Origin of the sequence: Salipiger sp. PrR003, from assembly GCF_010500785.1 — a bacterium.
GTDB lineage: Bacteria > Pseudomonadota > Alphaproteobacteria > Rhodobacterales > Rhodobacteraceae > Salipiger > Salipiger pacificus_A.
This window is the reverse complement of record NZ_JAAGOV010000109.1, coordinates 1-56,990: the sequence shown is the minus strand read 5'-3', so window position 1 is coordinate 56,990 and position 56,990 is coordinate 1. Positions and strand designations below refer to the sequence as shown.

At 66.6% G+C, this 56,990-nt stretch carries 53 protein-coding genes, 1 tRNA gene and 1 pseudogene (1 of these 55 running past the window's edge); 30 read left to right on the top strand and 25 right to left on the bottom strand.

Annotated elements, in window-relative coordinates; all coding sequences use genetic code 11:
- The 6 genes from G0D83_RS29845 to G0D83_RS29820 form a co-directional block, all read right to left on the bottom strand.
- Positions 1-613: the beginning of an ABC transporter ATP-binding protein gene (locus G0D83_RS29845; RefSeq protein ID WP_164198233.1), read on the bottom strand. 1,001 nt of this gene lie to the left of the window's left edge; the window shows 613 of its 1,614 coding nt (coding positions 1-613); the start codon lies at positions 611-613; its stop codon lies off the left edge, out of view.
- Complete coding sequence (locus G0D83_RS29840; protein WP_108969504.1) at positions 606-1,424, bottom strand: ABC transporter permease; 819 nt, start codon at positions 1,422-1,424, stop codon at positions 606-608. Before G0D83_RS29840 ends, G0D83_RS29845 begins: the two co-directional genes overlap by 8 nt.
- On the bottom strand, positions 1,421-2,380 hold the full coding sequence (locus G0D83_RS29835; RefSeq protein WP_164198230.1) for an ABC transporter permease: 960 nt from the start codon (positions 2,378-2,380) through the stop codon (positions 1,421-1,423). The genes G0D83_RS29840 and G0D83_RS29835 overlap by 4 nt, the downstream gene beginning before the upstream one ends.
- A 10-nt stretch (positions 2,381-2,390) precedes the next feature.
- The gene (locus G0D83_RS29830; protein WP_164198229.1) at positions 2,391-3,980 is read right to left on the bottom strand and encodes an ABC transporter substrate-binding protein; all 1,590 of its coding nucleotides are present in this window, start codon (positions 3,978-3,980) and stop codon (positions 2,391-2,393) included.
- 109 nt (positions 3,981-4,089) lie between these two features.
- Positions 4,090-5,547, bottom strand: coding sequence for a carnitine 3-dehydrogenase (locus G0D83_RS29825; protein ID WP_164198227.1), 1,458 nt, complete (start codon positions 5,545-5,547; stop codon positions 4,090-4,092).
- Positions 5,544-6,464, bottom strand: coding sequence for a 3-keto-5-aminohexanoate cleavage protein (locus tag G0D83_RS29820; RefSeq protein WP_164198500.1), 921 nt, complete (start codon positions 6,462-6,464; stop codon positions 5,544-5,546). The genes G0D83_RS29825 and G0D83_RS29820 overlap by 4 nt, the downstream gene beginning before the upstream one ends.
- Positions 6,465-6,636: 172 nt before the next feature.
- On the opposite strand from G0D83_RS29820, the gene G0D83_RS29815 reads away from it, so the two are divergent.
- Complete coding sequence (locus G0D83_RS29815; RefSeq protein ID WP_235940427.1) at positions 6,637-7,584, top strand: GlxA family transcriptional regulator; 948 nt, start codon at positions 6,637-6,639, stop codon at positions 7,582-7,584.
- Here G0D83_RS29815 and G0D83_RS29810 read toward each other — a convergent pair.
- A complete protein-coding gene (locus G0D83_RS29810; protein ID WP_164198223.1) occupies positions 7,569-8,447 on the bottom strand; it encodes an alpha/beta hydrolase in 879 nt (292 codons plus the stop codon). The genes G0D83_RS29815 and G0D83_RS29810 overlap by 16 nt on opposite strands.
- Positions 8,448-8,695: 248 nt before the next feature.
- On the opposite strand from G0D83_RS29810, the gene G0D83_RS29805 reads away from it, so the two are divergent.
- Positions 8,696-9,658 carry a Gfo/Idh/MocA family protein gene (locus G0D83_RS29805; RefSeq protein ID WP_164198221.1) on the top strand — a complete coding sequence of 321 codons (963 nt, stop codon included), beginning with the start codon at positions 8,696-8,698 and terminating at the stop codon, positions 9,656-9,658.
- An 85-nt stretch (positions 9,659-9,743) separates the two neighbouring features.
- Here the strand turns inward: G0D83_RS29805 and G0D83_RS29800 are convergent, their stop codons facing one another.
- Positions 9,744-11,219, bottom strand: coding sequence for an inorganic phosphate transporter (locus G0D83_RS29800; RefSeq protein WP_370457350.1), 1,476 nt, complete (start codon positions 11,217-11,219; stop codon positions 9,744-9,746).
- A gap of 45 nt (positions 11,220-11,264) precedes the next feature.
- Entirely contained in the window at positions 11,265-11,744 is a 480-nt protein-coding gene (locus G0D83_RS29795) for an NUDIX hydrolase (protein WP_164198219.1), read from the bottom strand.
- 403 nt (positions 11,745-12,147) lie between these two features.
- On the opposite strand from G0D83_RS29795, the gene G0D83_RS29790 reads away from it, so the two are divergent.
- Positions 12,148-12,224, top strand: a tRNA-Arg gene (locus G0D83_RS29790).
- Between the two features lie 99 nt (positions 12,225-12,323).
- On the opposite strand, the gene G0D83_RS29785 is transcribed toward G0D83_RS29790, so the two are convergent.
- The gene (locus G0D83_RS29785) at positions 12,324-13,049 is read right to left on the bottom strand and encodes a GntR family transcriptional regulator (RefSeq protein WP_159099659.1); all 726 of its coding nucleotides are present in this window, start codon (positions 13,047-13,049) and stop codon (positions 12,324-12,326) included.
- A 316-nt stretch (positions 13,050-13,365) separates the two neighbouring features.
- Between G0D83_RS29785 and G0D83_RS29780 the strand changes: the two genes are divergently transcribed.
- The 8 genes from G0D83_RS29780 (at position 13,366) to G0D83_RS29745 (ending at position 21,098) form a co-directional block, all read left to right on the top strand.
- Complete coding sequence (locus G0D83_RS29780) at positions 13,366-14,598, top strand: branched-chain amino acid ABC transporter substrate-binding protein (protein WP_164198217.1); 1,233 nt, start codon at positions 13,366-13,368, stop codon at positions 14,596-14,598.
- A gap of 74 nt (positions 14,599-14,672) precedes the next feature.
- Entirely contained in the window at positions 14,673-15,614 is a 942-nt protein-coding gene (locus G0D83_RS29775; protein ID WP_108969520.1) for a branched-chain amino acid ABC transporter permease, read from the top strand.
- 1 nt (position 15,615) lies between these two features.
- Positions 15,616-16,902 (top strand): branched-chain amino acid ABC transporter permease, encoded by a 1,287-nt coding sequence (locus tag G0D83_RS29770; RefSeq protein WP_164198215.1) that lies wholly within the window; start codon positions 15,616-15,618, stop codon positions 16,900-16,902.
- The gene (locus G0D83_RS29765; RefSeq protein ID WP_164198213.1) at positions 16,899-17,663 is read left to right on the top strand and encodes an ABC transporter ATP-binding protein; all 765 of its coding nucleotides are present in this window, start codon (positions 16,899-16,901) and stop codon (positions 17,661-17,663) included. The genes G0D83_RS29770 and G0D83_RS29765 overlap by 4 nt, the downstream gene beginning before the upstream one ends.
- Complete coding sequence (locus tag G0D83_RS29760) at positions 17,660-18,370, top strand: ABC transporter ATP-binding protein (protein WP_108969526.1); 711 nt, start codon at positions 17,660-17,662, stop codon at positions 18,368-18,370. Before G0D83_RS29765 ends, G0D83_RS29760 begins: the two co-directional genes overlap by 4 nt.
- Positions 18,371-18,418: 48 nt before the next feature.
- Positions 18,419-19,201, top strand: a complete 783-nt coding sequence (locus G0D83_RS29755) for an SDR family oxidoreductase (RefSeq protein ID WP_235940428.1) — start codon at positions 18,419-18,421, stop codon at positions 19,199-19,201.
- A gap of 24 nt (positions 19,202-19,225) precedes the next feature.
- Complete coding sequence (locus tag G0D83_RS29750) at positions 19,226-20,161, top strand: 3-keto-5-aminohexanoate cleavage protein (RefSeq protein ID WP_164198209.1); 936 nt, start codon at positions 19,226-19,228, stop codon at positions 20,159-20,161.
- 28 nt (positions 20,162-20,189) lie between these two features.
- Positions 20,190-21,098, top strand: a complete 909-nt coding sequence (locus G0D83_RS29745; protein WP_164198207.1) for an SDR family NAD(P)-dependent oxidoreductase — start codon at positions 20,190-20,192, stop codon at positions 21,096-21,098.
- A 261-nt stretch (positions 21,099-21,359) separates the two neighbouring features.
- On the opposite strand, the gene G0D83_RS32415 is transcribed toward G0D83_RS29745, so the two are convergent.
- The 6 genes from G0D83_RS32415 to phnD form a co-directional block, all read right to left on the bottom strand.
- Positions 21,360-21,575 (bottom strand): 3-hydroxyacyl-CoA dehydrogenase NAD-binding domain-containing protein, encoded by a 216-nt coding sequence (locus G0D83_RS32415; protein WP_370457365.1) that lies wholly within the window; start codon positions 21,573-21,575, stop codon positions 21,360-21,362.
- 73 nt (positions 21,576-21,648) lie between these two features.
- Positions 21,649-22,563 carry an HAD hydrolase-like protein gene (locus G0D83_RS29735; RefSeq protein WP_164198203.1) on the bottom strand — a complete coding sequence of 305 codons (915 nt, stop codon included), beginning with the start codon at positions 22,561-22,563 and terminating at the stop codon, positions 21,649-21,651.
- Positions 22,560-23,369, bottom strand: coding sequence for a phosphonate ABC transporter, permease protein PhnE (phnE, locus tag G0D83_RS29730; protein ID WP_164198202.1), 810 nt, complete (start codon positions 23,367-23,369; stop codon positions 22,560-22,562). Before phnE (G0D83_RS29730) ends, G0D83_RS29735 begins: the two co-directional genes overlap by 4 nt.
- The gene (gene phnE, locus G0D83_RS29725) at positions 23,366-24,160 is read right to left on the bottom strand and encodes a phosphonate ABC transporter, permease protein PhnE (RefSeq protein WP_164198200.1); all 795 of its coding nucleotides are present in this window, start codon (positions 24,158-24,160) and stop codon (positions 23,366-23,368) included. The genes phnE (G0D83_RS29730) and phnE (G0D83_RS29725) overlap by 4 nt, the downstream gene beginning before the upstream one ends.
- The gene (phnC, locus tag G0D83_RS29720) at positions 24,157-24,933 is read right to left on the bottom strand and encodes a phosphonate ABC transporter ATP-binding protein (protein ID WP_164198198.1); all 777 of its coding nucleotides are present in this window, start codon (positions 24,931-24,933) and stop codon (positions 24,157-24,159) included. The genes phnE (G0D83_RS29725) and phnC overlap by 4 nt, the downstream gene beginning before the upstream one ends.
- 54 nt (positions 24,934-24,987) lie before the next feature.
- Entirely contained in the window at positions 24,988-25,953 is a 966-nt protein-coding gene (gene phnD, locus G0D83_RS29715; RefSeq protein ID WP_164198196.1) for a phosphate/phosphite/phosphonate ABC transporter substrate-binding protein, read from the bottom strand.
- A gap of 159 nt (positions 25,954-26,112) precedes the next feature.
- On the opposite strand from phnD, the gene G0D83_RS29710 reads away from it, so the two are divergent.
- The 5 genes and pseudogenes from G0D83_RS29710 (at position 26,113) to G0D83_RS32405 (ending at position 29,658) form a co-directional block, all read left to right on the top strand.
- Positions 26,113-26,898: a DeoR/GlpR family DNA-binding transcription regulator gene (locus G0D83_RS29710; protein ID WP_164198194.1), complete on the top strand. Its 786-nt coding sequence runs from the start codon at positions 26,113-26,115 to the stop codon at positions 26,896-26,898.
- Positions 26,899-26,919: 21 nt separating this feature from the next.
- On the top strand, positions 26,920-27,936 hold the full coding sequence (locus G0D83_RS32925; protein ID WP_370457364.1) for a substrate-binding domain-containing protein: 1,017 nt from the start codon (positions 26,920-26,922) through the stop codon (positions 27,934-27,936).
- 25 nt (positions 27,937-27,961) lie between these two features.
- Entirely contained in the window at positions 27,962-28,852 is an 891-nt protein-coding gene (locus G0D83_RS32680; protein ID WP_304610682.1) for a sugar-binding domain-containing protein, read from the top strand.
- 93 nt (positions 28,853-28,945) lie between these two features.
- Positions 28,946-29,320 (top strand): annotated as a pseudogene (locus G0D83_RS32920) (FAD-dependent oxidoreductase); the annotation flags it as partial.
- A gap of 26 nt (positions 29,321-29,346) precedes the next feature.
- A complete protein-coding gene (locus G0D83_RS32405; RefSeq protein ID WP_235940429.1) occupies positions 29,347-29,658 on the top strand; it encodes a glycerol-3-phosphate dehydrogenase C-terminal domain-containing protein in 312 nt (103 codons plus the stop codon).
- 717 nt (positions 29,659-30,375) lie between these two features.
- Here the strand turns inward: G0D83_RS32405 and xylB are convergent.
- The 7 genes from xylB to G0D83_RS29660 all read right to left on the bottom strand — a co-directional run bounded on the left by xylB (position 30,376) and on the right by G0D83_RS29660 (position 38,883).
- Positions 30,376-31,827, bottom strand: a complete 1,452-nt coding sequence (gene xylB, locus G0D83_RS29690) for a xylulokinase (RefSeq protein WP_164198190.1) — start codon at positions 31,825-31,827, stop codon at positions 30,376-30,378.
- A gap of 182 nt (positions 31,828-32,009) precedes the next feature.
- A complete protein-coding gene (locus tag G0D83_RS29685; protein WP_164198497.1) occupies positions 32,010-32,957 on the bottom strand; it encodes an ABC transporter substrate-binding protein in 948 nt (315 codons plus the stop codon).
- Positions 32,958-32,995: 38 nt separating this feature from the next.
- Complete coding sequence (locus G0D83_RS29680) at positions 32,996-33,994, bottom strand: ABC transporter permease (RefSeq protein WP_370457363.1); 999 nt, start codon at positions 33,992-33,994, stop codon at positions 32,996-32,998.
- Positions 33,994-35,511, bottom strand: a complete 1,518-nt coding sequence (locus G0D83_RS29675) for a sugar ABC transporter ATP-binding protein (RefSeq protein ID WP_164198188.1) — start codon at positions 35,509-35,511, stop codon at positions 33,994-33,996. Before G0D83_RS29675 ends, G0D83_RS29680 begins: the two co-directional genes overlap by 1 nt.
- Before the next feature lie 10 nt (positions 35,512-35,521).
- Positions 35,522-36,664: a Gfo/Idh/MocA family protein gene (locus tag G0D83_RS29670; protein WP_164198186.1), complete on the bottom strand. Its 1,143-nt coding sequence runs from the start codon at positions 36,662-36,664 to the stop codon at positions 35,522-35,524.
- Position 36,665: 1 nt separating this feature from the next.
- Positions 36,666-37,721: a sugar phosphate isomerase/epimerase gene (locus G0D83_RS29665; RefSeq protein ID WP_164198184.1), complete on the bottom strand. Its 1,056-nt coding sequence runs from the start codon at positions 37,719-37,721 to the stop codon at positions 36,666-36,668.
- Between the two features lie 103 nt (positions 37,722-37,824).
- Positions 37,825-38,883: a LacI family DNA-binding transcriptional regulator gene (locus G0D83_RS29660; protein ID WP_203595191.1), complete on the bottom strand. Its 1,059-nt coding sequence runs from the start codon at positions 38,881-38,883 to the stop codon at positions 37,825-37,827.
- Between the two features lie 244 nt (positions 38,884-39,127).
- Between G0D83_RS29660 and G0D83_RS29655 the strand changes: the two genes are divergently transcribed.
- From G0D83_RS29655 to G0D83_RS29595, 13 genes are all read left to right on the top strand, one after another.
- On the top strand, positions 39,128-40,156 hold the full coding sequence (locus G0D83_RS29655) for a LacI family DNA-binding transcriptional regulator (RefSeq protein WP_164198182.1): 1,029 nt from the start codon (positions 39,128-39,130) through the stop codon (positions 40,154-40,156).
- 118 nt (positions 40,157-40,274) lie between these two features.
- The gene (locus G0D83_RS29650) at positions 40,275-41,537 is read left to right on the top strand and encodes an ABC transporter substrate-binding protein (protein ID WP_164198180.1); all 1,263 of its coding nucleotides are present in this window, start codon (positions 40,275-40,277) and stop codon (positions 41,535-41,537) included.
- Between the two features lie 84 nt (positions 41,538-41,621).
- On the top strand, positions 41,622-42,548 hold the full coding sequence (locus G0D83_RS29645) for a carbohydrate ABC transporter permease (RefSeq protein ID WP_108969556.1): 927 nt from the start codon (positions 41,622-41,624) through the stop codon (positions 42,546-42,548).
- A complete protein-coding gene (locus G0D83_RS29640; RefSeq protein ID WP_108969558.1) occupies positions 42,545-43,375 on the top strand; it encodes a carbohydrate ABC transporter permease in 831 nt (276 codons plus the stop codon). The genes G0D83_RS29645 and G0D83_RS29640 overlap by 4 nt, the downstream gene beginning before the upstream one ends.
- A gap of 5 nt (positions 43,376-43,380) precedes the next feature.
- A complete protein-coding gene (locus tag G0D83_RS29635; protein WP_164198178.1) occupies positions 43,381-45,039 on the top strand; it encodes a glycoside hydrolase family 43 protein in 1,659 nt (552 codons plus the stop codon).
- Positions 45,040-45,060: 21 nt separating this feature from the next.
- Positions 45,061-46,071, top strand: coding sequence for an ABC transporter ATP-binding protein (locus tag G0D83_RS29630; RefSeq protein ID WP_164198176.1), 1,011 nt, complete (start codon positions 45,061-45,063; stop codon positions 46,069-46,071).
- On the top strand, positions 46,068-47,177 hold the full coding sequence (locus G0D83_RS29625) for a Gfo/Idh/MocA family protein (protein ID WP_164198174.1): 1,110 nt from the start codon (positions 46,068-46,070) through the stop codon (positions 47,175-47,177). Before G0D83_RS29630 ends, G0D83_RS29625 begins: the two co-directional genes overlap by 4 nt.
- On the top strand, positions 47,174-47,818 hold the full coding sequence (locus G0D83_RS29620; RefSeq protein WP_164198172.1) for a ThuA domain-containing protein: 645 nt from the start codon (positions 47,174-47,176) through the stop codon (positions 47,816-47,818). The genes G0D83_RS29625 and G0D83_RS29620 overlap by 4 nt, the downstream gene beginning before the upstream one ends.
- 96 nt (positions 47,819-47,914) lie before the next feature.
- Complete coding sequence (xylA, locus tag G0D83_RS29615; protein WP_164198170.1) at positions 47,915-49,210, top strand: xylose isomerase; 1,296 nt, start codon at positions 47,915-47,917, stop codon at positions 49,208-49,210.
- A 570-nt stretch (positions 49,211-49,780) separates the two neighbouring features.
- Positions 49,781-51,703, top strand: a complete 1,923-nt coding sequence (locus G0D83_RS29610; RefSeq protein WP_164198168.1) for a DUF3604 domain-containing protein — start codon at positions 49,781-49,783, stop codon at positions 51,701-51,703.
- Between the two features lie 2 nt (positions 51,704-51,705).
- Complete coding sequence (locus G0D83_RS29605) at positions 51,706-52,110, top strand: DUF302 domain-containing protein (protein ID WP_164198166.1); 405 nt, start codon at positions 51,706-51,708, stop codon at positions 52,108-52,110.
- Between the two features lie 27 nt (positions 52,111-52,137).
- Positions 52,138-52,980 carry a peptidyl-prolyl cis-trans isomerase gene (locus G0D83_RS29600; protein ID WP_164198164.1) on the top strand — a complete coding sequence of 281 codons (843 nt, stop codon included), beginning with the start codon at positions 52,138-52,140 and terminating at the stop codon, positions 52,978-52,980.
- A complete protein-coding gene (locus G0D83_RS29595) occupies positions 52,977-53,975 on the top strand; it encodes a HupE/UreJ family protein (protein WP_164198162.1) in 999 nt (332 codons plus the stop codon). The genes G0D83_RS29600 and G0D83_RS29595 overlap by 4 nt, the downstream gene beginning before the upstream one ends.
- Positions 53,976-54,094: 119 nt before the next feature.
- Here the strand turns inward: G0D83_RS29595 and G0D83_RS29590 are convergent, their stop codons facing one another.
- Entirely contained in the window at positions 54,095-54,331 is a 237-nt protein-coding gene (locus tag G0D83_RS29590; protein WP_164198160.1) for a DUF3604 domain-containing protein, read from the bottom strand.
- Between the two features lie 18 nt (positions 54,332-54,349).
- Positions 54,350-56,533 carry a DUF3604 domain-containing protein gene (locus G0D83_RS29585; RefSeq protein ID WP_164198158.1) on the bottom strand — a complete coding sequence of 728 codons (2,184 nt, stop codon included), beginning with the start codon at positions 56,531-56,533 and terminating at the stop codon, positions 54,350-54,352.
- Positions 56,534-56,654: 121 nt separating this feature from the next.
- Here G0D83_RS29585 and G0D83_RS29580 point away from each other — a divergent pair.
- Positions 56,655-56,990: hypothetical protein (locus G0D83_RS29580; protein WP_203595684.1), on the top strand; the 336-nt coding region annotated here is incomplete at its 3' end.

Below are 56,990 nucleotides of genomic sequence, written 5' to 3'. Positions count from 1 at the left end.
TCTTGATCGCCGCCAGAACGCCGAGCTGGGTGGTCACGTCGAGCGCGGTGGTCGGCTCGTCGAAGATCACCAGATCGGGCTCGGGACAGAGCGCCATGGCCGTCATCGCGCGCTGCAGCTGCCCGCCGGAAACCTGGTGCGGATAACGGCGTCCGAAACTTTCCGGCTCGGGCAGGCCAAGCTTGCGGAAGAGCTCTACAGCGCGCGCCTCGGCGACGGCGCGGGTGGCCCGGCCATGGCTGACGCTGGCTTCGACCACTTGGTCCATCAGGCACTTGGCGGGGTTGAAGGCGGCGGCGGCAGATTGCGCGACATAGGTCACCTCGGCGCCGCGCAGGCTTCGCAGGGTGCGGCCCGAAGCCCCGCGGATCTCGCGCCCGTTGAGCACGATTTCCCCGCCGGTCAGCTCGATGCCGCCACGTCCGTAGCCCATGGCCGAAAGGCCGATGGTCGACTTGCCCGCCCCGGACTCACCTATGAGCCCCAGCACCTTGCCCTTTTCGAGCTCGAGCGAGACGCCGTCGACGATGGTGATGCGCCGTGGCGCCTCTCCCGGGGGCTGCGCCGTCGCCTCGATCTTGAGATTGTCGATGCGCAGAAGCGGGTCAGCCATTTCGGCCTCCTTTCAGCGAGGAGGTGCGGTCGAGCACCCAGTCGGCCACGAGGTTGACGCTGATCGCCAGCGCCGCGATCGCCACCGCGGGCAGAAGCGCCGCGGGAATGCCGTAGACGATACCGTCCTTGTTCTCCTTCACGATGCCGCCCCAGTCGGCGGCGGGCGGCTGCACTCCGAGCCCGAGGAACGACAGGGTCGACACGAAGAGCACCATGAAGATGAAGCGCATGCCCGCCTCGGCGACCAGCGGCGAGAGCGCGTTGGGGAGGATCTCGCGGAAGATCGTCCAGGCGCGCCCCTCGCCGCGCAGCTCGGCCGCCTCGACGTAGTCCATCACCGCGATGTCACTGGCAACGGCGCGGGACAGGCGGAAGACGCGGGTCGAGTCGAGCAGCCCCATCACGAGAATGAGCACGGGAATGGTGACAGGCATCACCGAGAGGACCACGAGCGCGAAGATCAGCGTCGGGATCGCCATGACCAGATCGACGAAGCGCGACAGCAGCTGGTCGACCCAGCCTCCGATGACCGCGGCGAACAGCCCGGCGATGGAACCGGTGACGAAACTGACCACGGTGGCCGCGCTGGCGACGAGGATGGTGGTCTGCCCGCCCCAGATCAGCCGCGACAGCAAATCGCGCCCGATGTTGTCGGTGCCGAGCAGGAAGGCGCCGGAGGCTGGCTCCCAGACGTCGCCGACAACCTCGCTGACGCCGTAGGGCGCGATAAGCGGGGCGGCGATGGCGCTGAAGAGGAAGAGCGCGGTGATGACAAGCCCGATCAGGGCGGGAATGGGAACACGGCTCATTTGGGGTGCCTCAGTCTTGGGTTCGCCAGGATCGACACGATGTCCGCGACCATGTTCAGGACGATGTAGACCGCCGCGAAAATAAGGCCGCAGGCTTGCACCACCGGCACGTCGCGCTTGGAGACGTGGTCGACGAGGTATTGGCCCATCCCGGGGTAGACGAAAACCACCTCGACCACGACGACGCCGACGACGAGATAGGCCATGTTGAGCATGACCACGTTGACGATCGGCGCAATGGAGTTCGGGAAGGCGTGGCGCCAGATCACCGCGGAGCGGCGGATCCCCTTCAACTCGGCGGTCTCGATATAGGCAGATTGCATGACGTTGAGCAGCGCCGCGCGGGTCATGCGCATCATGTGCGCCAGAACCACCATGACCAGCACCGCGACTGGCAGCGAGATGGCGTGCAGCTTCTCCAGAAGGCTCATGCGGTCGTTGAGCATAGCCACCGAGGGCGCCCATCCGAGTTGCACGGCGACATAGTACATCAAGATGTAGCTCATCATGAACTCCGGCACCGAGATCGCCGAGAGCGTCGCGGCCGAGATCAGCTTGTCCGGCCAGCGGCCGCGGTAGAGCACCGAGACCAGACCCAGGATGATCGCCAGCGGCACCGAGATCAGCGCGGCCCAGGAGGCAAGGAAGAGCGTGTTGCCCAGCCGTTCCGAGATCGCGCCGGCGATGTCGCGGCCATTGCTGAGCGAGGTGCCGAGATCGCCGTGCAGGATCCCTGCGAGCCACGTGACGTAGCGCTGGGTGGCGGGCACGTTGAGCCCCAGTTCCTCGCGCAGGTTGGCAAGGGATTCCGGCGTGGCGGTCTGGCCGAGGATCGCCTGCGCGACATCCCCGGGGAGGATTTGCGTGCCGAGGAAGATCATGATCGACACGAGGAATATGAGCAGCAGACCCAGCGCGATACGCTGGGCCACAAGTTTAGCGATGTAGGCGTTCATGCGGGCGGCCTCAGGCCAGCCAGCACTTGTGCGGGGCCAGCCCGTTCATGAGTTCCAGAACGCCGCTCTCTTCCCAACCCCGGATCTGGTCGCTCACGCCCTCGATGAAGTCGTTGAACATTGGGCAGATGAGCCCGCCCTCATCGGCCAGGATATCGGCCATCTCACGGTAGAGCTGCCTGCGCTTGTCCTGATCCAGTTCGCCGCGGGCGGCGATCAGCTTGGCATCGAAGTCGGCATTGTCGAAGCGGGTGTCGTTCCAGTCAGCGGTCGACAGGTAGGCCGTGGCGTACATCTGGTCCTGCACAGGGCGGCCGGACCAGTAGGATGCGCAGAAGGGCTCGACATTCCACACGTCCGACCAGTAGCCGTCATCGGGCTCGCGGCTGATCTCGAGCGGGATGCCGCAGGCGCGCGCGCTTTCCTGGAACAGCTGCGCCGCGTCGACCGCGCCCGGGAAGGCGCCGTCAGCGGTGCGCAGGATGATCGGGCTGCCGTCGTGACCGGACTTGTCGTAGTATTCCTTGGCCTTCTCGGGATCATAGGTGCGCTGCGGGCGGGTGTCGTCGAACAGCGGGTAGGACGAGTTGATCGGGATGTCGTTGCCGACCGTGCCGTAGCCCTGCAGGATCTTGTCGACCATCTCCTCGCGGTTGATGGCGTATTTCAGGGCCATGCGCAGGTCGGCATTGTCGAAGGGCGCGGTGTCGCAATGCATGATGAAGACATAGTGCCCGCGACCCGCCACGCTCTTCACCTCGAGACCCGGCGCGCGTCCGAGCAGCCCGGCCACCTTCGGCGCGACCTGGTTGATGATGTGCACCTGGCCTGACTGCAGCGCGGCGTTGCGCGCGGTGCCGTCGTTGATCACGGCAAATTCGACGCCGTCGAAATGGCCGCGGCTCTCGTCCCAATAGTCCGCGAACTTTTCGAAGGTGTAGCGCACGCCCGGCTCGGCCTCGACCACGCGGTAGGGTCCGGTGCCGATGCCCGCGGCGGGGTTGTCGCGGCCGCCGTTCGGCTGGATCACCAGGTGATAGTCCGACATCAGGTAAGGCAGGTCGGCGTTGGCATCGGCCAGTTCGACGATGAAGTTACCTTCCTCGACGCGCATGCCGGTGATGCCCTTCATGATGCCGAGCGCACCGGACTGCGAGTCCTCGTCCGAATGGCGGCGCATGGTTTCCAGCACGTCCTCGGCGGTCAGATCGGAGCCGTCGTGGAATTTGACGCCCTCGCGGATCGCGAAGGTCCAGGTCTTGGCGTCGGGGCTCGAGCTCACATCCGTCGCGAGACGCATGTCCAGCGAGCCGTCCGGGTTCACGTCGAGCAGGGTCTCGCCAAAGGTCCGGGTGACGTTGAAGGCCACCTGTGCCAGCGCCATCGCCGGATCGAGAGATTCCGTGCTCTCGCCGCCGCCCAGGCCCATTTTCAGGATGCCGCCCTTGACCGGCTCCTGCGCCAGCGCGGCGCTGAACGGGACGCTGCCCCCGATCAAAGCGCCAAGGCCGAGCACAGAGGCCCGGCCCAGCAGAGTGCGGCGCGAAAGTCCCTTGCGGGCGAAGCGCTGGTAGGTCGATGTCTTGGTCTGGTCGGTCATCATGTACCCCTGTTTCTTGCTTTCAGTTTTTATTGCGGACCCGTCTCCGGGAGGGGGCCCGTCGTTTCCGTTTGGTCGCTTCCTAATACCAATCCCCGGATTTCTCAACTTATCCGCCGGACGGGCGCTCTCCGACGAACCGTCCGGCCCCCGTGCTCTCGATCTGCGCATGTTTTTCCGCCAAGGCGGCCAGCGCCTCTGCGACGGGTTGAGCCGGCAGGCTTGAACGCCGCGTGGAGAGATCCGTGTGCAGCAATAGCACCTCGATCGTGGCCGCGAGCGCGTCATCCCCGCGCCAGAGCCGGTGGAAGAGATGCATCTTCTTGCCCGTGCCCTGCAGGATCTGCGTGGTGACGGTGATCCGCTCGCCCGCGCGCACCTCCTCCAAGTAGCGGATGTGGCTCTCGACGGTGAAATAGCTGCGGCCTGCGCTGATATAGTCGGCGCCAGCCCCCACCATCTCCATCAGCCGGTCCGTCGCAAGCGAGGCGGCCTCGAGATAGTGGGTCTCATTCATGTGCCCGTTGTAGTCGGTCCAGCAGGCAGGCACCTGCCGCCGAGCGGTGACCGGCAGGCCGTCCTTGGTGCCGGTTTGCCCGATATTGGTTTGCCCGAGCGCCGCCTCGTGGCTGGTGACCACGCCCCCCGCCCCGGAACCGCTGCGCTTCAGCGCCCGCAGCATGCCGACGATATTGTCGTCGCGCAGCCGCTCGAGCTGGCGGATCGACATGTGCCCGGATTGCGCGTCCGACTGGCCCGCGATGAGATCGACCAGCTCGGGGGTGAACTCCGGCACGTCCATCAGCTTGGTCCAGGGCCAGGAAAGCGCCGGGCCGAACTGGGCCATGAAGTGCTTCATCCCCGCCTCGCCTCCGGCGACGCGGTAGGTCTCGAATAGGCCCATCTGCGCCCAGCGGATGCCAAAGGCCATGCGGATGGCCTCGTCGATCTCCTCGGTGGTCGCAACCCCGTCTTTCACCAGCCACAGGCTCTCGCGCCAGACAGCCTCGAGCAGGCGGTCGGCAATATGGGCGTCGATCTCCTTGCGCAGGATCAGAGGGAACATGCCGACCGAGCGCAGGATCTCGGTGGCGGGACCGATGCGCTCGGGCAGGCCGACCAGCTCGACCAGCGGCAGGAGGTAGACCGGGTTGAACGGGTGAGCGACGATGGCGCGCGCCCCTTCCGCATTCAGTTCTGAGGGCTTGAAGCCCGAGGTCGAGGAACCGATCACCGCAGTTTCCGGCGCCAAATCCGAGAGCGCCCCCAGGACCTTGTGCTTGAGGGCGAGCTGTTCGGGCACGCTCTCCTGCACCCAGTCCACCCCGGCCACCGCATCGGCCATGTCGCCATAGAAGGTCAGCGCGCCTTCCTCCGGCAGCGCTCGGTCGTAGAGCCCGGGCAGCGCGCGGCGGGCGTTGGCAATCACCTCGGAGAGCTTGCGTTCGGCCTCGGGGTCGGGATCGAAGACGTTCACGTTCCAGCCATTGAGCAGGAAGCGCGCGGCCCAACCGCCGCCGATGACCCCTCCGCCGACGATGGCGGCGGTCTTCCGGGCCGGGCTCATGCCATCACCTTCGGCGCGCGCTTCACCAGGCCGAGCCGGGCGCGGACCTCCTCAGGGCCGACCACACGCGCGCCCATGTTCTCGATGATCGAGGCCGCGCGCTCCACGAGCTGCGCGTTGGTCGCGAGTTGGCCCTTGCCGAGCCAGAGGTTGTCCTCGAGCCCGACACGGACGTTGCCGCCCGCCAGCACCGAGGCCGCGACAAACGGCATCTGGTCCCGACCGAGGCTGAAGGCCGACCAAGTCCACTCCTCGGGCACCGCGTTCACCATGGCCATGAAGGTGTTGAGATCGTTCGGTGCGCCCCAAGGCACCCCCATGCAGAGCTGCACCAGCGCGGGGCTGGTCAACACGCCCTCGGCGACAAGTTGCTTGGCGAACCACAGATGGCCGGTGTCGAAGGCCTCGATCTCGGGCTTGACGCCGAGCGCGGTCATCATGCCGCCCATGGCGCGCAGCATGCCCGGCGTGTTGGTCATCACGTAATCGGCCTCGGCGAAGTTCATGGTGCCGCAGTCGAGGGTGCAGATCTCCGGCAGGCATTGCGCGACGTGCGCCAAGCGCTCACTGGCGCCGACCATGTCGGTGCCGATGGCCTTGACCGGAAAGGGCGCCTCGGTCGAGCCGAAGACGATGTCGCCGCCCATGCCGGCGGTGAGGTTCAGCACCACGTCCACCTCGGCGTCACGGATGCGCTCGGTGACCTCGCGGTAGAGCGCCGGATCGCGCGCGGGCGCGCCGGTCTCGGGGTCGCGCACATGGCAATGCACCACTGCGGCACCGGCCTTCGCGGCGTCGATCGCGCTGCTGGCGATCTGCTCGGGGCTGCGCGGCACATGCGGCGAGCGGTCCTGCGTGCCGCCAGAGCCGGTCACCGCACAAGTGATGAAGACCTCTTTGTTCATCGTAAGAGGCATGAAGAACTCCTGATATTCCTGCGGCGGCAGCCAGGTCATCGCCCTTTCAAAAGGGGCGGAACGCCTCGTGATCGGGCGCACATCCGACTGCCAATCGCGCGAAGAATACCTCGGGACTCCCCGGCAAAATGTACCTATTGTGACAAAATATGTTCCAAATATGCCTTCAGCGATGAAAAGCGTCACCCTCCTGCTCTACGACGGCTTCTCCAACATGGTGCTGTCGTGCCTTCTGGAGCCGCTGCGAGCCGTCCGTGACCAGGGTGCGGGCGGGCTGTCATGGCAGATCGTCACGCCCGATGACGGGCCGGCGCGCAGTTCGAGCGGGTTGAACATCTCTCCAGATGCGGCCATTGCCGACTGCGACCGCTGCGATTTGCTGATCGTGGTCAGCGGCTACGGCTACCGTGAGCATGCGCGGCCCGAGCGCCTGGCGCCGCTGCGCCGGATGACCCGCGGCGCGCGGGCCATCGTCGGAGCCGACACCGGCAGCTGGCTGCTGGCCGCGGCCGGCCTGCTCGATGATCAGGGCGCCACAATCCACTGGGCGGTCCTCGCCGAGTTCGCCGAGGCCTTCCCGAAGATCCAGCCGAGCGATGCGCGTTTCGTGCGGGGGCCGCGGGTCTCGACCTGTGGCGGCGCCTCGACTGCGCTCGAGCTGATGCTTGCGATCATTTCCGAGCAGTTCGGCCCGGCGGATGCCTTCCTCGTCTCGACCATGTTCGTGCATGACGCCGAGCGCCAGCAGCGCAGCGGGCGCGGCGCGAACTGGCTGGTGGGCAAGGGCACTGCGCGGCTTCGCAAGATCGTCAACCTGATGGTCGAGACCACCGAAAACCCCCTGCCCCTCGAGGATCTGGCGCAGCGCGCCGGGCTGACCCGCCGGACCCTCAACCGCCTCTTCCAGGCGGAACTGGCGATGTCGCCGGGGCGCTACTACCAGCTCATGCGGCTGAGCCACGCCCGCGAGCTGGCTTCAGGGACCGACTACGACCTGCGCGAGATCGCCCTGCGCTGCGGCTATTCCAATGCCTCGGCGCTGAGCAAGGCCTTCCGGCTGGCCTTCGGCCACCCGATCCGCAAGGCGCGCGCGCCCCGTCCGCGTCAGCGCGAGAGCTGAACCAACGCATACACGATCTGCGAAAAGCTGGTCCGCGCACGATCATTCACATCGCGCGCGCGCAGCCAGCCATGCACGAGCCCGGCGTGGCTCTGCAGATGCACCTCGGCTCCCGCCTCCCGAGCCGCCTTGGCATAGCGCAGCGCATCATCGTGCAGCGGATCGCATTCGGCCGGGAACAGCCATGTCGGCGGCAGCGTTGAGAGCGCCCCCTTCGCCGGGACGAGGCGCGGGTCCTCGGGATCGCCGCCAAGGACCTCTCGGTAGGTGCCAAGATCACGTGTGCTCAGCAGCGGCGCCTCGGCGTGCTGCACACAGCTGCCAGCCTCGTGCGGGAAGCCAAGACCGGGGTAGATCAGAACCTGCCCACGCAGCCCGAGGTCCGCGCGCGTGCCGCTGACCGCGGCGCAAAGCGAGGCCCCGGCGCTGTCACCGCAGAGGATCACCGGCCCCGCCGCGCAACAGGCCTCGACGACGCCGACCAGATCCTCATGGGCGGCCAGCCCCGGGTGCTCCGGCGCCAGCCGGTAGTCGACCGAGACCACCCGGCAGCCGGACCGCTGCGCCAGCTCGGCACAGACATCATCGTGGCTCTCGAGCCCGCCCAGCACGAAGCCGCCGCCATGCGCGTAGATCACCGTCACCGGCGACACCTCGCCATAGAGCCGCACCGGCACGCCCCTGATGTCACGGTCCGCCACGGAAAGTCCCTCTGGTCGCCCCCGGTGGAAATGCGCCGCCATCCGGTCGTAGACCGCGCGCTGCCTCGGCCAGTCGCGGGGGTCCAGATCCTCCGGGTAGAAGGCGAGGGTCTCGTCGACGAAGGCGATGATCTCGGGCGACAGGTAGCTGCGGTAGTCCATGGGGTCTTCCTCTCTCTGGCGGTCTCCCGGCCCGGCGTCCGGGGCGCGCAAGGGCCCTAGCCGATCTTCCGCCCGCTGCAAACCCGCGCGCGACGCGGCGCCGCAACACCTGCGCGATTGCCGTGCGCCGCTCTGGCCTCTGCTTCAGAGGCGTGCGAGGAACCCGGGCTGGTGCCTCGCGCCGGGCGCAGAGGCCGCGCCGGGCGGGCACCGGGGCACAGACCTAGACAGCAGGAGCAGGTGGGATCATGGCAGTGAGAACGGCAATCATCGGGCTGGGGATCATGGGGCGGCGGATGCTGGAGCATATGCAACTCCATGCGGGCTACTCCGTCGTGGCGATGTGGGACCCCTCAGCCAAAGGTTGCGCCGCGGCGCAGGCGCTCGCGCCGGAGATCCCCGTTGCGGCCAGCGCGGCCGAGGCCATCGCCGCCGCCGATCTGGTCTACCTCGCCTGCCCGCCAGAGCCGCGCATGGCCTACGCGCTCGACGCGGCTGCCGCGGGCAAGGCGGTCTTCCTCGAAAAGCCGCTCGGCGTCGATCTCACCGCGAGCGAGGAGTTGGTGGCCAGTCTGCGTGCCAGCGGTGTGCCCGCAGCGGTCAACTTCACTCAGGCCGCCGGCGCTGCTCTGAGCAACATCACCGCCGCGGCGCGCTCGGGCGCGATGGGCGATCTCGCGGGCGTCGACATGGTGGTCACCTATGCCGCCTGGCCGCGCGCCTGGCAGCAGGCCGCCGACTGGCTGCGTTTCCGCGCCGAGGGCGGCATGACGCGTGAAGTGCTTTCGCATTTCCTGTTCTTCAGCCAGCGCATCCTCGGCCCGCTCTCGGTGGTCTGGGCGCGCCCCTCCTACCCCTCCGATCCGGCGCTCTGCGAAACAGCCCTGCTCGCCCGCCTCGAGACCGGGGCCGGCGTGCCGGTCTCGATCCTCGCCAGCACCGGCGGCGCCCAGGAAGACCGGCAGGAATTCACCGTGAAGGGCAGCAAGGCCAGCCACCGGGTCACCAACTTCTCGGACGAGGCGGTCTCGACCGGCGGCGCCTTTGTCACCGTTCCCTCGGCCGCAGGCGAGCCGCGAGCCGTCGCGCTGCGCGCCCAGCTCGACGACATGCTGCTCTGCGTCGCCGGCAAACCGCACCGTCTTGCCACCCCGCAGGAGGCGCTTGACGTGCAGCGGCTCGTCGAGGAGATGCTGCGCGGCACGCCCTGAAACAACAACAGGCCCCGCAGTGCGCGGGGCCTTCCTCAGATCTACCGTACTTTTCGCGCGACGAGCCCCCCCGGGTCGGGCCGTCTCAGAACCCGATGGTGCGCAGCAACAGGAAGCAGGCCGCCGAGAGCAGCGCCGCCGCAGGAACCGTGATCACCCAGGCCGCGACGATCGTCATGAAATGCGACCGGCGCACCAGCTTGCGGCGGGCGCGCTCCTGGCGCGGCAGGCTCTCGGGCGCGAGGTCGCGGTGGTACCGGCGGGCGCGGCGCTCGACGTACCACTCGCGGAAGAAACCGACCCCGAAGACACCGCCAACGGCGATATGGGTCGAGCTGACCGGAAGGCCGAGCCAAGAGGCCGCGATCACCGTCACCGCCGCCGAAAGCGCGACGCAATAGGCGCGCATCGGGTTAAGCTTGGTGATCTGGTTGCCCACCATGCCGATCAGCTTCGGGCCGAAGAGCACGAGGCCGAAGGAAATGCCGAGCGCCCCGATCACCATGACCCAGAGCGGGATCGCCACCTGCCCCGCGACGCTGGCGGACTGCTGCACGTAGACGATGGCCGCCAGCGGGCCGACCGCATTGGCCACGTCATTCGCGCCATGAGCGAAGGACAGCAGCGCCGCCGAGACCACCAACGGCAGTCGGAACAGCGTCTTGAGCGAGCGGGCGCGGTTCTCGAGCCCCTTCGACTGGTGGCGGATGAAGGGCACCGAAATCAGGCCGACGCCCACCCCCGTCGCCGCGCCGATCGCCAAGGCCGTCGGGAAGTCGATGGAAACGATCTTCTTGAGCCCTTTGAGCGCAAGATAGGTCGAGAAGGCCGCCGCCATGATCCCGATCAGCACCGGCACCCAGGTGCGGGCCGCCGCGATCTTGTCCTCGACGTAGATCACCCGCCATTTGATGAAAGCCAGCATGCCTGCCGCGATGATCCCGCCGAGCAGCGGCGAGATCACCCAGCTCGCGGCGATGGCGCTCATCGTCGACCAGTTCACCGAGCCAAGCCCCGCGGCCATGATGCCGGCGCCCATCACCCCGCCGACCACCGAGTGGGTCGTCGAGACCGGCGCGCCAATCCATGTCGCGATGTTCACCCAGATCGACGCCGCAAGCAGCGCCGCCATCATCGCCCGCACGAAGATCGCCGTGTCGGCAAGCCCAGCCGGGTCGATGATCCCCTTCGAGATGGTCGAGACCACGTCGCCGCCCGCGATCAGCGCGCCTGCGGTCTCGAAGATCGCCGCGATGGCGATGGCCCCGAGGAGCGAGAGTGCCTTGGCCCCCACCGCCGGGCCCATGTTGTTGGCCACGTCGTTGGCGCCGATGTTCAGCGCCATGTAGGCGCCGAAGGCGGCGGCCACGACCACCGCGAGACTCTGCGTCGCTCCGCCTGTGAGGATCGCGGCGGCCACCGCCGCGAGCGAGACGAAGACCAGGCTGATCCCCACGCCGACCAGCGGTCGCGAGGCATGCATGGTGGCCTCTTCAAGACGCGCGAGACGGTTCAGGTCCTTGTCGAGCGTCTTCCACTGAGGCGTGGTGTGTTCGGTCACGTTGAATGTCCTTGAATCCAGGGGGCCGGCGGGACCCTGCGGGGCTCAGCCTTGCCGTGCCGCCGAGACCAGCGCCGGGAAGTCCGCGAGGATGGATTTGAGTTGCTCTTCCTCGACCGCCTGGGCCGCGGCGTCGGGCGACATCCAGCGGCGCTCGCGGTCGGCCATTTCGGGGAAGGCGTCCAGCAGCTTCTCGACCGCCACCGCGTAGACGTCGACGTCGGTGGTGACCGGAAGCAGGCCGTTTACGATCTTGCTGTAGCGGTATTGCCCGATGCGAAAAGGACGTGAGCCCGAGTGTTTCACCCCCGCTTCTTCCCAGGCTTCCTGCAGTGCAGTGCCCGCGCCGTCGGTGCCGCGCACCGGCCAGCCCTTGGGCAGGATCCAGCGTTTCGTCGTGCGCGAGGTGATCATGAGCACCTCCGGCCGACCATCTTCTACACGATGGCAGAGCGCCGCGATCTGAACGCGGTTGGGGCGGCCCAGGAGCGGGGCAATATAGCTGTTCCAGACTTGGGCAAACATCGGCTCACCTATTGAGATCGAGGCGGACCGGCTGCTCCTAGCGCAATGCGCGCGGTTTCTCAAGGCGGGAGGCCCCCTGCAGACGAAAGGATGCCCTGCACGTGGCGTCACGCACGCGCCGCTCGCGCGTCAGCGGGTCCAGCGCAACTCTCCGGGCGGGCGCGTAAAAATGCGCTCTGGCCGTGCCTTTGGCCCATCCGGCCAGAGGGGCCAAGGTCTCCGCCGCTGGGACGTAGTGGCATCGCCAGCTCGAGTGCAGGACTATCGTCCCTATATCAATGAGGTGGTCCGCGATCCGCCGTTGGACCGCGGAGCAAAATTCGGGATTTTCGGCAAAGCCTCGAGGGCGCCCCGCAAGGGCGGTGTTGCGGATGGTTTCGAGCTGGGTTACTCACGCTCCGACGGGTCATTAGCTCAGTTGGATAGAGCAACCGCCTTCTAAGCGGTCGGTCGAGGGTTCGAATCCTTCATGGCCCGCCATCTTTGCCGAAATACGCCGATGGCCCCCGAACCGGCCCACTGCGCGTCGCGTCCCGCGACGGAGCTTCGGGCTCACCTGTTCCCGAGCGTGCGAGTGGCCTATTTAGAGGCCGCGTCAGGGCTCTGCTTGTAGAAGCGCCGGATCGCCAGATGCGAAGAGCGGATGTCCAGATTTACCGCCCACCTCGCCGCCTCGCCGTCACGCTGCGCCACGGCGTCGATCGCATCGTCGTGAATGCGCACGCCGATCCGGAACAACCGCGCGAACAACGCCTTGTCCCGCCGCGCAGAGGCAACGATTGGCCCGGTGCGCAGCCAGAGCGTCGAGATGATGTCGAGCAGCTGCGGGTAGCCCGCGCCGCCGTAGAGCTCGAAGTGGAACGCCTGATTTCCCGCCAGCGCCGCCTCGAAATCTCCGGCCTCAACCGCTTCGCTCATGGCGTCGTTGTGGCGCCGCAGCTCGCCGATCAGCGTCGGAGTCCGCCGGGCACGCGCAGCGCGTTCGGCGGCATAGCCCTCGAGTTGCATGCGGATGCGGATGTAATTCTCATGCTCGGTGGCGAGATAGGGCGCGACGCGCAGCGTCCGCGGCCCAGACTGCTCGATGGCCCGCTCGGCGATCAGCCGCGCCACGGCCTCGCGCACGGGCATGGGACTGGTGCCGAGCACCTCTGCAAGCCCGCGGATGGTCACCTGCTCGCCCGGAAGGAACTCGCCCTTGAGCAGCCCGAGCCGAATGCTCTGGTAGACCCTTTCCTGGATCGTGGTGACATCCACGGGCGCCAGCGTGCGCGATCGCGGCTTCGTGGGATCGAGACTGTTCACGTGCTCCGGGCCTCGCTTGGCTTGTTCGAAGGATGATCCCGCGTCCGTCGCAGGGACAGCGCGCGGTCCGTCGTGGCGCCGCGGTGTTGGGCCTTTAGCAGCCAATTTCGCGTCATTCTATGTCCAAGTCACAACATAAGGCAACCGCGTCCCCGCAAACACCCCCACCTTACAGATATGAGATCACATATCTTATATCTTTACCGCCCAAGAATTCTGTGGTTAGGATACGCCCGTGCCAGAGGAGAGCGCAGCACGGCCCGACATCAGGGGCGCGGCGCGCTGGCATGGAAAAACACCTGGGAGGAGAACCAGCTTGACACGTCTTGCCTTGATCGCGGCCACGTCCGCACTGGCCCTGGGCGCAACCGCGCTGCACGCCGAGCCGCTGAAGATCGGAATCATCGAAAGCCTTTCGGGCGCCCAGACCTCGACAGGCCGACTCTATGCCGACGCCGTCGCCTATGGGGTCGCGCAGATCAACGACGCCGGCGGCTTCAACGGCGAACCGGTTGAAGTCATCGAGTACGACAACGCCGGCGGCGCACCGGACGCGGCGACCAAGTTCCGCCAGGCCGTGGCGGATGGGGTGGACATCATCTTCCAGGGCGCCTCGTCGGCAATCGCGGGCCAGCTCACCGAGGACGTGCGCAAGCACAACCTGCGCAACCCCGGCAAGGAGGTGATGTTCATCAACCTCGGCGGCGAGGCGATGGAGCTGACCGGTGACAAGTGCCAGTTCTACCACTTCCGCTTCACCACAACTGCGCCGATGCGGGTCAACGCGCTGGTCAGCGCGATGAAGGAAGCCGGCGATCTCGGCACCAAGGTCTATTCGATCAACCAGAACTACTCCTGGGGCCAGGACATGCAGTCGGCGGTCGAAACCGCGGCGGCGGGCGGCGATTTCGAAATCGTCGACGAAGTCCTGCACGACGTGAACAAGATCCAGGACTTCGCGCCCTTCGTCGCGCGCCTGAAGTCCGCCGCGCCCGACACGGTCTTCACCGGCAACTGGTCGAACGACCTGCTGCTGCTGATGAAGGCGGCGGGCGACGCGGGTCTCGACGTGACCTTCGCGACCGCCTACCTCGACCAGCCGGGCAACATCGCCAACGCCGGCGAGACGGCGCTCGGGCATTACATCGCCAACAACTACGACAATGCCGCCACCGATGGCGAATTCGCCGAAGCCTACAAGGCGTCGACCGGCCACTACCCGACCTTCGTCGAAGGCCACACCGCCTTTGCCGTCGGCGCGCTGCACCAGGCGCTCGACACGCTCGACTTCGGCGGCGACGCCATCGATGTGACCAAGATCGCGCTGGCGCTCGAGGACACCACCTACGAGACGCCGGTCGGCCCGATCTCGGTGCGCAAGGAAGATCACCAGACCATCCGTCCCGTGGTTGTCTCCAAGGTCGTGAAAAACGCCAAGTACCCCGCCGACGACACCGACATGGGCTTCGAGACCGTCGGGGTCGTGCCGGGCGAGACAGCGATCTACCCGGTGCAGGACAGCTGCAAGATGGTGCGCCCGGGCGAATGAGCCCCGCACCCTGAGAGCACCGGCCGGCGAGCCTCGCCGGCCGGCCCTGTCCCTCGGCCCCAATCGGAAGTGCAATGGAATTTGCGATCATCTCCACGCTGAACGGCGTGACCTACGGCCTGTTGCTGTTCATGGTCTCCGCCGGTCTCACGCTCATTTTCGGCATGATGGGCGTGCTGAACTTCGCGCATGCCTCCTTTTACATGCTGGGCGCCTATGTCGCCTACGCCGTCTCGTCGATCTTCGGTTTCTGGACCGGGCTGATCGTCGCCCCCATCGTGGTCGGCCTCGTCGGAATGGCGGTCGAGCGGTTCCTGCTGCCAAGGGTGCACGCCCACGGCCACGCGCATGAACTGCTGCTGACCTTCGGTCTCGCGCTGATCATCGAGGAGCTGATCAAGCTGTTCTTCGGCGACTTCCCGGTGAACTACCAGATGCCCGGCGAGCTGCGTTTCTCGGCTTTCCACATCTTCGGCACCGACTACCCGTTCTACCGCCTGTTCATCGGCGGGATCGCGGTCGTGATGTTCTCGGCGCTGTGGCTGCTGCTGACCCGGACCCGCACCGGCATCGTCGTGCGCGCCGCCGAGCGTCTGCCCGCCATGGCCGAGGCACTGGGGCACAATATCCCGTTGGTCTTCATGTTCGTCTTCGGCACCGGCGCGGCGCTGGCCGGGCTTGCCGGGGCGGTGGCCGGAGCCTTCTACCCGACCAACCCGAACATGGGGCTGGAACTGGGGGTGATCGTCTTCGTGGTGGTCGTGGTCGGCGGGCTCGGCTCGCTCAAGGGCTCGCTGGTTGCCTCGCTGATGATCGGCCTCTTCTCGTCCTTCGCGGTGGGGCTTGACTGGTCGCTGGCAAACCTGCTGAGCCTGATCGGCCTCGGAGACTGGGCGCGCTCGGTCGGCGGTCTGCTGACGCTCGAGCTGTCCTCGGTCAGCGCCACCATTCCATTCGCCCTGATGCTGATCATCCTGCTGGTACGCCCTGCGGGTCTCATGGGGGAGCGTAACTGACATGCCGAACCTTCGCACTATCCTCGTCCTCACCGCGCTCCTCGCGCTGCTGATCGCCGTACCGCCCTTTCTGGGCCTCGGATGGCAAAACGCGCTGGTGAACGTGCTCATCGCGAGCCTCTTCGCGCTTGCCTTCAACCTTCTCATCGGACAGGCCGGGCTGCTGTCCTTCGGCCACGCCGCCTATTTCGGGATCGGCGCATTTGCCGCGCTGCACTTGATGCTCGCGGTCGAGGACGGCCTGCCCTTCCCGACGCCGCTGCTGCCGCTCGCGGGCGCTGCCGCCGGGCTGCTGGTCGGCCTCGTGGCGGGCTACTTCGCCACCATGCGCTCGGGCGTCTACTTTGCACTGGTGACGCTGGCCATCGCCGAGCTCTTCCATTCGTTGGCACCGCGCCTCGAGGGACTCTTCGGCGGTGAATCGGGCGTGTCGTCCATGCGCATGCCCTGGCTGGGCTTCACCTTCGGCTCCATGCTCGAGGTCTACTACATGACCTTGGCCTGGGCGGTAATCTGCGGTCTCGGGCTCTGGGCCTACACCCGCACCCCATTTGGACGGCTGACGCTGGCGCTGCGCGACAACGAGCAGCGCGTGCGTTTCCTCGGCTACAACGCCCGTGCCTCGAAGGTGATCATCTTCGCCGTCTCGGCGATGTTCACAGGCGTTGCAGGCGCACTGCAGGCGATCTCCAACGAAACTGCGAACTACTCGCTCTTCGGCAGCATCGTGTCTTCGCAGGTCGTGCTGCAAACCTTCGTCGGCGGGGCCACGGTGTTCTTCGGCCCGGTGATCGGCGCGACGGCCTTCGCGCTCTTCTCCTTCCTCGTCTCCGATCTCACCCGATCCTGGCTCCTCTACCAGGGCCTGATCTTCGTGCTGATCATGCTCTACGCCCCGAGCGGCATCGGCGGCGTTGTGCATCACCACATCCGCAATCGCCGCCAGCTCGACTGGGCGCGGCTGGCGGGGCCTTATCTCATGGCACTGGCAGGGGGTCTGCTGATCGCCGCGGGCGTGGTCTTCCTGGTCGAAAGCGCCTCGATCCTCTTCGGCGAAGACTACGAGCGGCTGCGCCACGCGGCCGGCGACGGCTTGCCCGTCTTCGAGCTCTTTGGCGCAGAGTGGAGCCCGGTCTCGGTTCTGACCTGGATTGTCCCGGCGGCGCTGCTGCTGGGGGGCGGCGCGGTGCTGTTCCGTGCCCGCCGCGAGATCGACGCGCTCTGGGCCCGCAAGGACCGCCCCGAGGACACCATGGCCGAAACCGCGCCGCTGGGAGGTGAAGCATGACCGCGACCACGACGCAGTGCGCGCTGACGCTCACCGGCGTGACCAAGTCCTTCGGGCCGATCGAGGTGCTCAAGGGGCTCAACCTCGACATCGCGAAGGGCGAGCGCCACGCGGTGATCGGCCCGAACGGGGCTGGAAAATCGACGCTCTTCAACCTGATCTCGGGTATGTTCCCGCCGTCTTCCGGAGACATCGCGCTCGGCGGGCGCAGCATCGCAGGGCTCTCGCCGCACCTCATCAATCGGGCGGGACTGGCCCGCTCGTTCCAGATCACCAACATCTTCCAACGGATGAGCGTGTTCGAAAACCTCCGGATCGGCGTGCTGGCGCGCCACGGGGTACGCTTCGGCCTCTTCCGCCCGATTTCAACCATGCGGCGGGTGAATGCGGAGACTGCCGAGATCCTATCGCGCGTTGGGCTCGAGACCCGGGCGCGAGACCTGGCGGGCGACCTGACCTATTCCGAGCAGCGTGCGCTCGAGATCGGCATGACGCTGAGCACAGGCGCCGACATCATCCTGCTCGACGAGCCCACCGCGGGCATGTCGCGCGAGGAGACGGCGCAGGCCGTGGAACTGATCCGCACGGTGACGGAAGGCAAGACCCTGCTGATGGTCGAACACGACATGAGCGTCGTCTTCAGCCTCTGCGACCGGGTCTCGGTTCTGGTCTACGGAAGCATCCTCGCGACCGACACGCCGGCGCGCATCAGTGCCAACCGCGAGGTGCAGGAAGCCTATCTGGGTGAGGAGGCAGCATGAGCTTGCTTCAGGTGAAGGGGCTGCACGCCCATTACGGCAAGAGCCACATCCTGCACGGGATCGACATGGAGGTGCCCGAGGCGGCCATCGTCTCACTGCTGGGGCGCAACGGTTCGGGGCGCTCGACGCTGCTGAAGGCGATGATGGGGCTTGTGCCCCCGACCGCGGGCAGCGTCACGCTGGACGGCCAAACCCTGTCGGGGCAGCGGCCCTTCGACATCTGTCGGCAGGGGCTCGGCTACGTGCCCGAGGAACGGCTGGTCTTCCCCAACCTTACGGTCGAGGAGAACCTCGCCATTGGCGTGCAGAAAGGCGCTCCCGGCGCGCACCGCTGGACGGTCGAGGAGATGTACGACTACTTCCCCCGCCTCCGCGAGCGCCGCGGCATCCGCGCCGGGTACCTCTCGGGCGGCGAGCAGCAGATGCTGACCATCTGCCGCTCGCTGCTCGGCAACCCCCGGGTGCTGCTGATCGACGAGCCGACTGAGGGGCTCGCCCCGCGCATCGTCGACGTGGTGATGGAGGTCATCCTCGACATCGGCCGCCGCGGCGTCGCCGTGGTGCTGGTCGAGCAGAAGCTGACCATCGCGCTCAAGGTCGCGCAGCAGGTCTTGGTCATGGGCCATGGCGAGCTGGTCTTCCTCGGCACCCCCGCAGAGCTCGACGCCGCGCCCGACGTGCGCCGCAACTGGCTCGAGGTGGCCTGACGGCCACCTCCCCTCCCCTAGACAATTTCGACTGGACAGACAGTGAGCATGATCGAACGGATGTATCCGAAACCCGGCCTCCGGGTCCTTGTCACCGCGGGCGGGTCGGGCATCGGCGCCGCCATCGCGCGCGGCTTTCTCGACGCCGGGGCGCAAGTTATGATCTGCGACATCGACGAGGCCGCGCTGGCACGCATCGCCGAGGAACGCCCCGCCGTGGTCACCCGCCGCGCCGACGTGTCCGACGAGGCCGAGGTCGCCGCGCTGATGGACGCCGCCAAGGAAACGCTCGGCGGGCTCGACGTGCTGGTGAACAACGCCGGGATCGCCGGCCCTACCGGAAAGATCGATGAGATCTCTGTCGATGACATCCGCCGCACGCTCGACGTCGATCTGTTGGGGCAGTTCCTGGTGCTGCGCCGTGCCGTGCCGCTCCTGCGCGAGAGCGAGGCGGGCGCAATCCTCAACATCGCCTCGGTCGCGGGACGGCTGGGCTACGCGCTGCGCAGCCCCTATGCGGCGGCGAAATGGGGCATCGTCGGCCTCACACAGAGCCTTGCCAAGGAAATGGGTCCCGAGGGCATCCGGGTGAACGCGATCCTGCCAGGCGTGGTGCGCGGCGCGCGCATCGAAAGGGTGATCTCCGACCGCGCGGCGGCCGAGGGCATCCCTTACGCGCAAATGGAAGAGCAGTACCTCGCCAGCGTCTCGCTGCGCCGGATGGTCGAGCCCGAGGACATCGCCGGCATGGCGCTGTTCCTCTGCTCGCCGGCCGGGGCGAACGTCTCGGGGCAGGCGATCAGCGTCTGCGGCAACGTCGAAACCATCTGACCCAGAAAGAAACGGAGAAGGACCATGGCAAAGGCCCCCCGCAAGGTTATCGTCACCTGCGCCGTCACCGGCGGCATCCACACCCCCAGCATGTCGCCACACCTGCCGGTGACCCCCGATCAAATCGCCGAGCAGGCCATCGAGGCCGCCGAGGCGGGCGCCTCGATCCTCCACCTGCACGCCCGCACCCCCGAGGACGGGCGGCCGACGCAAGACCCCGAGGCCTTCCTGCGCTTCCTGCCGCGCATCAAGCAGGCGACCGGGGCGGTGCTCAACCTCACCACCGGCGGCAGCCCCACGATGACCGTCGAGGAGCGCCTGCAGCCCGCCGCGCGACTCGCGCCCGAGGTCGCCTCGCTCAACATGGGCTCGATGAACTTCGCGCTCTTCCCGATGCTCGACCGCTACGACACGTTCAAGCACGACTGGGAGCCGGCCTATCTCGAGAAAACCCGCGACGTGGTATTCCGCAACACCTTCAAGGACATCGAGTACATCCTCGAGACCTGCTCGGGGAACGGCACGCGTTTCGAGTTCGAGTGCTACGATACCAGCCATCTCTACACGCTCGCGCACTTCCGCGACAGGAACCTTGTGCAGGGTCCGCTTTTCATCCAGACGGTCTTCGGCATTCTGGGCGGTATCGGCACGCATCCCGACGACGTCTCGCACATGAAGCGCACCGCGGACCGGCTGTTCGGCGACGACTACGTCTGGTCGGTTCTGGGCGCGGGGCGTCACCAGCTTCCGATCACCACGATGGCCGCCGCGATGGGCGGCAACGTGCGGGTCGGACTCGAGGACTCGCTCTGGGACGGGCCGGGTCATCTGGCACAGTCGAACGCCGCGCAGGTCCGCCGGATCCGCAAGGTGCTCGAGGGGCTGGGGCTGAACGTGGCGACACCCGACGAGGCGCGTGCCATGCTGTCGCTCAAGGGCGGCGACCAGGTGAACTTCTGAGACAAGTCAGCGCGGGGACGCAGGACATATGACCAACGAATTCGACGGACGGGTCGCGATCGTAACAGGGGCCGGGGCCGGGCTGGGACGCTGCCACGCGCTCGCCCTTGCCCGCGCCGGGGCGCGCGTCGTGATCAACGACATCACCGGACCGGACGGCCAGCCGGGCGCCGCGGCGCGGGCCGTGGTCGCCGAGATCGAGGCCCTTGGCGGCGAGGCCGTGGCCGAGCCCGCGGACGTGGCGAACTTCGCCGAGGTGACTGCGATGGTGGCACGGGTGATGGCGCGCTGGGGACGCGTCGACATCCTCGTCAACAACGCCGGCATCCTGCGCGACCGCTCGTTTGCCAAGATGGAGATGTCCGATTTCGCAACCGTGCTCGCCGTCCACCTCACCGGTTCGGCGAACTGCTGCCGCGCGGTCTGGGAGATCATGCGCGAGCAGGGCTTCGGCCGGATCATCCTGATGACGTCGTGCTCGGGGCTTTACGGCAACTTCGGACAGGCCAACTATGCCGCCGCCAAGGCCGGCATGATCGGTCTGATGACGACGCTGCAGCAGGAGGGCGAGCGCTACGGGATCCACGTCAACGCCCTCTCGCCGCTCGCCATGACCGGGATGACCGACGGGCTGCTCGCCCCCGAGGATGCGGCGCAGCTCACCCCTGAGGCGGTGGCGCCCGCGGTGGTCTTCATGGCCTCAGACCTTGCGCCGAAGAAGACCATCATCGGCGCTGGCGCCGGCGTCTATTCGGTGGTCCACGTGGTCGAGACCGAGGGTGTCTACCTGCCACCCGAGGCGCGCAGCCCCGAGGAATTCCACGCCGCCTTCGAGCGCATGTCGGACATCCGCACCGCGCGGCACCTCGACACCGGCTTCGATCAGGCCACCAAATTCACCGCCACCGCGAACCGGGCGCGCCGCGTCACCGCCTGAGCTGACCCCGGCGCAGCAGATAGGACGGCGCGGCGTAGAAATGCGCCGCGCCTTATGCATTTCGCCTCGCGAAGGTGCCTCGGTCTATCGAGTCGGGGCAGCGGATTTCACCGCGAGATTCACGCGCAGCCGGCTGTCCCTTTCCACCACTATCCCCGCTATCGGCCGATCGGCATCGCAGGCCTCGACCGCCGCGGTGATGCGGGCCTGAAGGCGGTTGGCGACGTGGCTGTAGATCTCCTTCTGCAGCCGGACCGGCACCTAGCCGAGACGGGTGTGGAAGCGCTCCACCTCATCCAGAACCCATGCCGCCGTCGCCTCTCGCCCGGCCAGCTCGACCAGCGGCACGAGCTGCGGCGGGTTGAACGGCTGCCCTAGCACGACCCGCTCGGGACCTGCATGTCGGTGACAGAGATCGCGGACGAACTCGAGGAGATCACCGCGCCGGGCGGCGTCGCGGCATCGATGCGGCTCGATGTGCCTTTTATCCGGAAGGTACCCGCCCCTCGATCCCAGAGCGCCTGAGTCCTCTCGGCCCCGGCTGGCCCCCTCAAATGCTGCCTATGACGAAATCCGGAACGATCCCCGACCGACGGATCGCCCGAGCCGGGTCGAGGCCGACGAGTGCGCCATGGTCGGTCACGAGCGCGGTGGAAAACCCCATCTGGCAGCCGCCAAGGATGTCCGTATGCAGCGTGTCGCCGACCATCAACACCCGCTCGGGCGCAAGCCCCGGGGCGAGACGCGCCAAGGCCAGCGAGAAAATCCCGTCGAAGGGTTTGCCGAGGAAGACCGGCGCCACGCCGGTCGCGGCGGCAAGGCGATGCGCATAGTCGCCGGGCTCTCGCGAGAGGCCGGTCTCGCGCGGGGCGACAATGTCAGGGTTGCCCACGAAGACCGGACGCGCGCGCGCACTCAGAGCTGCCTCGAGCCGGGCCTGGCGCGCCTTCGTCCAGCCCTCCGAGCCCACGAGCAGAAAGCCCTCGGCCGCCTCGTAGTCCGCAGGATCGTCGCCGAGGAAGGAGATGTCGACGTCCTCGAAATCTTCGACGCCGTACTCGGGGCTGAGCATCGCCCCCCAGCGCAGACGCGGCGCACGCGCCAGATGCGCCAGCAACGCCTCGCGGCTGGTCACCACCTCCCCGGGAGAGAAGTCAAAGCCCAGCCGGGCGTAGCGCTGCATCATCACCCGCTTGGGGTAGGCTGCGGAATTGGAGACCACCGCCACCGCCTTGCCGGCAGCGCGCAGTGCGGCGATCGCAGCTGCTGCCCCCGGAATGGCGGACTCGCCCACGTTGAGCACCCCGTAGGCGTCGAGCAGCACGAGATCAAAGGGGTCGGCGATCTCGAGCAGGCTCTGCGCCACCTGCCAGTCATGGCCAAAGCGCGCATCCGGCAGGCGGGACCGTACGCCGAGATAGTCGTCGAAGGCCGCGCGGGCCTCGGTGCAGCGCGTGCCGGTCACAGGATGCGGCGACGCAGGAAGGCCGAGACGACCTCGCCCAGAACGACAAGCGCGAGGATCGCCAGCAGGACGGTCGCAGCCTCGGGCCAGTTGAACGTGTCGATCGCCCCCTGCAGGATGATGCCGATGCCGCCCGCTCCGACAAGGCCGAGCACGGTCGACTCGCGCAGGTTGATGTCCCAGCGCAGGATCGCCACGGCCCAGAAGGTCGGCATGACCTGCGGCACGATGGCATAGACGATGACCTTGAAGCGCGATGCGCCGGTGGCCTCCAGTGCCTCGACGGGGCGCGTGTCGATCTCCTCGATGGCCTCGCCCAGCAGCTTGCCGATGAAACCGATGGAGCGGAACATGATCGCCACCACACCGGCAACGATGCCGGGACCGAAGATCGCCACGAAGAGCAGCGCCCAGATGATCGTGTTGACCGACCGCGAGCTGACGAGGATCAGCCGCCCGAGCCAGAGCGTGGCGCGGTTGGGCGTGGTGTTCTGCGCCGCGATATAGGCAACGGGCAGCGAGACGATCACCGCCAGCGCGGTGGCGAAGGTGGCAATGTTCACGGTTTCCAACAGCACCCGCAGGATCGCGCCGAGGTTGCTGGTGTCGAGCGGATACATGCGCCCGAAGAGATCGGCCATCTGGCTGGGCGGGTCCCAGACCCAGGCCCAGATGATCTCGATCGAGCCGAGCGCCCAGAAGACCGCCAGCGCGCAGAGGGCGAAGATGCCGAAGCGTCGGGCTTTTTCCTTCGGCGTATGGCGCGACCAGTCCTCGCGCCCGAATTGCTGGGAGATGCTGGTCATGCGATGCGCTTCCTGATCTGGCCGCTGATCGCCTCGGAGACGAGGATCACGCCGACGATGACGATGGTGATGGCGAGCGCGAAGTGGTAGTCATATCGTCCGAAGGCATTGGCCAGCGTCGCGCCGATGCCGCCCGCGCCGACGATGCCGACCACGGCCGAGGCCCGCAGGTTGGAATCGAGCTGGTAGATGGTCAGGCCGATCTGCCGGGGCATGATCTGCGGGAAGATGGCGTAAACCAGCGTCGACAGGTACGGCGCCCCGGCCGCCCGCATCGCCTCCACCTGGCCGAAGTCGATCTCCTCGATCCGTTCGGCCAGCATCTTGGCGACGAAACCGATGGAATAGACCACCAGCGTCAGCACGCCGGCAAAGGGGCCGAAGCCGACGGCCTTGACGAAGATGATCGCGACGATGACCGGATGGAAGCTGCGGGCGATGATGATGATCGCCCGACCGAGATAGAAGACCGGCAGCGGCGCGACATTGCGCGCCGCCATGAAGGCGATGGGGATGGATAGCGCGACCCCGCCGACGGTGGCGAGGATGGCGATCTTCAAGCTCTCAAGGAAACCGTCGATCAGCAGGCCGCTGCGCTCGAAGCTCGGGGGAAAGGCGCCGCCGAAGATGCGCCCGGCCCGCTCGATCCCCTGCGCAACCCGCGCCCAATCGATCGGCATGGTGGCCGCGACCCAGAAGAAATAGGCCAGTGCGCCGAGATAGACCGCCCAGCGAAGCAGCGGGTTGGCGATGAAGGGCGGCTTGCGCCAGGTGTCCGGGTGCTGGCTCATGATGCCTCCCGCAGGTCGCCGCCCCGGTCTGCATGGGGGCTGCCGGAGTAGATCCGTTCCATCGCCTCCTCGTCGAGCGCGCCCGGAAGATCGTCGAAGATGATCCGTCCGAAGCGCATGCCGACGATGCGGTCGGTGTATTCCTTGGCTTCGGTCACGTTGTGGATGTTGATCAGCACCGGCAGCTTCAGCTCGCCCGCGAGGTCGCGCAGCAGCCCCATGATCTGCTCGGAGGTCTTGGGATCGAGCGAGGCGGTCGGCTCGTCGGCGAGCAAGATCTCGGGGTCCTGCATGAGCGCCCGGACCACGCCGACGCGCTGACGCTCGCCGCCCGAAAGCTGGTCGGCGCGGGTGTTGGCGTATTGCGCGATGCCGACGCGCTCCATCAGCTCATAGGCGCGGCGGATGTCCTCCTTGGGGTAGCGGCGCATGATCGCCGCCCAGGTCGAGATATATCCCAGCCGCCCGGACTGCACGTTCTCCATCACGGTCAGCCGGTCGACGAGATTGAACCCCTGAAAGACCATGCCGATCTTGCGCCGCGCGGCGCGCAGATGGCGGCCCCGGAGGGCGGTGAGCTCGGTCCCGTTCAGCACGATGCTGCCCGAGGTCGGCTCGACCAGCCGGTTGATACAGCGCAGCAGCGTGGACTTGCCGGCGCCCGAGGAGCCGATGATCGACACCACGCTTTCGCCCTCGATGGTCAGGTCGAGGTTCTTCAGCACCGGCGCACCGCTGCCATAGCTTTTGACCAGGTCGGTGATCTTCAACATGTGGAGACTCCATGCCGGAGCCGGGCGCAAAGCGCCGGCTCCGGTCTTGTCAGGTCACTCTGCGGCAAGGCCGGCGGGTGTGTACTCGACCCCGTTCGCCTTCTGGATTTGGCGGATGACCTTCCACTGATCCTTGTAGGTGATCGGGATGAACTTGCTGACCCCGCTGAACTCCTCGCCAAGCGCGGTCCCCGCGAAGTCGAAGCTGAAGAAGGCCTCCTCGATCTTCTCCTTCAGTTCCGGCGTCAGGTCGTGGGCATAGGCGTAAGAGGTGGTCGGGAAGGGATCGCTTTCCCAGACGATGCGCACCTCGGCGGGATCGTAGAGCCCGCGCTCGGCCATCCGGTCGACCACTTCCGAGGCGACGGGCGCGGCGTCGTAGTCGCCCGCGACCACGCCCAGCATCGACTGGTCATGGCTGCCAGAATAGACCACCTCGTAATCCTCGTCGGGCACCACGCCCAGATCGGGGAACAATGCGCGCGGCGCGAGGTTGCCCGAATTCGAGGTCGGCGAGGTATGCGCGATGCGCTTGCCCGCAAGATCGGGCACCTCTTTGATGTCGCTGTCGGCCTGGGTGTAGATCTGCAGTTTGTAGCCGAACTGCCCGTCGTCCCCCCCCATGATCGCGAAGGGCACCGCTCCGGCGAGGTTCACTGCAAAGGGCGTGGGACCGGTCGAGAAGCCCGCGATATGCAGACGGCCCGAACGCATCGCCTCGACCTCGGCGGAGTTGGACTGCACCGCGAAGAACTGCACGTCCTTGCCGGTGACCTCCTCAAGATGCGCGATGAAGGGCTGCCAGATATCCTCGTAGATGGCCGGGTCCTCGACCGGCGTATAGGCAAAAACAAGGGTGCCGGGATCCTTCAGATCGCCCGCGTCTGTTGGCGCGTCTGCGACCAAGTCACCGTCGGCGTCGGTGTACTGGCTGTCGAGCACCGCGGTTTCTTCCTGAGCAAATGCCGCCCCGGCCGACAGGGCCAGCGATACGAGCAGACTCGTGGTGTGCCTAAGCATGTGATGTCCTCCTCCCAAAGGGCATGTTCTGCGTCTGGCCCCTGTGTCCTCCGGCCAGTCCAGCGGGATCACATCACCTTTATGTTGGATATGCAACAAATTGGTCGTACTTTTCTGCGAAACTCAAGGCTGCGACATACGAAGGGGAGATCGGGCACGGTGGACCAGACAAGTGGCGAGCGGCGTTTGAAAAAACAGGAGCGGCACGCGCAAATCCTGCTGCAACTGAAACTCAGGCCGCACGTGCGGGTCGCGGAGCTTGCCGCCCTGTTCGGCGTGACCACAGAGACAGTACGCCGCGACATCGGCGCGCTCGAGCGCGACGGGCTGTTGGAGCGCGCCCATGGCGGCGCTTCGGCGCCGCATCCCGGCGGGCACCGCGATCTTGACGCGCGCCGACGGGAACGGGTCGCCGAGCGCGAGCGGCTCGGCCGCTTTGCCGCGTCGCTGGTGCGCGACGGCGATGCGATCATGATCGACGCGGGCTCGACGACGATGGTCTTCGCCCGCTTCCTCGCCTTCGCGGAAACCCGGGTCACGGCGATCACCAACAGCCTGCAGATCGGTATGATCCTCGGCCAGAGCGCCAATGCGCGCGTGCTTCTCGCGCCGGGAAGCTACCTGCCCCAGGAGGCGGCGGTGGTCGGCGTCGAGACTTGCGATTATCTTGCGCGCTACCACGTGGACTCGTGTTTTCTCGGAGCGGCCGGTCTCAGCGAAGCGGGTGTGACCGAGGCGGTGGACGGTTTTGCTCCGGTCAAGCAGGCGATGATGCGGCACTCCACGTCGTGCCGGTTTCTTATCGACGCAGGCAAGTTCGGCCGCACCCGGTTGAACCTTGTCACGCCGCTTGACGACATGGATACGCTGGTCAGCGACCGCGCCCCGGAGGACGCACTTGCGGCACGTCTCTCCGAGAGCGGGGTCAGCATCCTCGTACCCTAGGGCCTCCCGACTCGGTGCTTTATTTCGGCTTCGTACGGCAAGGGCAGCCAAGCCTTTGCTTGCGAAACGGTGTTTTCGGACACACCCGATTACCACACCACCAAGCAAATCGCCTCTTTCGAGCACGACATGGTGAAACAGCCGGCGGGTCTTCTGCTGCATCCGATGCAGCCGGACCCGTTCATCGCACCGATCAACCGCGCCATCTCAGATGGCACGCAGGTGGTGACCCTCGCGGCGGACTCGCCGAAATCCGACCGCAGCGCCGATATCACCTCCGACAACCTGGCCGAGGCGAAATTTGCTGCCGAGGAAATCGTCAAGCAGATCGGCGAGACGGGCTCAGCGGAGGGCGCCGTTGCGGCGATCCTCGAAGCCAAGTCGGACGTGCTGGTCATGCATGCGGATATCACCCCGGCGACGCTCGAGCACATCAAGGCCGGCAAGATCCACATGGCGCTGAGCCCGAACCAGGGCATACAGGGGTTCATGGGGTCCATGGCGACCTTCATGGCGGCGCATTCCGAAGTCTTCGATCCGTTCAACGACCACCGGACCTCGGGTTACAACCCGGTGCAGATCCCCCACATCGACGGTATCCTCCAGCCCGACGGCGGCGAGAACCTCTGGGAGGGTCGGCCCGTCCGTACTGCATCACCAAGCGCCGCGCAGCAGCTCGGGATCGGGCTGGTGCATCAGGAAATCGCCCTCTGCCCCGATATCTCGGTGGCCGAGAACATGTTCATGGCCGTCACCAACCAGAGCCGCCGTTTCCTTATGGATGTGGGCGCGCTCAAGCAGAAAGCCCGCGCCGTACTGGGGCAGCTGTGCGACATCGATCCGGGCGCGATCGTTCGGGACCTTCCGATCTCGCACCAGCAACTGGTCGAGATCGCCGAGGCGCTGACGCTCGACTGCAAGGTCCTGATCCTCGACGAGCCAACCGCCGCGCTGACAGACCACGAGGCGCAGACCCTTTTCGAGATCATGCACAGACTGTCGGCGCAGGGCAGGGCATCATCCGCGGATCGATCCTGATACCGCGGTCTCCATCGATCACCACATGACCAAGAAGCGCGACGCCGGGGGCAAGGCGCTGAGCGCGGTCGTCGAGACCCTGTCGCCCGAACAGCCGCTCGACGTCACCGTCGTGCCGCTCACCGGCGGGGTGCAGGGCAAGGTCTACACGGATGTGAACCATCTCGTGACGCGCATGGCAGAACGGCTCGGCGGCAAGCCGATCCTGATCCACGCGCCGCTTTTTGCCGAGAACCGGGCGCAGCGGGACATGCTCACCGGCATGGCGCCGATCAAGCAGGTCTTCGACCTTGCCCGCACCGCCAATGTCGCGCTCACCGGCATCGGCTCGGTCGAGCCGCGCGCTTCGAGCTGCTACGACCTCAATCCGGTGCCCGAGGCCGATCGCAAGATGCTCGTGGGCATGGGGATCGCCGCCGAGTTCATGGCGCATCTGATCGGCATCAACGGGCAGGTGGCGGACTACGAGCGCAACCAGCGCCTCGTGGCCCTGCATCCGCATGACACGGCGCCCGCCTACGGGCAGGGGCTGGCGGAAGAGATCGTCGGCAAGGCCCTCGGGGGGCGGCGCGATAAGGTCGCTCTGGCGACGAAGCGACGTCTGCTCGGGGTGCAGCGCAGCCCCCTCGAGGATGATCCACGGCGGCCTGCGCTATCTCGAGAACGGCGAATTCGGGCTGGTGAAGGAGTCACGCGCGGAGCGCGGCGCGCTGCCAATGAAGATCGGCCTGACGCTCTACGATCCCGTGACCCGCGGGCGTGGCGCCCTGCCCCCGGCACCAGGCCCGCAACGGCAGGGCAACAGGCCAGAACTGGTCGCCCTCCTACCACGATGCGTGGATTTCCTATCCCGAACGCCTCGGTCTCGAACTCGTGGACGACACCGCACGGATGGCACCGGAGTCGCCTGCCCTGACCTATGCCGAGATCGCCCGCGACGGGGATCGTTTCAGGTTGACCGATCTTGAGACCGGAAAGGGTTTGCCCATCGCGGCGCGCTTGCTTGTGAATGCCGCTGGCGCCTGCTCGACGAGGTGCGGCGGGACGACGACGCGCGGAGCGGCGTCCCCATATGGTGTCGGGAACTCAGAGATCACACCTCATCCTCGACAATCCCGCGCTGCGCGCTGCGCTCGGCGGTCACATGATCTTCTTCGAAAACTTCGACGGGCGGGTCTGCATTATGTTTTCCTATCTGGGCAAGGTGCTTGCCGGCTTCACGGATACCCGCGTCGAGATACCGACGCGGACCGCCAGCACCGAGCAGGAGCGCCGCTATATGCTCGAAGCGGTCGGGAGGCTCTTTCCCGGGTTACCGTTCGTGGAGGAGGATACCGTTTTCAGCTACAGCGGGATAAGGCCCCTGCCCCAAAGCAACCACGCCTTCACCGGCCGCATCTCGCGCGGGCATTGCCCCACCGGATCGACGGCACGGTGCCGCAGATCTGCATGGTCGGGGGCAAGTGCACGACCTTCCGCGCCTTTGCCGAGCAGACGACCGCCGTCGTGCTCGCCGAATTCGGACGCATGCGTGCGGCGTGCACTGGGACCCTGCCGATCGGCGGTGGGCGCGATTTTCCCGGCAGCGCCGCACTTCGGCAAGCGCTAAGGCAACGCTTCGGCGTTTCGGAGGACCGCGCCGCGCGCATGGCCGAAACCTATGGACCCCGCGCGCAGGATGTTCTGGCGTTCTGCGCCGACCGCGGCGATGACCTGCCCTGACGAGCGATTGCACCCTGACCGCCGCCGAGATTACCTGGGTGACCGCGCACGACCGCGCCCTGCACCTGTCGGGCGTCGTGCTTCGGCGAGTTTTTCGACGTGATCTCAAGCGCCCTGAGATCGGGGGTGGTCGCGCCCGGGGAGACATCGATCATCGTCGGGGCGGGAACCGCGGGCCGCGCCTTTGCCAACTGGCTGAGCGCCGACACGCAGTGCCGCGTGCTCTTGTTCGAGGCCGACGGCGTTGGAAGGTGGCCCGGCGCCGCTGGTCCCCCAAGGCTGCGTGCAGGGGGTGAACGGCCCGCGGGTGGTGGATGCCTCGCTCACGCCCCGGATCGCGCCCGGCAACACCGCCGCCCCGACCCTGCTGATCGCCGAGCAAGCTGCTGACATGATCCTGCATCTTCGAAGGTGTGTGGTCTGGCTTGCTACGCTTCTCAGCACCCATCACCCGTCGTGCAGTCTTGGCATTGCCGCGTCCAGAGCGCAGCCTCGACCGGCGCGACTGGCGCGGTCGCGCCATCGCTTGATGCCGGAGGCGCCCTGCGCCAGACCATTTCCGGTCGCGTTCCTCTGGCAAGGGTTCGAAACGAAGGCTCCCGGTCACCTCGATCCCTGACGCCCTCTGCTCGCTCGGGTCGGCAAGGCGCGTTCCACCCATCCGGACCTTGTTCCGAGGCTCGAAGCGACCAGAGGGCTTGCACCATTGGGTGCAGGCTATTGGACCGACCGGATCGCGGCGTAGGCACCTCGGAACCGCTGGTAGGCATCGTCGAAGGCGGAGCGCAGCGCTGGCTCGGGCGCGATCTCTTCGCGGATCGACGGCGTGGACATCACATCCTCGACCCGGCGAGCACCCGAGGCGACCATTCCGAGCCGCGCCGCCCCAAGTGCCGCACCGAACTCGCCGCCGCTCGGCAGGTCCAGCGTCACGTCGAGCGCCGTGGCGATCAGCTTGAGCCAGTAGCGCGACCCAGTGCCGCCGCCGATGGCAATGAGCCGGTCGAGACGCAGGCCGGTCGCTTCCAGCGCGGCCTGGCTGTCTCGCAGCCCGAAGGTGACGCCCTCGAGCACTGCCCGCGTGAGGTCGTCGCGGGTGGTTTCCGCCCCGAGCCCGGTGAAACTGCCGCGGATCTCGGCATCGTTGTGCGGCGTGCGCTCGCCAGACAGGTAGGGCAGGAAGCGGACGCGACCGGGTGCGCGCAGCGTCTTGCCCAAAGGCGCCGTGAGCTCCTTCGGCGTGGTGCCGGTGATCCGCGCCAGCCAATTGAGACTATCGGTCGCCGACAGCATCACCCCCATCTGGTACCAGCGCCCGGGCACCGCGTGGCAGAAGGTGTGCAGCGCGGTTTCGGGTGCCGGGCGGTAACCGTCGCGCGCTGCCAGAAGCACCCCCGAGGTGCCGAGCGAGACGAACCCCTGCCCCTCGTTCATCGCACCGATGCCGCAGGCCGCGGCGGCGTTGTCGCCTGCCCCCGCGGCGATCACCACCTCGCCCGACAGACCCCAGCGCGCAGCCAGCTCCGGCTTCAGCCGCCCCCCGGGCTCACACCCCTCGAGCAACTGGGGCATCTGCTCGCGCCGCATTCCCCCCGCCGCCAGCAGCTCTTCGGACCAGTCGCGTGCGCCGGTGTCGAGCCATGAGGTCCCGGCGCTGTCGGACATGTCGGCGAAATAGCTGCCGGTCAGGTGGTAATTCATGTAGGCGGCCGGCAGCAGCACCTTGGCAATCTTGGAGAAATTCTCTGGCTCGTGCTTGCTCACCCAGGCAAGCTTCGGCGCAGTGAAGCCGGGAAAGACGATATTGCCCGAAAGGTCGCGGACGCCCTTCATGGTATCCAGCTCCGCCGCCTCGAGATGCGAGCGGGTATCGTTCCACAGGATGCAGGGGCGGATCACCTTTCCCGCCGCGTCGAGCAGCGTGGCCCCATGCATGTGGCCGGCGACGCCGATACCGCGAAGCCCGGCGAACTCGGGATGGGCCGCGCGCAGCTCCTCGACCGCGGCGTCGAGCGCGGCAATCCACTCTGCGGGATCCTGCTCCGACCAGCCCGAATGCGGATGCTGCGCCTCATACGTCTTCTCGGCGGCGCCGAGCGGCGCACCGCCTTCGTCCACCAGAAGGGCGCGCAGCCCCGATGTGCCAAGATCGACACCCAAGTATGCCATTCTATTCTCTCCCGTGAGCGGTCACAGCACGAGGCACGCCCCGCTGCTGAGACCGACATCACCCTGCCGGCCTCGCTGGTCCGCACAGTTTCGCGTCATGTGATCCGATCGTGTCGCAAACGCCGTCCGTGGCGCTGCGGGCGTATCCGGGCGGGCATCCCTGCCCGCCCGGTCAAGACCCCTTAGAAGGGGCTGTCGGGGTAGTAGACCTGCTCGGCGTTCTCGGGGGTGATCAGCACCGATCCGATGGTGAAGGTGCCCGAGACCGGCGCGTTCGAGGTCAAACCGACCGCGGTCAGCTCGATCGCCGTGGCGATCATCGACGGCGGGTAAGTCACGTCGGCGGGGATCATCGCGTCGCCATCCATCACGCGCTTGATCATCTCCTTCATGCCGGCGCCGCCGAGCACGAACTTGACGTCTTCGCGCCCGGCCGCATCGATCGCCGCCAGCACACCCACCGCCATGTCGTCATCCGAGGCCCAGACCGCATCGATCTGCTCATGCTTGGACAGGAAGTCCTGCATGACGTTGAAGCTGTCATCGCGGTTCCAGTTGCCGTGCTCCATGTCGATGACCTCGATGCCCGAGCCCTCGATCGCCTGCTGGAACCCTTCGACCCGCTCGTTGTCGATGGTGGTGGGAATGCCGCGCAGGACGACGATCTTGCCGCCTTCGGGCATCTGCGAGACCATGTATTCGCCCGAGACGCGGCCGAAGCCGGGGTTGTCACCAGCGACGTAGAGGTCCTCGATTCCTTCCACCGACAGGCCACGGTCCACCACGGTGACCCAGGCGCCGCTCTCGGCGACGGCCTGCACCGGCGGCGTCAGCGGATCGGATTCGAAGGGCAGCACGACCAGTGCGTCGATGCCGCGCGTCGCCACCATGTCCTCGATGTCGTTGACCTGCTTGCCCGGATCAGAGGCCGTGGCGAGCACGAAATCGAGCTGCGGATAGACCTCCTCGAGCCGCTCGACGGTCTGCTGCGCGTGGAAGTTCATGCCGCCCGCCCAGCCATGGGTCGCCGCGGGGATCGACACGCCGATCACCTTGGTCTCGCCATCCTGCGCCAGCGCTCCTCCTGCGCCGAGCGCCAAGGCCGTGCATCCGGCCAGCAGCGTCTTCATGTAAGACATTTCGTTTCCTCCCTAAGTTTGGCGCAGGGTTACCCCTTTGCCTTGGCTTCCCGCTGCAAGATCACCGCGAGAATGATGATGACCCCCTGGATCGCGCCATTGAGATAGGGCGAGACCAGGTCGGTCAGATTGAGAATGTTGTCGATCATGCTCAGGATAAGCACGCCGATCACCGTGCCCCAGACCCGGCCGAAACCGCCCTTGAGGATGGTGCCGCCGATGATCACCGCGGCGATCGCCTCGAGCTCCCACAACACGCCGGTCGAGGCCGAGGCCGAGCCGAGCCGCGGCACGTACATGATCGTCGCCACGCCGACGAGCATGCCCAGCATGGCATAGGTCATCAGCCGCGTGCGGTTGACGTTGACATTCGAATAATGCGCCACGCTCTCGTTCGATCCGATTGCCGCGCAGTGCCGGCCGAAGCGGGCGCGGCTCATCAGCACCTCGCCGACGATGACCGTGAGCGCGAAGACGATGATCGGCCAGCTGATCCCGAAGAGCCCGCCGAAGTAGACCGGCCGGTAGAAGGTGCGCAGCCCGAAATCGAGGCTCAGCGTGCCGCCGTCCGCCAGCCAGGTGACAAGGCTGCGGTAGATGCCCATGCTGCCGAGCGTGACGATGAAGGCCTCGATCCCCAGCGTGGTGATCAGGAAACCGTTGATCAACCCTGCGGCGATCCCCGCAAGCAGCGCCACCGCCATGCCCAGCAGAATGATCGGGATGCCGACCCCAAGGACCGGCAGCGCCGCGTTCATCACCAGGATCATCAGCCCCGCGATGAAGGCCGCCATCGAGCCCACCGACAGGTCAAGCCCGCCGGCGGTGATCACGAAGGTCATGCCCACCGCGATGATGCCAATGAAGGCCGAGCGGGCCAGCACGTTGGTGATGTTGGCGGCGCTGAGGAAGTTGGAGTTCAGCGCGGTCCCCACCACGATCAGCACCAGAAGCGCGATCACCGGCCCCAGAACGCTCATCGAGGGGAGCGCCCTGCGAGGCTTGGTCGCCGCAGTTTCGGTCGTCATCATGCCACCCTTTCCGTGCTGCCCGTTCCAACGCCCATGGCGTGGCGGACGATTGTGTCTTCGGTGATCTGGTCGCCGGTCAGCTCCTTGGCGATCCGGCCCATGCGCATCACCATCACCCTGTCCGACAGGCCGATCACCTCCTGCATCTCGGACGAGATCACCACGATCCCATGGCCTTCTTCCGCGAGTTTGCGGAGGAAGGCGTAAATCTGCTGCTTGGTGCCGATGTCGATGCCGCGCGTCGGCTCATCGACGATCAGGATCATCGGATCGGACTGCATCACCTTGGCCAGCAAGAGCTTTTGCTGGTTGCCGCCCGACAGGTTGCCGACGCGCATGTCGCGCGCCCCGGCGCGGATGTCGAACTCGTCGATGGCGCGGTCGAGCGCGCGCTCCTCGGCGGCAAAGTCGATCAGCACCCGGCCGTATTTGTGCAGCGCCTGCAGGGTCAGGTTCTCGCGCATGCCCTTGCCCAGCAGCAGCCCGCGCAGCTTGCGGTCCTCTGTCAGGTAGCACAGTCCCTGCTCCAGCGCGTCGCCGGGCCGGGTGATGCTGACCGGCGTGCCGCCGATCTCGATGCGCGTGCTTGTCGCAGGCCGCAGCCCGCAGAGCCCCTCCATCGCCTCGGTGCGGCCCGAGCCGATCAGCCCCGCGATCCCGAGGATCTCGCCCCTGTGCAGGTCGAAAGAGATGTCACTGGCGCGGCCCGGAACGCTCAGCCCCTCGACCCGCAGCAGCACCTCGCGGTCCGGCGCCACGTCCGGCTTGTCGGGATAGAGGTCCGAGACATCCCGGCCCACCATCGCCGTGGCCATCTGGTCCTCGGTGATCTCGCCGGCCGGGCCGTCGTGCACCAGCGTGCCGTCGCGCAGCACGGTCACCGTGTCGGCGATCTCGGCCACCTCGCCAAGCTTGTGCGAGGTGAACAGGATTGCCGTGCCGGTCGACTTCAGTGCCCGCACCTGCTCAAACAGGATGCGCGTCTCCGAGCCCGTCAGCACGGCGGTCGGCTCGTCCATCACCAGCACCCGCGCGTCGCGGCTGAGAGCCTTGGCGATCTCGACCATCTGCTTGTCCGAGTTCGACAGTTTCGACACCAGCGTGTCCGGGTCGATGTGGCAGTCGATGCGCGCGAGATACTCGCGCGTGAGCCGGCGCATCCGCGCCTTGTCGAGCAGCCAGCCCTTCCGCAGCTCGCGCCCCAGAAAGATGTTCTGCTCGACCGTCAACTGCTCGGCGAGGTTGAACTCTTGGTGGATCATCACGATCCCCGCCTCTTCGCCATCGTGCAGCGAGCCGAACGCGACCTCCTGCCCGTCCAGCAGGATCTGCCCCGAACTCGGTGCCTCGATGCCGGCGAGGATTTTCATCGTTGTCGACTTGCCCGCGCCGTTCTCGCCGATCAGCGCCAGCACCTCGCCCGCCCGCAGGTCGAGCGTGACCCCGTGGAGAACCTCCACGGGGCCGAAGCTCTTTGTCACCTGACGGAGCGCGAGGACGGAGGGTGCGCTCATGGCTTGGTCCTCACAGCTTGGTCCATGCCGCGTTGTCCCCCGCCGAGGCGACGCAGGCGCGGATGAAGGCCATGCCCTCGAGCCCGGCCGCAATCCCCGGAAGAACGCCCATCACCGCCTCACGCGACGCGCCGCCCTGCACCGCACGGATCGCCTCGGCGGCCTCGGTATAGATCGTCGCGAAGCCCTCGAGATAGCCCTCGGGATGCCCCGACGGGATGCGGCTGACGGAGGTCGAGGCGTCGATGGCCCCCGGGCCGTTGCGGGTCAGGCGGCGGGTCGGCTCGCCGTGGGGGGTGAACCACAGATAGTTGGGATCCTCCTGCGCCCACTCGAGCCCGCCCGTTTCGCCATAGACGCGCAAGCGCAGGCCGTTCTCGTTGCCCGGCGCGACCTGGCTGCACCAGAGCATGCCGCGCGCGCCGCCCTCGTAGCGCAGCAGAATATGGGCGTTGTCGTCGAGCTTGCGCCCCGCGCCGAAGCTTTGCAGATCGGCGGCCAGCTCGGCCCCGGCAAGGCCGGTGACAAAGCCCGCAAGATTATAGGCATGGGTGCCGATGTCGCCGATCGAGCCGCCTGCCCCGGACCGCTCGGGATCGGTGCGCCACTCGGCCTGCTTCACGCCCTCGGTCTCCACCGCGTCGGTCAGCCAGTCCTGCGGGTATTCCACCTGCACGATGCGGATCTTGCCAAGCGCGCCGTCGGCCACCATCTGCCGGGCCTGCCGGATCATCGGATAGCCGGTGTAATTGTGGGTGAGGATAAACAGCGCCTTGCTCTCGGCCACCGCCTTTTCCATCGCCTCGGCATCCTCGAAGGTCGCGGTCAATGGCTTGTCGCAGATCACGTGGATTCCGCGCGACAGAAAGGCCTTCGCGGCGGGGAAATGCACGTGGTTCGGGGTGACGATGCTGACCGCCTCGATGCCGTCCTCGCGCGCCGCCTCGGCCTCGGCCATCTCCTCGAAGCTGCCGTAAGAGCGCGCCGGGTCGAGCCCCAGCGCCTCGGCGCTGGCGCGGGCCTTCTCGGGGGTCGAGGAGAGCGCCCCGGCCACAAGGTCGAAGTGGCCGTCGATGCGGCTCGCGATGCGGTGGACCCCGCCGATGAAGGCGTCGTTGCCGCCGCCCACCATGCCCAGTCTGATACGTGTCATGTCAGCCGATCCCCAAAAGTTTCTTGTTGGTCGCCTCGTCGATATCTCCGCCCGCGAAGTCGTCGAAGGCGTGCGGCGTGACGCGGATGATGTGATCCTTGACGAATTGCGCGCCCTCGCGCGCGCCATCCTCGGGATGCTTCAGCGCGCATTCCCATTCCACCACGGCCCAGCCGTCGAAATCGATCGCCGCCATCTTCGCGAAGATCGCGCTGAAATCGACCTGCCCGTCACCGAGGCTGCGGAACCGGCCAGCGCGGTCGACCCAGGGCTGGTAGCCGCCGTAGACGCCCTGCCGCCCGGTCGGATTGAACTCGGCGTCCTTGACGTGGAACATCTTGATGCGCTCGGCATAGATGTCGATGTTGTCGAGATAATCGAGGCATTGCAGCACGTAATGCGAGGGATCGTAGAGCATGTTGCAGCGCGCATGGCCGTTCAGCTTGTCGAGGAACATCTCGAAGGTGACACCGTCGTGCAGGTCTTCCATCGGGTGGATCTCGTAGCAAACGTCGACGCCGCAGTCTTCGGCATGGTCGAGGATCGGGCGCCAGCGCCGGGCCAGCTCGTCAAAGCCCGTGTCCACCATGCCCTGCGGGCGCTGCGGGAAGGGATAGACGAAGGGCCAGCAGAGCCCGCCGGAGAAGGTCACATGCTGGCCGATGCCAAGGTGCTTCGAGGCGGTGAGTGCCTTCTTGACCTGCTCCACGGCCCATTCGGTGCGCTCTTTCGGCTTGCCCTGCACCTCGGGCGCGGCAAAGCCGTCGACCCAAGCGTCATAGGCCGGGTGGACGGCAACGAGCTGCCCGAGAATGTGGGTCGACAGGTCGGTCACCTCGACGCCGTTGTCGCGCGCCTGCCCCGCCCATTCGTCGCAATAGGTCTGCGAAGTTGCCAACTTGTCGAGGTCGACAAGCCGCGCATCCCAGACCGGCACCTGCACGCCCTTGTAGCCGCAGTCGGCGGCCCACTTGGTGATGCCCTCCCAGGAATCGAACGGCGCGGTGTCACCTGCGAACTGTGCCAGAAACAGCCCCGGCCCCTTGATGGTCTTCATCGTCTCCTCCCTTTCACCGCCTGAACAAGGCGGCCTTCAATGGTTATTCAACTTGCCGGCCTGCCGCGACACGGGGCGCGCGCCCCAGCGGTGGCCAGCCGTGTCAGCCCGTAGACTCGAGCGCATCCGCCTGCGCCTGCGGCAGGTTCTCGCGCACGAAGATTGTCGGCACGATCGGGTCGGTCCGCAGCAGCTCGCGACGGTCAGCCAGCAGCGTCAGATGCTCGATCACCCTCGCCACCTCTTCCTCAGGGCGCTGGTCGATGATCACGTCGATGAGCCCCTCCTCGAGCGCACGCCGCGAATGCGGCACCAGCTCGTGCAGGAAGACATGGGGCCGCGCAGCATCCGGCGGCAGCGCCTCGAGCACCCGGACGAGCCCCGCATTCCCAGCGCCGGCGCTGTAGATCGCGGTGATCGCGGGATCCTCGGCCAGCGCCTGGCCGACCAGCGTCTCGACCAGTTCGAAGCGGTCGCGGCCCTCGACCACGGGCGCGATCTCGAATTCGCCGCCAATCACCTCGCGCATCCCCGCAAGCCGCTCGGCGTGGTCGCGCGCCGACAGCGCCCCGACCACCGGCAGCACCCGGCCCCTGCGCCCGCCGTGCGCCATGCGGATCAGCCGGCCGACCGTGCGCCCCGCCACCACGTTGTCGATTCCCACATAAGCGTTTCGCTGCGATCCTGGCACGTCCGAGACCAGCGTGACCACCGGGATGTCGCGGGCCCTCAGCGCGGCGATTGCGGCCACTGTCTGCGCGTCATCGCTCGCAACCACGGCCACCCCATCGACCGGCGCTTCGGCCAGCGCCTCCATTCGCGTCGTCAGCGCCTCGGCATCGAAGGCCTCGACGCTTTCGACCAAGAGGCTGATGCGGTCGGACAGCAGCCGCGAAGCCGCCTCTGCGAACAGCGCCTGCACACGGTGAAAGAAGGCATTGGAGCCGGACGGCAATACGACTGCGAACCGGTAGAGGCGCTGCTGAGACAGGTTGGCGGCCGCCACATTGCGCACATAGCCCAACGCCTCGATCGCGGCATGCACGTTGCGTGCCGCCTTTTCGGAGACGCCCGCGCGGCCGTTCACGACACGATCCGCGGTCGCATAGCTGACACCAGCGCGACGCGCGACATCCGACAAAGTCGGTGGCCGTCTGTTCATCGTAGTCCTCCCTGCGCGCACGCTCGCAGCGAAACAGCGTTGCGTCAATCGAATTTTGATAGACGTCTATCAAAACCCGTCACCCACGCCCGTCTCGGCAGCCTCCGGGAGAACCCCGCGATGCGAGGGCAAACTCATGGTGAGGCCATGAATTTCCTTCAGTTCACGAGTCTCCTCTGCTAATCTTTCAAAAATTGACGTACGTACCTTCAACAGGTCGCCATACCGGAGACGCACAGACCCGATGACCCGCCCGACAATTCACGACGTTGCCCGGGTTGCGGGCGTCAGCCTCTCGACCGTCGACAGGGTTCTGAACGACCGTGACGGCGTGCGCGAGAAAACCCGCGACCGCGTGCTCGACGCGATCGGCAGCCTTGGGTTCGAACGCAACCTCGCCGCCGCCAATCTCTCGCGCAAGCGACGCTATCGGCTCTGCTTCATCCTGCCTGACGGGCAGAACAGCTTCATGCACGCGCTCGAGGCACACGTCGCGGAAGAGGCCGCGGCGGTCCTGCGCGACTTCACGGTCATCGAGACGCGCAAGGTTCCGGCCTTCGACGCGGGCGCGCTGGCCGAGATGCTGCGGAGCCTTGATCCCGAGACCGTCGACGGGGTCGCCATGGTGGCGACTGACGCCACCATCGTGCGCATTGCCGTGCGCGAACTGCGAGCCCGTGGCATCGCCGTCGTCACGCTGGTGTCGGACCTTCCAGGCTCTGAAAAGCAGGGGTTCATCGGCATTGACAACGTCCAGGCTGGCCGCACCGCGGGCAGCCTCCTGGGGCGTTTCTGCCGCGGCCGCACGGGCCGGATCGCGATGGTCAGCGGTTCGATGCTGGTGCGTGACCACGCCGAGCGGCGCCTCGGCTTCGAGCAGGTGCTGCGCACCGAGTTTCCCGAGCAGACGCTCATCGCTCCGCTCGAAGGGCGCGACGACAAGGACCTCGTGCGGGACCAACTGGCAGCGCAGCTCGCTGCGGATCCGGGGATCATCGGCGTCTACAGCATGGGCGCAGGCAACCGCGGCGTGGCCGAGGCGCTCGCCGGCCTGCCCCCCGAGAGGGATGTCTCGGTCGTGGTGCATGAGCTGACGCCCTATTCGCGCGAGGCGCTGCTGCACGGCAGCTTCGATGCCGTCCTGCATCAGGACAGCCGGCGCGAGGTGCAGGGCGCGATCCAGCTTCTGCGAAGCCTTCTGGACGGCCAACTGCCGTCGTCTGTCATCGAGCCGATCCGCGTCGAGATTTACATGCGCGACAACCTGCCCTGAAAAAATCGCGGCAACTGATACATTGCGTCATGGCAGTTGCTGACGTACGTTAGTCAAGAAATCAGATTCGCCGAAAGCGGGTGGAGGACCCGCGGTGAATCAGCCAAGGGAGGATTTCATGAGACATACCGTTGCCATAGCCGCGCTGATGGGCGGACTAGCATCGGCCGGGGGCGCAATGGCCCAGACCGAGATCAACGTGCTGCGCGTCGCCGTGAACGATGAGCAAGAGGCCTACTACGAGCAGATCGCCAAGGCGTTCGAGGCCGAGCACGAGGGTGTGAACGTCACCTTCGAGTACATCGCCAACGAGGCCTACAAGTCGAAGCTGCCGACGCTGCTGCAGTCGGACGCGCGGCCCGACATCTTCTACAGCTGGGGCGGTCAGACCCTGGTCGAACAGGCCGAGGCAGGCTTCCTGCAGCCGATCAGCGACATGCTCCCCGAGGGGTTTGCCGAAACCATCCCCGAGGCCGGGCTGACCGCCTATTCGGTGGACGGCACGCTCTACGGCCTGCCCCTTTATGCCACCGAGGTGGTGTTCTGGACCAACAAGGCGCTGACCGAGAAGGCCGGTGTCGATCTCGACGCGATCAAGACCTGGGACGATTTCCTTGCCGCAGTACAGACGGTGAAGGATGCGGGGATCACCCCGATCATCGTCGGCGGGCAGGACAAGTGGCCGCTGCACTTCTACTGGAGCTACCTGGCCCTGCGCGAAGGCGGCAAGGACATCATCTCGCAGGCCATGGCGGGCGAGGATGGCGGCTTCGAGAACGAGGCCTTCGTGGCTGCGGGCAAGGACTTCCAGGAGTTGACCGCGCTCGAGCCCTTCCAGCCCGGCTTCATGGGCACCACCTACGAGACCTCGAGCGGCATGTTCGCCGATGGTGCAGGAGCCTTCTACCTGATGGGCGACTGGGACTACCTGCCGATGCGCGAGCGTTCGACCAGCGGCGAGGGCCTGCCGGACGACCAACTGGCGATCGTCAACTTCCCGGCGGTCTCTGACCCTGTGGTCGAGGGCGGCGAAGGTGCGACGCTCGGCGGCATCAATGGTTGGGCCGTGTCGAATTCCGCGGAGCCCGAGGCGGTCGAATTCCTGGCCTACCTGCTCAGTGCCGAGAACCAGCGCGAGGCCGCGCGCCAGCAGATCTTCATCCCCATCGTCAAGGGCACCGGCGACGCGCTGGAAAACCAGTTCTACGCCAAGGTCTCGAAGGACGTCGAAGACAGCTCGTACCACCAGATCTTCCTCGACCAGTTCCTCGGAGCCTCGGTCGGTGCGACGGTCAACGACATCTCGGCCGACCTCGCCCAGGGCGCGATCACTCCCGAGGAGGCAGCAGCGCAGGTCCAGGAGGCCTGGAGCTTCCGCTGACGCCCCACTCCCAGAGCGCCGCGCGCCGTCCCTCTCGGCGTGCGGCATCCGTCCCCACTTCTTCCTGACATACCGGAGACTGGCATGGCCACTGCCGCCGCCAGCCGGAGATTGCCGGCGTCCGAACGCCTGCGCCGCAGCCTCGGAAACGGTCGCGTCAGCGCCGTCCTGATCCTGCTGCCTCCTGCGCTGATCCTCTTCACCCTCTTCGTGATCCTGCCGCTCGGCGAGTCCGGCTACTACTCGTTCTTCAACTGGAACGGCTACGGCGCCCCGACCGACTTCGTCGGGCTGGAGAATTACCAGCGGATCGCCGGGCATTCGATCTTCCACAAGGCGGTCGGCAACACCGTCAAGATCGTCGCGGTCTCGCTGCTGATCCAGATGCCGCTGGCCCTGGTCCTGGCGCTGCTGATCTTTCGCAAGACGCCGACCAACGCGGTGTTCCGGCTGATCTTCTTCCTGCCCTACATCCTTGCCGAGGTGGCGGCGGGCCTGATCTGGAGCTTTGTCTTCGACGGCAACTACGGCGTCACCGCCTCGATCGCGCAGTCGCTGGGCATGGAAAGCTTCTTCATCCTCGCCGACCGGGACTGGGCCTTTGTCGCAGTGATGACGGTGATCGTCTGGAAGTACTTTGGCTTTCACATGATGATCTACATCGCCGCCCTGCAATCAGTCCCCGAGGACCTGATCGAGGCGGGCCGGATCGAGGGCGCCAAACGGCTGCAGATCGTGCGCTACGTGCAGATCCCGCACATCAAGCCGGCGATCATCGTCAGCGCCTTCTTCGCCATCATCGGTGCGCTACAGGTCTTCGACGTAATCATCCCGCTGACCAACGGTGGCCCCTCGAACCAGACCCACACGATCGTCACCTACCTCTACACCTTCGGCCTCACGCGCCTGAACATCGGCTTCGGCAGCGCCGTCGGGGTGATCCTCTTTGTCGCGGCAATCACCGTTGCGGTCTTCTACCAGCGCTTCTTCATGAAAGGCGACAAGGCATGACCCGCGGCCACCTGCTTCGCAACATCCTCCGCGTCGCCTTCCTGTGTCTCGTGGCGAGCTTCGTGCTCGCCCCGATGGTGGCGACGGTCCTGGGCGGCTTCAAGACCAATGCCGAGATCCGCACCAATGCCTTTGCCCTGCCGGCAAGCTGGAACTGGGAATTCTACGGCTCGATCGTCGCGGACCCCGCGTTCTGGCGCTACTTGGGCAACTCGCTGCTGATCTCGTCGGTTGCGGTGGTGCTCACGCTGATCGTCGGAGCCGCCGCCGCCTATGTCTTCGCGCAGATCAAGTTCTTCGGCTCGCGGATGCTGTTCTCCTATCTGCTTCTGGGGCTGATGTTTCCCTTCGCGACGGCGATCCTGCCGCTCTTCATCAAGGTGCGCGACGTCGGGCTGCTCGACACCTGGTGGGCGGTGATCCTGCCGCAGACCGCCTTTTCGCTGTCGCTCGCGATCCTGCTCTTCCGCACCTTCTTCGAGCAACTGCCGAAGGAGCTCTTCGAGGCCGCCTATATCGACGGCTGCGGCTACGTGCGGTTCTTCTGGCGCTTCACCCTGCCGCTCTCTGCGCCGATCCTGGCGACGGTGGGGGTCTTCGTCTTCGTGCAGAGCTGGAACAACTTCCTCTTGCCGCTGGTGGTGCTGAACTCGCGCGAGGTCTTCACCTGGCCGCTCGGCATGATGCAGTTCCGCGGTGAATACGTCACCGAATGGAACCGCACGCTGGCCTTCGTGACGCTCACGCTGGTGCCCGCCATCGTCTTCTTCCTCGCTGCGCAGAAATACATCGTCGCGGGGCTGACCGGCGGCGCCGTCAAAGGATGACTTCAATGACCGAAATCCGGAATCCGATCCTTCCCGGGTTCAACCCCGACCCCTCGATCGTGCGGGTGGGCGACGATTACTACATCGCCACCTCGACCTTCGAATGGTACCCGGGCGTGCAAATCCACCACTCGCGGGACCTGCGCAACTGGCAGCTGGTGAAGCGCCCGCTGGAGCGTGCGGCACAGCTCGACATGCGCGGCGATCCCGACTCCGGCGGGATCTGGGCGCCCTGCCTCACCTATGCGGATGGCCTCTTCTGGCTGATCTACACCGACGTGAAGCGCCGCGACGGGGCATGGAAGGACAGCCACAACTACCTCGTCACCGCGCCCTCGGTCGAGGGTCCCTGGTCCGATCCGATCTACCTAAATTCGTCGGGCTTCGATCCCTCGCTCTTCCACGACGAGGACGGGCGCAAATGGCTGCTCAACATGATCTGGGACCACAACCAGACCGGCGGCGACCGCTTTGGCGGCATCGTCTGCCAGGAGTACTCGGCGGAGGAACAGCGCCTCGTCGGCCCGGTCCACAACATCTACCGCGGCACCGACCACAAGCTGACCGAGGGGCCGCATCTCTACCGCCGCGACGGCTGGTACTACCTGCTGACCGCCGAAGGCGGCACCGGCTACGATCACGCGGCCACGATGGCGCGCTCGCGCGACCTGCTCGGCCCCTACGAGACCGACCCGGCCAAGCACCTGCTCACCTCGAAGGACGCACCGGGCGCCTACCTGCAGCGCGCCGGTCACGCCGACATCGTCGAGACGCAGGACGGTGAGCACTACCTTGTGCACCTCTGCTCGCGCCCGCTGGACGAGACGCGTGGCATCGAGACCGGCCGCGCGAAGGGCATCCATGCCGACGACGTGCGCCGCTCGCCGCTGGGCCGGGAGACCGCGATCCAGAAACTGGTCTGGCCCAAGGACGAGTTCCCCCGCCTCGCCCACGGCGGCTGCGTGCCCGCCGCCTCGGTGGCGGCGCCGGATCTGCCCGAGCACCGGTTCGAGCCCGAGCCCGCCCGGCTGACCTTTGCCCCCGGCGCGCTGCCGCGGCCCCTGCAATGGCTGCGCAGCCCCGAGCCCGAACGGCTCTTTTCGCTGACCGAGCGCCCCGGCGCGCTGCGCCTCTTCGGGCGCGAGGCCCCGGGCTCGCAGTTCGATCACGCGCTGGTGGCGCGGCGGCAGACCGATCTCGCCTTCACCGCCGAGACCGAGATCGACGTCACCCCCGGCGACTACCAGCAGTTCGCCGGGCTGATCTCCTGGTACGGGCGGTTCAAGTTCCACTACCTCGCGGTCACCGCCGACGCGGCCAGCAACCGGCTGCTGACGGTCTACAGCTGCGCCGCCGATTGGCCCGACGCGCGGGTGAGCTACCCGGTCACGCCGATCCCCCTGCCCGCCTCCGGCACGGTGCGGCTTGGCGTGGACGTCAACGGCGGCAGCCTGCGCTTCCGCTACGGGCTCGGCGAGAACGGCGACTGGCGGGACCTTGGGATCACGCTCGACCAATCGGCAATATCGGACGAGGCCGGCAACGGGCCGGGTAACAACTTCACAGGCGCCTTCGTGGGCATGTGTGCGCATGACACATCGGGGCGCGGCCGCCCCGCCGATTTCCTGCATTTCACCTACGAGCCCAACGAGTCCCGGACATGACGAACGCAAGGAGCCGAACCCATGGCTGAAGTCCGCCTCAACAACATCACCAAGAAATTCGGCGCCGTGACCGTCATCCCTGACATGTCCCTGACGGTGCCCGACGGGTCTTTCACCGTGCTCGTCGGCCCGTCGGGCTGCGGCAAGTCCACGCTGCTGCGCATCATCTCGGGCCTCGAGATGCCCAGCGACGGCGAGGTGATGATCGGCGGCGAGGATGTCACCTTCGCCGAACCCTCGGACCGGGGTATCTCGATGGTGTTCCAGAGCTACGCGCTCTACCCGCACATGACCGTGGCGCAGAACATCGACTTCGGGCTGCGACTGGCCAAGACCCCCGCCGCCGAGCGCGAGGCGCGGGTGGCCGAGGCAGCGCGGATCCTCGCGCTGGAGGACTATCTCGACCGCAAGCCCGGGCAGCTCTCGGGCGGTCAGCGCCAGCGCGTCGCCATCGGCCGTTCGATCGTGCGCCAGCCGAAGGTCTTCCTCTTCGACGAGCCGCTGTCGAACCTCGACGCCGCGCTGCGCGGGCAGATGCGGGTGGAGCTGGCGCAGCTGCACCAGTCGCTCGACGCGACGATGATCTACGTCACCCACGACCAGGTCGAGGCGATGACCCTCGCCGATCAGATCGTGGTGATGAACCGCGGCCGGATCGAGCAGGTCGGCGCGCCGATGGAGCTCTACGACCGCCCCATGACCGAGTTCGTCGCCGCGTTCATTGGCTCGCCCAAGATGAACCTCCTGCCCGGCGAGGCCGTCGGGCGGAGCGACGTGAAGACCGTTGGCATCCGCCCCGAGCACCTGCGCGCCGACCACGAAGCCGGCGATTGGCCTGCCACCGCCAAGGTGGTGGAAACGTTGGGGGCCGACACCGTGGTCTACGCTGATGCGGGTGCCCTTGGCGAGATTACCGTGCGCCTGCCCGGCAACATGCGCCTGAACGCCGGCGAGCGGCTCTTCCTGAGCCCCGAGCCGGGCAACCTTCATCTCTTCGACAAGGACGGGAACCGGATGGAGCAAACATCATGACTGCGTTGGGAGTGGGCGTCGTCGGCTGCGGCGTCATCAGTGAAATCTACCTGAGCAATGCCGCGCTTTTTCCGCAGATCGAACTGCGGGCCGTGGCGGATCTGAACTCCGACGCAGCCCGCGCCAAGGCCGAGGCCCATGGCGTGCCGGCGATGACGCCTGCCGAGCTGATGGCGCGGGACGACATCGACATCGTGCTCAACCTCACCATCCCGGCGGCGCATGTCGAGGTCGGGCTGGCCGCGCTCGAGGCGGGCAAGCACGTCTACTCGGAAAAGCCCCTCGCAGGCAGCACCGCAGACGCGCGGCGGCTCGTCGAGGCCGCGGAAGCACGCGGCCTCAGGATCGGCTGCGCCCCCGACACGTTCCTCGGCGGCGCGCATCAGAGCGCCCGCGCGCTGCTCGATGCCGGGCGCATCGGAACACCCACCGCGGGCACCGCGACGCTGATGCTCGCCGGACACGAGCGCTGGCACCCCAACCCCGATTTCTACTACGCCGGGCCAGGGGCCGGGCCGCTCTTCGACATGGGCCCCTACTACATCACTGCCATGGTCGCGCTGCTGGGTCCGGTGCGCCGGGTGACCGCGCTTGCCGCGCGCGGCCGCGACCGCCGGATCATCGCCACCGGCCCACGCGCGGGCCAGTCGGTCCCGGTCGAGACCCCCACCCATGTGACAGGTGTGCTCGAATTCGCCGACGGCGCGCTGGTGCAGATCGTTACCAGCTTCGACGTGAAGGCCCATGGGCACGCACCGCTCGAGCTTTACGGCACCGAGGGCTCGCTGGTCATTCCCGACCCGAACCGCTTCGACGGCACGGTGCGCCTCTATGGAGAGGACTGGCAGGACCAGCCCACCACCCACGCCCATGGCGACGGCAACTACCGCGGTCTTGGGCTTGCCGAGATGGCCACGGCGATCCAGGCCGGGACGCCGCACCGCGCGAGCGGCGCGCTGGCACTGCACGTGCTCGACGTGATCGAGACCCTCCTGGCCTCGGCCGAGAGCGGGCAGGCCATCGACCTCAAAACCACCTGTGAGCGCCCGGCGGCCATGCGCCCCGGCGGCACCATCGGAGACATCAGCGCAGCGGAGGCGGCATGACGAAGAAGGCACTCATTTTCTGGGGCGGCTGGGAGGGTCACGAGCCCGAGGCCTGCTCCGCAATCGTCGAGGACATGCTCCGGACCGAGGGCTTCGACACAAGGCGCGAAGAAGGCATCGCGGTGCTCGGCGAAGAGGGTCTCGGGCAGTACGATCTCATCGTGCCGGTGATGACCCAGGCCCAGGTCGGCAAAGACGAGCTGGCCAACCTTCTGGCGGCCATCGAGGCCGGCACCGGGCTCGGCGGTTTCCATGGCGGCATGGGCGACACCTTCCGCGCGGACCCGGCCTACCAATTCATGGTGGGCGGGCAATGGGTGGCCCATCCGGGCAACATCCTCGATTACCGGATCGAGATCACCCGGCCCGAGGATCCGCTGGTCGAAGGCATTGGCGATTTCGACTACCGCTCCGAGCAATATTACCTCCACGTCGATCCCGGCATCGAGGTGCTGGCAACCACGACCTTCAGCGGCGAGCACGCCCCCTGGACCAAGGGCACCGTCATGCCGGTGGTCTGGAAGCACCGTTACGGCCAGGCGCGGGTGTTCTACTCGGCGCTCGGCCATGTCGCCTCGGAATTCGAGGTGCCCCAGATGAAAGAAATCCTGCGCCGCGGCCTGCTCTGGGCGGCGCGCTGATCTTTGCGGGCACCGCCGGCCCTGCCGCGCGGATGCCCCTTCCCCACCACATCCCGGCCTCCCCCCAATCCGGCGGAGGCATTGAAAGGACCGCACATGTCTGATTTCTTTGGCGACCTCAAACCGCTGCGTTTTGATCCCGAGGGCGAAGGCCCCTGCTTCCGCCACTACAACCCCGACGAGATCGTCATGGGCAAGCGCATGGAGGACCACCTGCGCTTCGCGGTGGCCTACTGGCACAGCTTCGCCTATGAGGGCGGCGACCCCTTCGGCGGCCGCACTTTCGAGCGCCCGTGGTTCGGCGAGGACATGGACGCCGCGCGCCGCAAGGCCGATGTCGCCTTCGAGATGTTCGACCTGCTGAACGTGCCCTTCTTCTGCTTCCACGACGCCGACATCCGCCCCGAAGGCGCGAACTTCTCCGAGAGCCTGCGCAACTTCGAGGAAATCGTCGACATCTTCGAGCGCAAGATGGAGACCTCGAAGACCCGGTTGCTCTGGGGGACCGCGAACCTGTTCAGCAACCGCCGCTTTATGGCCGGGGCTGCCACCAACCCCGACCCCGACGTCTTTGCCTGGTCCGCCGCCACGGTGAAGGCCTGCCTTGACGCCACGCATCGCCTGAACGGCGCGAACTACGTGCTCTGGGGTGGGCGCGAGGGCTACGAGACCCTGCTCAACACCGACATGGGCCGAGAGCGTGAACACGCCGGGCGCTTCCTGTGCATGGTGGTCGATCACGCCAAGAAGATCGGCTTTGACGGCACCATCCTGATCGAGCCGAAGCCGCAGGAGCCCACCAAGCACCAGTACGATTACGACGTGGCGACGATCTACGGCTTCCTCAAGGATTTCGGGCTTGAGAAAGAAGTGAAGCTGAACATCGAGCAAGGCCACGCCATTCTCGCCGGGCACAGCTTCGAGCACGAGCTGGCGCTGGCGCGGGAACTTGGCATTCTGGGGTCGATCGACATGAACCGCAACGACTACCAGTCCGGCTGGGACACCGACCAGTTCCCCAACAACGTGCCCGAGACCGCGCTGGCCTATTACGAGATCCTGCGCGACGGCGGCTTCACAACCGGCGGCACCAACTTCGACGCCCGCCTGCGCCGGCAGTCGCTGGACCCCGAGGACCTGATCACCAGCCACGCCGGGGCGATGGACATTTGCGCGCGCGGCTTCAAGGCGGCGGCGCGTATGCTCGAGGACGACGCGCTCGAGGCGCCGCGGCGCGAGCGCTATGCTGGCTGGGACACGCCCGAGGCGCAAGCGATGCTCCAAAGCGACCTCGACACCATTTCCGCGCGTGTGATCTCGGAGGGCATCGACCCGCAGCCGCGCTCCGGCCGGCAGGAGGTTCTGGAGAACATCGTCAACCGCTACGTGTGACGCCGGCCGCCCGATGCGATCGGGACATGACAGCACGGCGCGCCCGGACCTCGGGCGCGCCGTTTTCTTCTGCGCATTCGGTCCACCCCTGCTTCGACCGATCGCCTGCAACGCCCTGCCGCCTGCTGCGCGAGGGAGAGTTGGAGCCCCACAACCGGGGCCCTTCAAGCGATCCCTTCGACGGCACGCATTTCTGCAACCACGCAGGCAGGCAGCCACGGGGCTTTTGCGACATCATGTGCGAGCGCCCGAGCGCGTCCCCCAGTAGGTCGACGGCAGACCACGCATCAGAATGCAGCCCGGCCCACTTGCCGGAGTCAGCTTTCGCATATCCGCAAACATGCCCTCATCAGAGCCCAAGCGGCCCTGAGAGTTCCTTGAAACAGCTGCGATAACTCAAGACAAAGCGCGCTCGGTTGCGTTTTGGCTCATGCGAGAGTTTTCCCTTGATTACCTTAGGTCAATCGCAACGATAATACACTCAGAGGTAGCGGGCGACTCGGCTTCAGCCCTGCCGGCGATATTGAAAGACCGATTTTGATACAGTCCTTGATGCAGAAAGGCTGATCCATGGCACGCCATTTCGTCTCCATCCTGCTTTCCAGCACATTGCTCGCGACGCCACTTCTGGCGCAGGTGAACACCGACGCCGGCACCATCACGCCCGAGAAGATCGAACGTTTCTTCAACCAGCCGGGCTATTCGCCCTATGCTGGGCGCAACTTCCCGACCCGCCCGCTCTGGGGCGAGATGCACCTGCACACGTCTTGGTCGGGCGACGCGGTCGCAGGCGGCACCCGGATCGGTCCCGACGAGGCGCTGCGATATGCCAAGGGTGCCCAGATCACCTCCAGCACCGGCGTCGATGTGAAGTTGTCACGCCCTTACGACTACATGATGGTGGCCGATCACTCCGATGCGTTGAACATCTTCAACGGCATCCTCGAGGGCGATCCCACGCTGATGACCGATCCGCAGCTCAAGGAATGGAACAAGGGCATGAATGCCGGCGGCGCCGCGGCCAGCGCGGTGGTCATGGACATCATCACCCAGCAGGGCGAAGGCACGCTGCCAGAGGCCGTGACGGACAACGACACGCAGTTCGACATGTGGCGGCAGATGACCGAGATCGTCGAGGGCCACAACCAGCCCGGCATTTTCACTGCGCTCATCGGCTACGAATGGACATCGAATTTCGGCGGCGGCAACAACTTGCATCGCAACATCGTCTACCGCGACGGCAAGGACAAAGCCGACATGGTGCGGCCCATGACCACCTTCGACAGCGACATTCCCAACAAGCTCTGGGAGTGGATGGAAGCCTACGAGGAAACCACGGGAGGCAGGGTTCTGGCCGTCCCGCACAACGGCAACCTCTCGAACGGGCTGATGTTCGCCACCGAGACCCCGGATGGTCAGCCGATCGACCAGGACTGGGTGGAGACGCGGGCGCGCTGGGAACCGCTCTACGAGGTCACACAGGGCAAGGGCACCTCCGAGCAGCATCCGACACTCGCGCCCACCGACGAGTTCGCGGACTTCGAAATCTGGGACAAGGGCAACCTGAACGTGGTGCCCAAGGAACCCGGCATGATCGACTACGAGTATGCCCGCGAAGCGCTCAAGCGCGGTCTGCTGCTCGAGGATGAGTTCGGCACGAACCCGTTCAAGTTCGGCATGGTCGGCTCGACTGACGCCCATACTGGCATTTCCTCTACGGAAGAAAACAATTTCTTCGGAAAGTTCCCTGCAAGTGAGCCCTCGCCCGAACGCTCCACCGGAAATGCCTTCGACTTCGAGGGCCGCACCGTGAAGGACTGGCAGCTCGGCGCCTCCGGCTTGATGGCGGTCTGGGCGCAGGAGAACACCCGCGCCTCGATCTGGGACGCGATGAAGCGCAAGGAGGTCTACGGCACCACCGGCACCCGCATCGGGCTGCGCTTCTTCGGCGGCTGGGAGTTTGAAGAGGCTGACGCGCTGGGGCGGAACCCCGGAACCATCGGCTATGGCAAGGGCGTGCCCATGGGCGGCGACCTGATGCCCGCGCCCGAGGGCGCCGAGGCGCCAAGCTTCCTCGTCGCGGCGCTGAAGGATCCCTACTCGGGCAACCTCGACCGCATCCAGATCGTGAAAGGCTGGGTCGATGCCGAGGGTGAGATGCAGGAGAAGATCTTCGACGTGGTCTGGTCTGGCGACCGCGAGCCCGGTGAGGACGGCAAGCTGCCTCCGGTCGGCGATACGGTGGACGTGGAGAACGCCAGTTTCGCCAACACCATCGGCGCGTCCGAGCTGATCACCGTCTGGACCGATCCCGAGTTCGACCCGGCGCTCGATGCCTTCTACTACGCCCGGGTCATCGAGATCCCGACCCCGCGTTGGACCGCCTACGACACCGCCTATTTCGACGATGCAGCCTTCACCGACGACGTGCCGATGACGGTGACCGACCGCGCCTACAGCTCGCCGATTTGGTACTCCGCGAGCGGCGAGTAAGCATGTCTGGCTTCGGAACCGAGGTCCCCCTAGATCGCCCGTTTGACGAGGCGGTCGAGGCGGTGACCGCGGCGCTCGCCGCCGAGGGCTTCGGGGTGATCTCGCGGATCGATCTCGACAAGGCCTTCGCGGAGAAGCTCGGCACCGAGTTTCGCCGTTACACCATCCTCGGGGCGTGCAACCCAGGGCTCGCCCATCGGGCGGTGACCGCGCGGCCCGACGTCGGCCTGCTGCTGCCGTGCAACGTCACCGTCGAGGAGGCCCCCGGTGGCGCGCTGGTCCGCCTGGTGGACGCCGGACAGATGATGGCCATGGGCGATCTTGGAGAAGTGGCCGAGATTGCCGATCTGGCGCAGGACGCGGGCGCCCGGCTGAACCGGGTCGCCGATACCTTGCGCAGCGGCTGATGGCGGAAGGGTCAGGAAGGCAGGACCATGAAGATCGGCACCATTCTCCGCTCCCCGCTGCTGCATTTTTTCGTGCTGGGCGGGCTCGTCTTCGGGTTTTATGCAGTCACAGCCCCGCCAGAGGCCCGCGCCCCCCGCGACGATGTGCTGCGCCTCACCGAGGCAGAGATGAACCGCATGGCCGACAGTTTCCTGGCCGCATGGGGCCGTGCCCCGACCGAAGCGGAATCCCGCGGCCTTGTACGCGACTGGGCGATAGAGGAGGTGATGGTGCGCGAGGCGTTGGCGCTCGGTCTCGACAAGGGTGACGCGATGATCCGCAACCGCCTGCGCACCAAGATGGAGTTCCTCGCCGAGGCCCCTGCCGCCACCATGACGCCGGACGACGCGGCACTGGAGGCGTATTACGCGCAGAACGCCGCGGCCTACGCGCGCCCCGCGCAGGTCAGCTTCACGCAGGTGTTGCTGCCCGGAGATGCCACGGCTGAGGAAGTGGCGGCGCTGCGCGCCGAGCTGGAGCAGGGTGCGGACCCCGGCGGAATTGGACAGGCGACGATGCTGCCGACGCGGCTCGAGGCGATGGCCGCGCCGGCGGTGGAACGTGTCTTCGGCGGCGGCTTCGGCGGGGCGGTGGCCGGGTTGCCGCTGTCCGCCTGGTCGGGGCCGCTGTCCAGCGGCTACGGGCAGCACCTGGTCAGGCTGGACGCGGTCGAGGCGGCGCAACTGCCGCCGCTCGAGAGGCTGCGCGACACGGTAATCGCCGACTGGCGCTCAGCCGAGGCGCGCAAGATGCGCACTGCCTTCACCGACGAGTTGCTGAGCCGATATAGGCTGGACCTGCCCGGTGATGATGCGGCGGAGCAGCCATGAGGCATTTCCTGGCCCTGATCCTGCTGCTGACCGCGACGCTGCACCCCGGCTGGGCGAGGGCCCATGCTCTCGATCCCGGCTTTCTCGAGCTGTCGGCCATGGATAGCACGCAATGGCGGGTGAGCTGGCGGATGCCCGACGTGAACGGACGCCCGATGCCGATCAGGCCGCGACTGCCCGAAAACTGCCAACAGACCCCGGCGCCCGATCCCGCCTTCGACGGGAGGGCCTGGGTCACCTCGTTTCTTGCCACCTGCCCCGAGGGGCTGGCAGGCGGCAGCATCGGCATCGACGGGCTGGAGCGCACGCGCACCGACGTGCTGGTGCGCTACGAACTGGAGCCAGGGCAGGCGCAGACGCAGCGTCTCACGGCAGGATCGCCGGAGTTCACCGTCCCCGCCGAGCTGGGTCCAGGCGCGGTCTTTGCCAGCTATGTCTCGCTGGGCGTCACCCATATCCTCGAAGGCGCGGATCACCTTATATTTGTCTTTGCCCTGCTGCTGCTCGTGCGCCAGCCGCGGCGCCTGCTCTGGGCGATCACCGCCTTCACCCTGGCGCATAGCCTCACGCTGGCCGCCGCCACGCTGGGCCTGTTGCGCCTGCCCTCGGCCCCGGTCGAGGTCGTGGTGGCGCTGTCGATCGTCTTTCTCGCCTACGAGCTGGCTCTGCCGCCCGAACGTCGCGATCCCGTCTCCGAGCGCTTTCCGGCGCTGGTCTCCTTCGGCTTCGGGCTTATCCACGGGCTGGGCTTTGCCGGCGCGCTGCGCGAGATCGGCCTGCCACAGGCAGACATACCGCTGGCACTGCTGTCGTTTAATATCGGGGTCGAAATCGGCCAGCTGATGTTCATAGGCGTCGTGCTGACGATCGGCTATTTCGCGCGCCGCATGGCCCCGGCGCTGGCCAAGCACGGAGCGCTCCTGAGCCGGGCAGCCAGCTATGGCATCGGCAGCATCGCGGCCTTCTGGGTGATCGGGCGCATGACGGCATTCTGATTATACCCACGATGACTTTGGCTCCGCGTTCCATGAGACGCAGGCCCTCGAGATGGTCGCACCTCGGAGCAGAGTTCTTGCTGCTGCGGGGCGTGTTCGGAACGTCCGCACTGCCGCCTCTAATCCCCTGAAGGAGGCTGCAAGGGGCGATGAAAGGCTGCTTCAGGGAGCCGCGCCGCGGCATGGCTCACCCAAGCGAAGGTCGGGCGCCGCACCTCGGCTTTCCCGAAGTCCCATCCGGCGAAGGCGCGGACGCGCAAGCGCGTGCCCGTCGTCGCAAAGACCTCACGCCAATCGAAGGCATCCCAGATTGACTCCCGGAGGTTCCCGGTCGCCAAGGCGGCGGCAAGACCCAAGGCACCAAGGTCGATGTTTTAAAGTGAGTATTGCGGATCGAGCGCACTCTCGATGTAGATGCCGTCCTTGCGGTGGATGGCCTCGACGGCGACCAGCAGGATGCTGAGCGCGATCAGCGTTTCGACCGGGAGCGGCGACAGTGAGACGTAGCCGAAGGGCGCGAGATGCTCGGGCTGGTTTTCCGTCACCAAAACGAGGTGCATCCCCAGCCCCGAGCGCACCGGCCCGGACCACGTCGCGACCGGCCGCTCCGAGAGTGTGTCCGCAATGCCGCCACCGAATGAGTTTCCCCGTGCCCGCGCCGAAGTCAGCGCCCAGTCCGTCGGCATCGCCAGCTTGCCGCGCTGGCCCGGCGGGACCTCTCCGCCCCCCCCTGCAACGACGCGAGCGCCGCTTCCGACGCCTCGTCCCCGGCCTCGGCAGGCAGGGGGAGCGCCTGCCGGAACACGATAGCCTGCGGCAGGATGAAGAAATCGGGGGGCGCGGCTTGGAAGGCGCGCAGCTGTTCCTCGGTGGGCGTAGTAGAAAGCCCCTACGTCGGGGGGCCAGTCGGGATCGGTCCAGACCGTCATCCGCTCGGGATCGCCCTTCTCGGTGTTGAACTCACCGGTCTCCATGTTGATCGGAGCATCGACGGGCGTGACGCTGCCATCCGCCTGTAGGCGGTCGCCGGAGGCCGCGACGTCGTAGATGGTGTCCTTCATCTCGCCGTTCTCGTACCAGCCCTTGATGATCTGGATGCGGTCGAGGTTCGGCCCGATCGGGTCCTTCATCGCCCAGACGAGGAACTGCGGTGCCTCGGTGCCGGTGTAATCGCCGCCCATGGGCACGCCCTTGGCGTAGCCGTCGGTGACCATGGAGTCATAGCTGTCGTAGCTCTCGGCAAAACCCTGCCCGGCGAAGACGCGCACCTTCATGCGCGGGCCGGAGGTGGCGAAGGTCTCCTTGGCCATCATCGAGTCCCAGATCGCGCCACGGGTGTTGGACTCCGCCCAGACCGCTGTCAGCGCGCCGGGGTTCACGTCGGAGATTTGCATCTCGCCCTCGAGCACCGAGGTCGAGCGTATCTCGGCGGTCTGGTCGGCATAGCCATGGCTGCCGACCATGAAGTTGTCTTCCTCGACGTTGCTTGGGGTGCCGTTGTGACTGTCGGTGCCGCCGACGAAGCCATATTTGAACGGCTTCACCCCGAGGTCGGCATTATACTTGATGCCGCGCCCAAGCCCGTAGCGCACGAAGTTCTCCTTCACAAAGCCACGGCCGCTGAAGCGCTGGATCGACACGGCGTTCTCGAAATCGGCGAACTCGTCGTTGGGCCAGAAATTCGGCACCACCTCGGAGTTGCCCTTCACCTGCATCATTTCGATCAGCGGCTCCATCGAAGCGCGGGTCTCGGCATACTCCTGGCCTATCGGCACGCCGGTCAGGCTCGCCTCGGCGAAGAGCAGCCCCTTGGATTCATTCGAGTTGTGCGGGATCGCGAAGACCTTCTTGCCGTCGTCGCGCTGTGCCTGCATCCACGCCCAGAGCTGTTCTGGATCACCGCCCTCGTTCGAGGAAAACGGCATCTCGGGCACGTTCGCATCGCGGAAGAAGACGTTGCGGTGCTGGTTCGATCCGCCCGGCGCCGAGGTCCACTCATAGGCATGGATGGTGGTAAAGGTGCCCGGCTGGTAGTGCTTCTCGGTCGCCTCGACGTTCTTCTGCCACGTCGTCTTGATCGCCTCCTCGCCCTGGAAGAAGGGCGGGTGCGGATCGCCGCCACCGGCCAGCGGGGTCAGCACGTACTTGCCATAGAGCCCCAGCGCGGTCTCGAGATCCGGCGCGGTGCGGAAGGCGACAGCGATCTCGTCATCATAACCGGGGGCACCCTCGGTCATGAGGCTGTAGGCCTCGCCCATGAATTCCGAGTGGTCGGTGACGGCGACGAAATCGAGCGGGCGCTTGATCTTGTGCAGGCTGCCGTTGACCATGATCTCCTCGCCCTTGGCGAAGCGGTAGGCATCGTCCGGCGTCAGCCGGTTGCCGCCGATGAAGGCGTCCATCGACACACCTGTGTGGACGTGCTGCTCGCCGAAATAAGCCTCCTTGAGCGGATTGGTCGGGGCGTTGGCCTCTGTGGCCTGCGCCAGCGCGCCAGTGGCGGTCGTGGCAAGCAGGGCGCCAATGCCTATCAGGGGCAGGAAATTGGGTCGTTTCATGATCAAATGTCCTCGTTCCGTAAGGAATCCGAAGGTTGGTAATATCGACAGCTTAGCACGCAAAGTGGTCACGCATAGCGGGAGTAGACTATCCAGCCCAATGGAATAACACTGCCCACGCATGGGCATTTCGAAACATATTGACCTAACTGCAGAGGACAGGCGCAAGCTTGAGGGACGGGGATGGCTCTACCGTCAGCCCGAGGCGCTCCGCGCGGCCGTGCTGGACGCCTGCGTGGTGATGGAGCTGGACCGGGGCGAGAGCGCCATGCACCTCGGTGGCGAAGACGGCGGGCTCTTCGGGCTGATCTCCGGCTGGCTCGACGTCTTGATCTCGCCGGGCGCTATGGACCTGGAGTGCGCACCTGCGGATGGACCAAGTTGGCCGGTTGAATTGACCTCCTGCGGGCTTTCAGAGGAAGAAAGCCTATGCCCAGACGCCACCGAAGCCATAGTA

Excerpts from the sequence above, each read along its gene's own strand:
- G0D83_RS29840 (WP_108969504.1), bottom strand. The coding sequence starts at position 1,424 with ATGAGCCGTGTTCCCATTCCCGCCCTGATCGGGCTTGTCATCACCGCG.
- G0D83_RS29835 (WP_164198230.1), bottom strand. The coding sequence starts at position 2,380 with ATGAACGCCTACATCGCTAAACTTGTGGCCCAGCGTATCGCGCTGGGT.
- G0D83_RS29830 (WP_164198229.1), bottom strand. The coding sequence starts at position 3,980 with ATGACCGACCAGACCAAGACATCGACCTACCAGCGCTTCGCCCGCAAG.
- G0D83_RS29825 (WP_164198227.1), bottom strand. The coding sequence starts at position 5,547 with ATGAGCCCGGCCCGGAAGACCGCCGCCATCGTCGGCGGAGGGGTCATC.
- G0D83_RS29820 (WP_164198500.1), bottom strand. The coding sequence starts at position 6,464 with ATGCCTCTTACGATGAACAAAGAGGTCTTCATCACTTGTGCGGTGACC.
- G0D83_RS29815 (WP_235940427.1), top strand. The coding sequence starts at position 6,637 with ATGAAAAGCGTCACCCTCCTGCTCTACGACGGCTTCTCCAACATGGTG.
- G0D83_RS29810 (WP_164198223.1), bottom strand. The coding sequence starts at position 8,447 with ATGGACTACCGCAGCTACCTGTCGCCCGAGATCATCGCCTTCGTCGAC.
- G0D83_RS29805 (WP_164198221.1), top strand. The coding sequence starts at position 8,696 with ATGGCAGTGAGAACGGCAATCATCGGGCTGGGGATCATGGGGCGGCGG.
- G0D83_RS29795 (WP_164198219.1), bottom strand. The coding sequence starts at position 11,744 with ATGTTTGCCCAAGTCTGGAACAGCTATATTGCCCCGCTCCTGGGCCGC.
- G0D83_RS29775 (WP_108969520.1), top strand. The coding sequence starts at position 14,673 with ATGGAATTTGCGATCATCTCCACGCTGAACGGCGTGACCTACGGCCTG.
- G0D83_RS29770 (WP_164198215.1), top strand. The coding sequence starts at position 15,616 with ATGCCGAACCTTCGCACTATCCTCGTCCTCACCGCGCTCCTCGCGCTG.
- G0D83_RS29765 (WP_164198213.1), top strand. The coding sequence starts at position 16,899 with ATGACCGCGACCACGACGCAGTGCGCGCTGACGCTCACCGGCGTGACC.
- G0D83_RS29760 (WP_108969526.1), top strand. The coding sequence starts at position 17,660 with ATGAGCTTGCTTCAGGTGAAGGGGCTGCACGCCCATTACGGCAAGAGC.
- G0D83_RS29755 (WP_235940428.1), top strand. The coding sequence starts at position 18,419 with ATGATCGAACGGATGTATCCGAAACCCGGCCTCCGGGTCCTTGTCACC.
- G0D83_RS29750 (WP_164198209.1), top strand. The coding sequence starts at position 19,226 with ATGGCAAAGGCCCCCCGCAAGGTTATCGTCACCTGCGCCGTCACCGGC.
- G0D83_RS29745 (WP_164198207.1), top strand. The coding sequence starts at position 20,190 with ATGACCAACGAATTCGACGGACGGGTCGCGATCGTAACAGGGGCCGGG.
- phnE (WP_164198202.1), bottom strand. The coding sequence starts at position 23,369 with ATGACCAGCATCTCCCAGCAATTCGGGCGCGAGGACTGGTCGCGCCAT.
- phnE (WP_164198200.1), bottom strand. The coding sequence starts at position 24,160 with ATGAGCCAGCACCCGGACACCTGGCGCAAGCCGCCCTTCATCGCCAAC.
- phnC (WP_164198198.1), bottom strand. The coding sequence starts at position 24,933 with ATGTTGAAGATCACCGACCTGGTCAAAAGCTATGGCAGCGGTGCGCCG.
- phnD (WP_164198196.1), bottom strand. The coding sequence starts at position 25,953 with ATGCTTAGGCACACCACGAGTCTGCTCGTATCGCTGGCCCTGTCGGCC.
- G0D83_RS32680 (WP_304610682.1), top strand. The coding sequence starts at position 27,962 with ATGACCAAGAAGCGCGACGCCGGGGGCAAGGCGCTGAGCGCGGTCGTC.
- xylB (WP_164198190.1), bottom strand. The coding sequence starts at position 31,827 with ATGGCATACTTGGGTGTCGATCTTGGCACATCGGGGCTGCGCGCCCTT.
- G0D83_RS29685 (WP_164198497.1), bottom strand. The coding sequence starts at position 32,957 with ATGAAGACGCTGCTGGCCGGATGCACGGCCTTGGCGCTCGGCGCAGGA.
- G0D83_RS29680 (WP_370457363.1), bottom strand. The coding sequence starts at position 33,994 with ATGACGACCGAAACTGCGGCGACCAAGCCTCGCAGGGCGCTCCCCTCG.
- G0D83_RS29675 (WP_164198188.1), bottom strand. The coding sequence starts at position 35,511 with ATGAGCGCACCCTCCGTCCTCGCGCTCCGTCAGGTGACAAAGAGCTTC.
- G0D83_RS29670 (WP_164198186.1), bottom strand. The coding sequence starts at position 36,664 with ATGACACGTATCAGACTGGGCATGGTGGGCGGCGGCAACGACGCCTTC.
- G0D83_RS29665 (WP_164198184.1), bottom strand. The coding sequence starts at position 37,721 with ATGAAGACCATCAAGGGGCCGGGGCTGTTTCTGGCACAGTTCGCAGGT.
- G0D83_RS29660 (WP_203595191.1), bottom strand. The coding sequence starts at position 38,883 with ATGAACAGACGGCCACCGACTTTGTCGGATGTCGCGCGTCGCGCTGGT.
- G0D83_RS29655 (WP_164198182.1), top strand. The coding sequence starts at position 39,128 with ATGACCCGCCCGACAATTCACGACGTTGCCCGGGTTGCGGGCGTCAGC.
- G0D83_RS29650 (WP_164198180.1), top strand. The coding sequence starts at position 40,275 with ATGAGACATACCGTTGCCATAGCCGCGCTGATGGGCGGACTAGCATCG.
- G0D83_RS29645 (WP_108969556.1), top strand. The coding sequence starts at position 41,622 with ATGGCCACTGCCGCCGCCAGCCGGAGATTGCCGGCGTCCGAACGCCTG.
- G0D83_RS29640 (WP_108969558.1), top strand. The coding sequence starts at position 42,545 with ATGACCCGCGGCCACCTGCTTCGCAACATCCTCCGCGTCGCCTTCCTG.
- G0D83_RS29635 (WP_164198178.1), top strand. The coding sequence starts at position 43,381 with ATGACCGAAATCCGGAATCCGATCCTTCCCGGGTTCAACCCCGACCCC.
- G0D83_RS29630 (WP_164198176.1), top strand. The coding sequence starts at position 45,061 with ATGGCTGAAGTCCGCCTCAACAACATCACCAAGAAATTCGGCGCCGTG.
- G0D83_RS29625 (WP_164198174.1), top strand. The coding sequence starts at position 46,068 with ATGACTGCGTTGGGAGTGGGCGTCGTCGGCTGCGGCGTCATCAGTGAA.
- G0D83_RS29620 (WP_164198172.1), top strand. The coding sequence starts at position 47,174 with ATGACGAAGAAGGCACTCATTTTCTGGGGCGGCTGGGAGGGTCACGAG.
- xylA (WP_164198170.1), top strand. The coding sequence starts at position 47,915 with ATGTCTGATTTCTTTGGCGACCTCAAACCGCTGCGTTTTGATCCCGAG.
- G0D83_RS29610 (WP_164198168.1), top strand. The coding sequence starts at position 49,781 with ATGGCACGCCATTTCGTCTCCATCCTGCTTTCCAGCACATTGCTCGCG.
- G0D83_RS29605 (WP_164198166.1), top strand. The coding sequence starts at position 51,706 with ATGTCTGGCTTCGGAACCGAGGTCCCCCTAGATCGCCCGTTTGACGAG.
- G0D83_RS29600 (WP_164198164.1), top strand. The coding sequence starts at position 52,138 with ATGAAGATCGGCACCATTCTCCGCTCCCCGCTGCTGCATTTTTTCGTG.
- G0D83_RS29595 (WP_164198162.1), top strand. The coding sequence starts at position 52,977 with ATGAGGCATTTCCTGGCCCTGATCCTGCTGCTGACCGCGACGCTGCAC.
- G0D83_RS29585 (WP_164198158.1), bottom strand. The coding sequence starts at position 56,533 with ATGAAACGACCCAATTTCCTGCCCCTGATAGGCATTGGCGCCCTGCTT.